A 57,671-nucleotide genomic window follows, 5' to 3' on the forward strand; every position below is an offset into this window, starting at 1 on the left:
CCGTGTCTCAGTCCCAGTGTGGCTGATCATCCTCTCAAACCAGCTAGGGATCGTCGCCTTGGTGAGCCATTACCTCACCAACTAGCTAATCCCACTTGGGCTAATCAATACGCGAAAGGCTCCGAAGAGTCCCCTCCTTTGGTCCGAAGACATTATGCGGTATTAGCAGTCGTTTCCAACTGTTGTCCCCCACGTAAAGGCATATTCCCAAGCATTACTCACCCGTCCGCCGCTCGTCAGCAAAGTAGCAAGCTACTTTCTGTTACCGCTCGACTTGCATGTGTTAAGCCTGCCGCCAGCGTTCAATCTGAGCCATGATCAAACTCTTCAATCAAAAGTTTTTTCGCTCAAAGTTAAAAACTGAAATTATTACTGTTGTTACAGTGCAAGACTCCAGTTCACTTAAGCTTAATTTTTTCACTTAAGGCCCTGTGAGTGCTCACACAGATTGCTTGATAAATTGTTAAAGAACGTTGCTTCGTTGCCGAAGCGAGGTGCGCATTCTACGCTTTCCTCTGTGGCTGTCAACCGCTTTTTAAAAGATTTTAAAAAGAAGTTTTTGCGCCGCTAACTCAGCCCTAGGCCTTGTTAACCCTGTCTTAGCCTTGCTGCGCTTTAGAGCGCTGCGTACCGTGTCAGTGGAGGTGCATTATAGGGAAGCGATTTGGTAAAGCAACAGTTATTTTGCTTTTTTGCCAATTATTGAAAGATAAAACCAAAACAGCACATTAAATAAGCAAAAAGGCGCCATTTAAGCGCCTTTTTTCTCATTAAGTACTATTTTGTTACTTTTCTACTTTATCTTCAGCTACTGGTTCAATAGATTGCTCATCGTCTTTATGCTGGCTCTCAGTTCGATGACAATCTAGATCTTCTTCATCACCCACTACGTGTTTAAATTTGAGGTCCTTTACAGTGCGAACTGTGTAGATAGGCCCCGAAACAGCATAGGCTGCAAACAGCGTAAACAAGATAACTGCTGGCTTAACTGCAATAACAATAAACACTAATACAATAAGCAGCACGGCAAAAAATGGTACACGGCCTTTTAAATCGATGCCTTTGAAACTGTGATAGCGGAAGTTACTCACCATTAATAGACCACTGATGACTGTAATAAAGCAGGCAACAAATTCTAAACTGTTACCTGAAAACTGTAGGTCTTGAGCAAACCAGACCATCCCAGCTATTAACGCGGCCGCGGCTGGACTAGCTAAACCTTGAAAGAAACGTTTATCCGCAATACCCACTTGAGTGTTAAAGCGGGCTAAGCGCAAGGCTGCACCTACTGTATAAACAAATGCTGCCAACCAGCCTATTTTGCCTAAGTCGTGCAGCGCCCAATTGTAAACTACCAGAGCAGGGGCAATACCAAAGGAAACCATATCGGCCATCGAGTCATACTCTGCACCAAAAGCACTCTCGGTATTTGTTAACCTAGCAACTCGGCCATCTACTCCATCAAAAATCATTGCAACAAAGATGGCGATAGCCGCTGCTTCAAATTGGTCGTTCATTGATGCTACTACTGCATAAAAGCCTGAAAACAGCCCTGCGGTGGTAAACAAGTTGGGGAGTAAGAAGATACCTTTTTGGCGGGCACCTTCGCTAACTTTTTGCTCGGTCATTTAAATACTCTATAAAACAGCCTTAAAACTTTGGCTAAAAATAGCATAAGCCCCTAAGTGTTAATAGCAATTCAAAGACAAAAGCAGCGCAATGAACTATATCTTAGACATAAGAAATAAATATTTGGAGGAGTTCATTTTTTAGGTCGACTAAACGCACAGATTGGTAGTAACACTATGGACATAGAAAGATTGACTAAACATTTGAGTTTAGATTCTCAGCAAATTAACCAATTTGCTCAACTTGAACAGCGATACAATCGCTTGATGGATGACCTGTTTGGTTTTGAAGGCGATCGAAAACAAATGTGGAAAGCAATGCGCGAGTTGTTAAAAGAAAAAGATCAAGAGATAACCAAGCTGCTTAGCGACAGCCAAACTAAAAGCTATCTCAATCTAAAACAACTTCAAAGCCAACAACGTAAGCAAGCTAATTAGCTTGCTTACGCTTTACCTTTATTTAAAGGCTAATTGGCCATCTTCCAGCTCAATACGAATCGTTTTCCCTGGTTCAATCTGTCCCGATAGAATCGCTTGAGCTAAAGGGTTTTCTAACTGCTGCTGAATAGCGCGCTTGAGAGGCCTAGCGCCATAAACCGGGTCAAAACCCGCTTGCCCTAGTTTATCTAACACCGCATCACTGAATTCCAACCTGTAACCTTTCTCTTCAAGGCGCGGCACTAAGCGCTGAACTTGTATTCCGGCAATCGTACGGATCTGTTCATGAGCAAGGGGATGGAACACCACCGATTCATCAATCCGGTTAATAAACTCAGGCCTAAACTGCTGAGCTAACACTCCCATTAATGCCGTTTTAATCTCTTGATGGGTCATCTCGCCATGCCGCTCTTGGATGATGTCTGAGCCAAGGTTAGACGTCATGATGATCACTGAGTTGCGAAAATCTACAGTGCGCCCCTGGCCATCGGTTAAGCGGCCATCGTCTAGCACTTGCAGCAAGATGTTGAATACATCTGGATGCGCCTTCTCTACTTCATCAAGTAAAATGACCGAATAAGGTCTGCGCCTTACCGCTTCGGTTAAGTAACCACCCTCTTCATAACCTACATAGCCAGGAGGCGCGCCTACCAAGCGAGCTACTGAGTGTTTTTCCATAAACTCCGACATGTCGATACGCACCATAGACTCTTCGGTATCAAACATAAATTCGGCTAAAGCTTTACATAACTCAGTTTTACCCACACCGGTTGGTCCTAAAAATAGAAACGAACCAATTGGACGATTTGGATCTGATAATCCTGCTCTGCTACGGCGAATGGCATTTGAAACAGCTTCTACGGCTTCACTTTGGCCAATCACCCTATCGTGCAACTGCTGCTCCATGCGTAACAGTTTGTCTCGCTCGCCCTCAAGCATCCGATTAACAGGAATGCCAGTCCAGCGCGACAGAACATCGGCAATTTCGGCATCGGTAACCTTATTTCGCAATAAGCTCATATCTTGCATTTCAGCTTGAGAAGCTAAATCGAGCTGGCGTTCTAGCTCTGGAATTCGGCCATACTGTAACTCTGACATACGATTTAGATCACCGGCGCGGCGTGCAATATCCATATCCAAACGTGCTTGTTCTAAATCCGCTTTAATATGTTGGGTGCCAGATAAGGCCGCTTTTTCTGCCTTCCATACTTCATCCAGCTCTTTAAACTTGGCTTCTTTTACCACCAGCTCTTCGTCAAGTAAGGCCAAACGCTTAACACTGGCACTATCGGATTCTTTTTGCAGCGCTTGGCGCTCCAACTTCAGCTGGATTATTTTTCGCTCTAGCTTATCTAAAGCTTCGGGCTTTGAATCTATCTGCAGACGTATACTGGACGCCGCTTCATCAATGAGGTCGATAGCTTTATCGGGTAGCTGCCTATCGGAAATATAGCGATGCGACAAACTGGCTGCAGCAACAATAGCAGGGTCGGTAATCTCTACCGAGTGATGTAATTCGTAACGTTCTTTTAAGCCACGTAAAATAGCAATGGTATCTTCTACATTAGGCTCTTCCACCAGCACTTTTTGGAAGCGGCGCTCTAAGGCCGCATCTTTTTCAATGTACTGTCGGTACTCGTTTAAGGTGGTCGCGCCTACACAATGCAGCTCGCCGCGCGCCAAAGCGGGTTTAAGCATGTTGCCGGCATCCATGGCGCCATCCCCTTTGCCAGCACCTACCATGGTGTGCAACTCGTCGATGAACAGTATCACTTGGCCTTCTTCCTGAGAAAGCTCGTTAAGCACTGCTTTTAAACGCTCTTCAAACTCGCCACGATATTTTGCCCCGGCGACTAAAGATCCCATATCCAGTGACAATACGCGTTTGTTTTTTAAGCCTTCTGGCACTTCGTGATTAATAATCCGCTGGGCTAAACCCTCGGCGATGGCGGTTTTCCCAACCCCTGGTTCACCAATAAGTACTGGATTATTTTTGGTGCGACGCTGCAATACCTGCACAGTACGGCGAATCTCGTCATCACGGCCAATCACTGGGTCCAGCTTGCCCTGCTCAGCACGCTCGGTAAGATCGATGGTGTATTTCTCTAACGCTTGGCGTTGGTCTTCGGCATTAGGGTCATCAACTTTTTGACCGCCGCGAATTTTGCCAATGGCTCTTTCAATGTTTTCTTTTGTTGCCCCAAGCTCGCGCATGATATCGCCCAGCTTGCCTTTATCTTCGGTCACCGCTAAAAAGAAAATCTCGGAAGAGATAAACTTGTCTTTTCGTTTTTGGGCAAGTTTGTCACACAAATTAAGAAGAACCACCAGTTGGTTGGAAAGTTGAACCTCTCCACCAGTTCCTTCTACTCGGGGCAACTGCTCAAGGGCTTGTGAAAGCTGTGAACGTAAGGCGCTACCTTCTATGCCTGCTTCTACTAATAAAGGACGCAGTGAAGCGGCATCCTGATTGAGCATGGCCGACATTAAATGCACCGGTTCAATAAACTGGTGGTCGCGTCCTAATGCTAAGGATTGGGCGTCTGAAATGGCTAATTGAAATTTGCTAGTGAATCTATCTAGGCGCATGTCACACCTCCGCATTTATTAAACTATTAATGATTATGTGGGATTAGATGCAAAAAAATTCAAGATAAATGGCATTAAAAAACCATCAAGACGATGGTTTTGTGAGCTTTATTGCTTTAACTAAGCCAGATGGCTGCAGCCATTCGTCCAGTTTGACCATCACGTCGGTAAGAAAAAAAACGTGAAGCATTATTGAAGGTACAACTTTCATCCGCATAAACATCAACTAAACCCAGCGCGCTAAGACGCTGTTTAGCCAGATGATGAATATCGGCGTAATACTTACCGCTATTTGAGCTAGCCTTAAAAGCACTGGCCGACTGTGAGTTTTTAGCAACAAACTGCTGATAAACCTCGCTGCCTACTTCAAAGGCATCTGGCCCAATCGCCGGACCAAACCAAGCCATTATCTCACTGGGAGCAATACTCATTGCTGCTACAGTATTTTCTAGCACGCCATCGAGCAAACCTCGCCATCCGGCATGTGCCGCCGCCACTACAGTGCCTTGTTTATCGCAAAAAAGCACTGGCAAACAATCTGCCGTCATTACTACGCAAACCGCGTTGTTTTGTTTAGCGATGCTGGCATCTGCCTCAGCAAATTGCATGCTAGCTAGACTAGCATCTACCACGCGAGTGCTGTGCACTTGTCTTAGCCAACAAACTTGCTGTGGCATATCCTGTTGAAAATTTTGCCGATTGGCTTGAACTGCACCAGCTTCATCCCCTACATGGTCACCCAAGTTATAGCAATCATAGGGAGCTTCACTCACTCCCTTCAGACGATCACTATAAATGGCTTTAATATTGGCAGGGCAAGGCCAGTCTACCAGCAGCTTGGCCATTGCTAGCCTAAATCCGGATTGAGTTTGTGATCAGCGCGTAAGGCTTCTGCAATATCCAACATGTCTTGGGGCACTGGCGCGTGCCACTCCATCATTTCACCGCTTATTGGATGCTCTAAACGCAACATTACTGCATGCAGAGCCTGGCGCTGAAAACCACGCATGGCAGCAATAAGCTCTTCACTAGAACCTTTAGGTAGACGCAAACGACCATAGGTCTGGTCACCCAACAAGGAATGACCAATATGCGCCATATGTACCCGAATTTGGTGAGTGCGGCCGGTTTCTAGGCGTAAGCGAATACGGGTATGTTGGCGAAACTTCTCTGCTACACGGTAATGAGTTACCGCAGGTTTACCAGTTGTCACCACCGCCATGTGAGTGCGCTTAGTTGGATGGCGACCAATTGGCTCCTCTACTAAACCACCCGCGGTCATCACGCCTGTGGCAATCGCTTCATATTCACGGGTAACGTGGCGAGCCTGTAGCGCTTCAACCAAGTGAGTTTGAGCAGGAACGGTTTTAGCAACCACCATTAGGCCGGAGGTATCTTTATCTAAACGGTGCACAATACCGGCACGCGCAACTTCGGCGATTGATGGATAACGATGCAGCAAAGCATTTAACACGGTACCGCTATTGTTGCCAGCGCCAGGGTGTACCACCATGTTTATCGGTTTATTGATAACTAATATGTCGTCATCTTCGTAAACGATGTCGAGTTTAATATCTTCGGCTTGGGCTTCAACCACGTCTTCCAACACGGTGCTTAATACAATTTCTTCCCCGCCAACCACCTTTTCCCTTGGCTTCACTTTTAACTCGCCGTCTAAGCGAACACATTCGCCTAGGATCCATTCCTTGATCCGTGAACGGGAATAATCGGGAAATAATGTAGCTAACGCCTGATCGAGGCGAGCTCCAGCTAGCTCATCATCAACGATTGCTCGCAACTCTAATGGTTGACTCATCTTAGGTTTTACCTCTATCGGGAAGGCCAAAACGGGCTATTGTAATCATTCTTAGCTTAAAGCATAGAAGAAAATGGTTTGTTAGATGCACCTCCCACTATATATGTCACTCGGTGATTGACGGTTTAGGTGGCATAGAGGATACTGTTTGCCCATTATTTGAGGTGTATAACCTAATACTTTTCGACCTTGAGACAAGTATTGCTATGTGGTTATCACAGAAACAACAAAGACGATTTTTAGTCCATGATGCGCGTTTATAAGCAAACAATTTCAGTAATACTGCTCGGCTTAATGCTTGGAGCCTGTTCTTCGAACTCTAAAGATAAGCCAAAGATCCCAGATAAACCTGCATCTGAACTGTATGCAGAAGCTCAAACAGCCATTAACAATGGTGCTTTTACCGATGCTGTAGAGAACTTAGAAGCCTTAGATACACGTTATCCCTTTGGCCCATACTCTAATCAAGTACAGCTCGACCTTATCTACGTATATTACAAGCGCAGCGATACTGCGATGGCCTTAGCCAGCACCGACCGTTTTATTCGTAACAACCCCACCCACAGCGAATTAGATTACGTGTATTACATGCGTGGTCTGACTAATATGGCGGCAGATTACAACTTGTTCCAAAGTGTTGTGGGCATTGATCGCTTCGATCGAGACCCAAGCTTCTCTCGTCAAGCCTTTAACGATTTTAAGACTTTGATTAATCGATACCCGCACAGTGATTATGCAGCAGACGCCAAGCAGCGTATGGTTCATTTGAAAGATAACTTAGCACGCTACGAAGTATCGGTTGCCCGTTACTACATTAAGCGCGAAGCTTATATTGGAGCGGTAAATCGCGCCCGCTATGTTATTGAAAACTTCTCAGATACACCCTCTGCACGCGATGCGCTCAAAGTGATGGAAGACGGCTACAAAGCCTTAGGCATTACCGATAAAGCGGAGCAAACAGCATTGATAATGAGTGTGAATTAGTATTGATTAAGCATTAAAAAAGGCGAGCTTAGCTCGCCTTTTTTGCATCTGAACACAAATTAAATCGCATCTTCGTTTTCTTCACCAGTACGGATACGGATAACGCGGTCTACATCGCGTACAAAAATCTTACCATCGCCAATTTTGCCCGTTTGTGCTGTTTGCACAATGGTTTCAATACAACGTTCGAGGTCGTCTTGTTGCACAACTAGCTCTAACTTCATTTTGGGTAAGAAGTCTACTTTGTACTCAGCGCCACGGTAAAGTTCAGTGTGGCCTTTTTGTCGACCAAAGCCTTTTACTTCGGTAACTGTCATACCCGTAATACCAATTTCGGCTAAAGCTTCGCGAACATCATCCATTTTAAATGGCTTGATAATTGCCGTGACTTGCTTCATGTGTACTTCCTTTTATTTATCATTTTGTTGAGTCTCTATATCCTTACTTTAAGCCAAGCGCGCGCATGTGACAACGTTATACACTTAGCTTAATGAGGGAATTGGCTAAAAATCACCACTTAGCTCACGCAAAATCAATATGTTAGCTGAATTTTGAGGGCTTAAACTTCATGGCAAAAATCAATAACTGAATTGATGGCTCATCATTTTCAATCGTTTATTAGTCTTATTCATTGGACTTACCACACACTTTGTACAAAAAATCTCACTGTAGCTGCAGACCCACTATAAGCGTGTACACTTATTAGTAGAAACTAGAGTTAAGAGCGCCCTAATTGACTAAGCAAACTGGATTTACCCTACTTGAATTAATGGTAACCATTGCGATTGCCGTGGTATTACTCGGTATTGGCGTACCCAGTATGAACAGTTTGTTTCAATCAATGGCAGCTGATGCCTCAAGCAATAGGATGATGCGAGAAGTACGCTTTGCCCGCAGCCAAGCGATAAACCTCAATCAACGAGTAGTGGTTTGTGCCCTACAGGCCAATGGCAGTGATTGCGGCGGAGAGGTGAACTCTGGTTTAACCGTATTTGCCGATGACAATAGCAACGGAAAACTAGATAGCGGAGAGAAAGTTCTGCTAGCAGCCGAGCCCTTTACTAAGGCTGGCAATATAGACTTTAAAGGAGCAATAGATTCTTTTTCTTTTCAGAGCGATGGCTTAATTGCCGGAGCTTCGGGAAGCCTCTACTTTTGTTCAAATGATAATAGCTACATTGATGGTGTAGTTATCTCAAAAGGCGGCAATATTCGCTTTATCACCGACAGTGAAAAAAGCAGCTGCCCTATCTAAACACCCACCTTAATTAATATTCAAGTTCTGCAAATCGTACGTTGGCAATATCACTACTAAACTCACTGTTAAGTTCAACACATTCAATCTGGGAAATACTGCCAAACCTTTGGGCGCTAGCGGTGTGATTGGTATATCGCTGTTTAATTTCGGCTGTAATCTCTGCCATTGAATCTAGATCTTTAGGCGAAGCTATTACCACTTGTTCATAACCTGTGGAGCCAGCCATGTAGCACTTAACGGTAATCGCCCAGCTTGTAGATATGGGCAAAATCAAACATAAGAAAATAGCTAAACGTTTCATAAGATCACCAACAATCAGCATTTGAGTTTCCCGATGAATCTTCAGCTGATTTGCTGCCCTCATCATCGATAGAGAAGATTTTACAATCGGTATCAGCACTAAGTTGAGTACCTAAAGCAGTAGCCTTGGCAGTAAATGTACTAGCTGCTGCAGAACTACTTAGCGTAATCGCGTAATAGCCGTTCTCGGTGTTATAAGTGCTTGCACCAGAAGCAACCAAACTCAAGCTGGCTAAGTTAGCGGCATAGCTCGCATTGTCTGCATAGTACTGCTCTTGTAATACCGCTAAGGTGGCCAGTTCTTTTTTGGCCTCACTGCGCCGAGACTCGGCGACAAAAGACGTATAAGCAGGGTAAGCTACCGCCGCTAATATGGCGACAATCGCTACCGCAATCATTAGCTCCATTAAGGTGACACCGCGCATCGAGTGTTTCATTTAGCCCTCATCAAAATAGAAGTAAATTTGTTGTGGGCTCATATCCATATTGGCTTCTCTTGAACCTTCCTTACACTCCCCGGCACTTTCACAAGTATGATCGTTGTTTTCATCTTGATCATCAAATTCTAAGTCTTCGCCAGGGTCTCCACCAAATACTCTTACCACAGACTCACCTTGCTCATCCTCGCCGGAGTGAATAATCAAGTCGTCGGGTACTTTGTTATCTACATCGTAGTAGCGACTGTTATTGATACTGGTCCCTATGTGCATATCTACAGCATAGGTGCGCCCTTTACCAATAGTAGGGATAGTACATGTTGCCGAGTTAGTGGTTTCTGGAGTGAACGAAGTGAAATACAACTCACCGCCTAATACCAAAGCCGCTCCCAAGGACTTTTCGCCATCCTCAACCAAGTTATATACCCAACCCTTGGAAGCACCCAACGCAATGAGCTGCGTTTCAATGGCGGCTTCATCACTTAAGGCACCAATAGGATCACTGGTAATGTTATAGAGATCATTAGAAACAATCGCTACCGGCTGGGCATCGTCGTCAAGCGCGCCAAAATCGGTAACCTGAACATTATAATCGCGGAACATGTAAAAACGGTTATCTACACCATTGGGATCTTTATCACTCACCGGTTTAGTTCTATCCCCTGTTCCAATTAACACGGCATCGTAAGGGATCTGCTGAGAGTCAGTAATGGTCACTTGGTCCTCACCTTCTCCAGTGGTAATGCGAGTGAGCTTTTTAAGGTAGGTTCTTACAATAACTGGCTCAGTGAAGAACTTACGTTTATCGGTAACTACTGAGCTATCACTAATGCTCGCTAAAGCGGTCATTTTCCACTTCGACTGGGTGGCTGAGAATAAATCAACTCGCCATACTTGGCCTCCGGTATCACCAAAGTACAAGCGGTCAATATTACCATCCCCATCACTATCTAAGGAGGCGACTCTAGCAGGTATGCTGTGAGTTAGGCGATCATCGTCTGCTGCTGTAATGCTCCATACTAGACTGCCATCTAAAGCATCAACAATAAATACACCACGACCTCTATCATCATCGCTAGGGGTGCTTAAATCTTGGTTGGTATCATAGCCACCACCAAAAATAACAACTGGATTACTATGGCCTGGTACGTAGCCTACTGTAGGCTGGGACCAGCTTTGACCAAGCTCAGACATGCCAGTGCTTGAGCTATCAATCCGCCACAACATTTCGGGTAAATCCGGTTTGGTTAAGTCCATCGCATAATATGCATCACCACCGCGGCGTAGTCCGGTAAATACCAGTACTTTGTCTCCACTGCTGCTGTACTTACCATCATTATCAGTGTCTTTGAGCAATACTGTTGGCGTACCGTCTATCCCATATACATGTTGCGAGCTTGCTATGTTATTCCGCAGGGTAAGTTGTCTGCCCAATAACTCATAGGGGAAAAATGCCCAGCTTTCAGCAACACTTGACCCAGTATCTTTAAACATGTGCATAGCACCACCATTGGTACCAACAATGATTCTTATGTCCATATCGTCAGGATCAGTACTATCAGCCGCAGCCCCACTGCGTAAACCATAGTTAATCACTAAGGGTCGAGAATGCAGTGGATCCGCCATTAAATCACTGCGAATAGTAGTACTGGTATCTCCGTCATCATTATCTACGTCAGTGCCGCGGATCCAACTAACATGACCTGCAATATCGTCTTCAGCAACACCAAGCTGATTAGCCAAATTGGCATTGCTACCCGCCTTTGTGACCAAGTTGCTGGTAGTCAATGTGGTGAAGCTGCCGCTATCAGTTTGATTGAAATACACCATTCGGGCGTCATTACTAAGTAAGGTGTCAGAGACCCCGCCTAGCTCTACGTTGTTACCATCTTTAACAGAGGACCAAAATGTCTTGGCTTCGTCAATGATAGAGCCATCTGCGCCAATAGCAGGATTGCCGTTTTGATCCGCCATATAGCCTTCAGAAGACAGCTCCAGCTTTTTCAAGTTGCCACGCCAACGTGGATTAAGCGAAGGTTTGAACATGGCGTAATAAACTCTATCTAGAGTACGAGTTCGGTCAAAGTTGTTGCTGGTTACTGCCGGAGAAACTAAAGAAGAACTTTCTTCATAGATTCCGATTAAAGCTTGGCGAAAGGCTGCTTCTAAAGAGACCCCATCTTCTGCAGGATAAAAGCGCCCCTGAGCATTTTCAGCGGTAGCAGTTAACATTGCCGTGCCGCCTTCGATAACATCTTCACCAAAACCAATAGTAGATATTTTCGCGTACTGCCGACCAGTCATGTTGGGGTTAATATCGTTAGTATTCATCCACTTAGAAAGCACCGGTAAATAGCTAGTTTCACTACCGGTACCAAAACCAACCGGGTCTTTCCAAGTACAACCATTAACCGTTGTGGCATTATCGCAACCAAATACATTGTCGGTATTAATTGGCAGGTTTTTTATATTTTCATTTTCATCGGCATCAACACTGGGTGTGCCATCGGTGACGTAAATGATGTTGATGGAACTATCACACCCCACTTCATAGGGTGATAAATAAGTATTAGTCCCACCGGAGGAGGTTTCTATGGTTTTATCTCGATCGTTTTTCTCGTTGTTATTGCCCTTTTCTCCATAATCTACTGCTTCTCCAGCAAAATAGTGCTTGGCCTCCATTAGTGTCTCAACCAAGGGGGTTCCGCCATCGGCGGTGAGCTCTATAATATCTGATATAAGATCCTGGTTATCATCAGAGGCTTGAATACCCCGAATCACCCTGCCGCCATCGTTAGAACGATTAAACACCATCAAGCCAAATTTAACACCATTGATAGTATTGAGGGCATTCTCCATTGCTTCTTGAGCAATTTCGATACGAGGTCGAGTAGTGGTTGCATCAGAGTGATGGTACCAACGTAGATAATTGGCAGAATAAAGCGTAATTAAATAGCCATCATCAAATGAGTCTTTTGTAGTTTGCTCGGCGTTGGTTTTATTAAGGGTATAAAAGTCTTCGGTATTATTTGCAGCGCCATTAATCGGGTAGCCCTGGGGAGCATCTACATAAGAGTTATTACTCTCGCGATATTGACCAGGGTTAATTGTGGAAACGACCTTATCCACAAAACTACCATCGGAAGCCTGCAGCTTTACTGTAAATGAGCGAGGGTCTCCTTCTTCATCCAGTAAGCGACCATCACTTGCATCACTGCTAAGCTCATAGTCATCCATGCAATCAAGAACGGTGTAGTTAGCACCATTATTTAGTCGAACATCGTCCCATGAACCGGTGCCACCTTGCACCCGGTGCTCACGAAAGTAACCGGTAAAAATACCGTTTTTAGCCAAGGCTTCGTAGGAAGCGGCACAGTTATTAATGTCCCAAATAAACCGGCGGTCATCATTGGCACCGGTGGGAATATACGAGCCATCCACACCGTTAACAGTAAAATAGATGAAATCATTATCTAGGCTGTTTTGAGAGCTCACCGCAATGGGGTAATCTTGATAACTAATATCGCCACTACTATCTCGGTTATACCCTTCGCGCGTAGTAATATTCCAAGCCATACTGCCCGAAGTATCAAATATAATTAACACCTTAGGGTCAGCTGAACTCAAGCTATTAAAATCAAATAAAAATAGCTCCGTATCATCAGCCCAAACTGGAAGTGTTACTGCAGCGGAACACAACCATGCAAGCAGCCCCGATTTTAACCGACCGTTCATCTGCTCTCTCCTTGTTGTCTTGCCTGCAAACTATGCAAGCAGCTTTACCGTTTTGGCTATAGCATCGGCTGCTCTATACCGGCAGCTATTGACGTTGAAGCTCTATTAGCCTTTCCATATGTTTTTGTTGCGTCTACTCGCACATAGCGACATTGTGAGATGGCGTTATTACTACTGGCAGTAAAACTGCGCGCGCACACGCTATCTACTGTATGAATCATGGTGCCGTCAGCACCGGTTACCATGGTTGACACAGCCATCGATGCCGCAGGTGCCATAGCGCCAATCACCCCTTGAAGACTAGGCTCAAGAATTAGTTCATTCATTTCACCTTCGAGTAAGTGCTCCGCGCCCACCCGATCTCCCATCGCTGAGACCACTTTTAATCCTTGGTTAGCGCTACTTAATAACACCCCACCTAAAAAGCTTAAAATTAGCAAAAATAACATTGCCACAAACAATGCTGCTCCTTGCTGGCTTGTAGCCGTTTTTTGGCTAAACAAAACAGTTAGTTGCATCAATACACCATGTTTCTTAGCGATACGACAGACTCAAACAAAGCCCGTCTATAATGATCATTAGCAGCGGCTACACTCACATCGCCCAATTCGTAGCTATTCCCATTAGTATAGTTTTTATCCTCGGTTAAGGAGCGAACCAACAAAAATACTTTGACGCCAATCACTCGGCCCTCACTCCATTGCAGGGGTGTCACGCTGTTTGAGGAGACAAAGTCATTAACCACGCCATCTTGAGTCGTATCAGTATCAACCCCCAGCAATACTCGCATCCGCTCGATGCCTTCCACCAAGGGGCCAGATCCCAAGATTTGCATACCGCTGTTATTATCCAGGTATAACTGACGAAGCACCGGCAAACCAGACTGAGCGCTCACATCCAGATAGTAAACAATATGCTGGTATTCCCATATTTGCCTGCCAGGCATCACTGTCTCGGTAGGCCAAGGGTCTGTAGAGGTAAATATCTGGGCACTGGCAGCATTTGCCGCAAAATAGTAGCGGTCAGAATCCAACTCACCCGCCGATTGGATGGGCGAGCCAATCACTCTTTTGATGCCGATAACATCAGAACCCACAATCAAATTGCTGCGACTACTTACGCAACTGTATTGGCCGTTTAAAGAATTTGAGCTATTAATTTGCCCGACAAACAAGGAGCTAAATCTACCATCCACAGAGGGGAATGAACCCTCAGGAGTGCTACCTATCCAGTCAATTGTGCAGTCATTAGCTGCGGTAACATCGGTGGCGACTAATTCAACGCCAGAGCCGCGAACCATTGGATTACCGGTATATTCACCAAAAAAACCCACCATTCTTAAATCACGGGTAATCAAGTGCATGGCAATACGGCCACTCTCCATCAATTGCTCACTGTGATAGGTTGATTCGGTACTGCGCTGTGAGGCAACTAAAAAGCTACTGATCCCTGCAGTTAAAAACAGCCCAATCACAATGGCAATCAGCCACTCAATAAGGGTGAAACCCTGCTGAAAATGCTTGCTCATGAGGCCACCCGAGTTGTTAATGCCATCTTGCGGCGTTTGTCTGACTGGGCGCCGCAGTTAGCGGTAACCGTATTGCTACTAGTAATGCCACTAAAAGACTGCCTCGACATCCATGTAACCACTACCGTGAGATCTCCATTAGCGCTTAACAATACACAACCATTTGGCTTAACCAAGCCGCCCTTAGCTCCTGCAGCTTTGGCATAGAGACCATACTCCCAATGGTAGAGGTCGTAGTTCACTACATCGGCAAGGCTACAGGCTGTCATTAAACCGCTGTTTTCGGCACAAGCGGGTTTTGCTCTGGCTGTTTGACCATCGCCAACGATAACAGTGGCAGGGTTATTAGCTTGCCAAGCAATATGATTAAGGCGAACCCGCTCCACCATGTCTTCGGCTAAAATCATGGCAACGGTGCGTTGATGAGTTTCGAAACTAGAGCGCTTAGCAACTGCTTGCATGGCAACAACCGCAAGCAGGCCTACCGCCAATATAAAAGAGGTGATAATAACTTCAATCAGAGTAAAGCCTCTGACAGATGACAATGGTATTGCTTGCATCCCTACCTACCCATCCTTGATGCTTACTTAGCGTCCGATAGTTCTGCCTTTCGAATCGACCAGTTAATTAGGGTATAGCGCAAAAAAGAAGGCTATGCCTTCTTTTTTAGGGGAATTGAGAGGTGACTCAGTTAGCTGGTTTGAGTAACTCTAAGCTCTGCAGGCACTTCAAAAATAGTGTTTTCTTCACGACCAGGGTTTTCAACAACTGTTACCCCGCCCATCGCTTTCAAGCCAGATACCACTTCTTGAACAAGCACCTCAGGAGCAGAAGCACCAGCGGTAACACCAATACGGCTATCGGCTTTAAACCACTGACAGTTAATATCGCTAACACCGTCAATCAAGTAAGCAGCTGCGCCAGACTTCTCGGCTTTTTCGCGCAATCGGTTAGAGTTAGAAGAGTTTTTCGACCCCACCACCAATACCACATCAGACTTTTCTGCGAGATCTTTTACCGCATCTTGGCGATTCTGCGTAGCGTAACAAATATCGTCTTTACGCGGTCCTTGAATCTCTGGGAAGGTCTCACGCAAGGCGTCAATAATTGCCGAGGTATCATCAACTGACAGAGTGGTTTGAGTACAATAAAACAGTTGCTCAGGTTTTTTTACCTGCAACTTAGCTACATCATCTACGGTTTCTACCAGATAAATACCGCCGTCGACATTGTCATACTGGCCCATGGTGCCATTTACTTCGGGATGGCCGTGGTGGCCAATCAAAATACACTCAATACCTTTACGGCTAGCGCGAGTAACTTCCATATGGACTTTAGTCACTAAGGGGCAAGTTGCATCAAAGATTTTAAGGTCACGTTGTTTCGCTTCGGCGCGTACTGCTTGAGACACGCCGTGAGCGCTGAAGATACAAATGCTGCCTTCAGGCACGTCGCTCAGTTCATCAACAAACTCTGCGCCACGTTTACGCAAGCCATCTACTACGTAGCGGTTATGAACCACTTCATGGCGCACATAAATGGGAGCCCCAAACATCTCTAAAGCGCGTTCTACAATAGAAATAGCGCGATCAACACCTGCACAAAAACCACGAGGATTGGCTAACAGTATTTCCACTATCGCTCCTTAATTAACCGCTAAAATTTCTACTTCGAAAATAACCGTTTGACCAGCTAAGGGATGATTAAAATCTACCGTTACTGAATCACCGGTTACTTCACGTACTATTCCGGGAATTTCGCTTCCGTCTGGCTGAGCAAACGCAATAATGCTGCCTTCTTCGGCAGGCGCTTCATCACCAAACTTACTGCGCTCAAAGTACTTGATGTTATCAGGATTACTTTGACCAAAAGCTTGTTCAGCCCTAAGCTCAAACTGGCTTTTATCACCGGCCTTTAAGCCCAGCAAACAAGTTTCAAAACCCTCAGTTAAACTTCCATCACCCATTACCAATTGAGCTGGCTTAGGGTAGTTGTAGGTGCTTTCTGCAATCGAGCCATCACTTAGCTTTAATACAAAATGCAGCTCTACTGTGCTTCCTTGCTGGATCATTTAGCATCCTTGGTTTGTGGCGACAAAAAGCTATCTAATACCAATAGCACTGCCCCTACACAAATGGCTGAGTCTGCAACGTTGAATGAAGGCCAGTGGTAAGAGCCAACATAAAAATCGAGAAAGTCGATAACATAGCCAAACGCTACGCGGTCAAATACGTTACCAATTGCTCCGCCTAATACTAAGGCATAAGCAATGGCTGGCCACTTTTGCTCGGCCGGTGTTTTTTTCATCCACCACACCAGCAAACCACTCACAAAAAGCGCTATGGCAGTAAAAAACCAACGTTGCCAGCCACCGGCATCACTTAAAAAGCTAAAAGCTGCACCGTAGTTTCGAACCGAAACCAAATTAAAGAATGGGGTTACCGCTACCGACTCATATAAATCGAAGGTTTTAGCAATGGCAAACTTGGTAACTTGGTCAACAATGAATACCACCACACTTAACCACAACCAACGTAAACCAGTGCTATTTGTTTTACTTACTACAGCGTCGTTATGCATAGCTACGAGACTCACCTTCACCCGCTACGTTGGTTACACAGCGACCACACAAGCTTGGATGTTCAGCATTTTGACCAACATCTTCGCGGTGGTGCCAACAACGGTCACACTTCGCGCCACTTGCCACTTCTACCATTACTTTAAGGTTGTCCAACTCAGTAGCAGCGGCATTATCACCCGCTTCACTTAAAGCCTGTAAGCTTACATCTGAAGTTAACAATACAAAGCGTAACTCATCACCCAGCTGGCTTAACACTTGCTCTAACTGGCTATCCACAAACAGTGTTACTTTAGCCTCTAAGGTGCCACCAATTTTCTTGTCGCGGCGTGCTTGCTCTAGGTTCTTATTCACTTCATCACGAATGGTGATTAGTTGAGCCCAGAATGCATCATTCATTTTGCTATCTTGTGATAACGAAGTTAAGCCTTCGTACCACGCCTCAGTGAATACAAATTCGCTACGCTCCCCAGGTAATGCTTGCCAAATCTCGTCAGCGGTAAAGCTTAAGATAGGTGCAATCCAGCGGGTTAGCGCTTCAGCGATGTGGAATAGCGCCGTTTGACAAGAGCGTCGTGCTAGGCCATCGGCTTTTGCGGTGTACTGACGATCTTTAATGATGTCTAAATAGAAACTACCTAGTTCAATTGAACAGAAGTGCATTAGCTTTTGATAAACAACGTGGAACTGGTATTGCTCGTAAGCTTCTACAATCTCTTGTTGAACAGCAGCTGCTCGACCCACTACCCAGCGGTCAAGCTCTACCATGTCTTCACTTGCCACTAAATGCTGCTCAGGTTCAAACCCAGCTAAGTTAGCCAATAGGAAGCGCGAGGTATTACGGATACGACGATAAGCATCGGCGCTGCGTTTGAATACTTCGTCCGATACGCTCATTTCAGCGGTGTAGTTGGTTGATGCAATCCACAAACGTAAGATGTCTGAACCCAATTTGTTCCAAACATCCTGCGGAGCGATACCATTACCTAAAGATTTAGAGAACTTATGGCCATTAGCATCTACGGTAAAACCGTGAGTAAGTACTTGCTGGTAGGGTGCTTTGCCATTAATCGCAGTTGCAATCATTAGCGAAGATTGGAACCAACCACGGTGTTGGTCGGAGCCTTCTAAATACATGTCTGCTGCTTGGCCGTTAAACTCTTCACGGGCAGCAACCACACTTGAATGGGTTGAACCAGAGTCAAACCATACATCTAAGGTATCTTCTACCTTACGGTACTGCTCGGCTTCATCGCCCAGTAGTTCAGTAGCATCTAAATCCCACCAAGCCTGAATACCGCTTTGCTCAACACGTTTAGCGACGTCTTCCATCAACTCTACCGCACGAGGGTGCAATTCGTTAGTTTCGCGGTGCACAAACAATGCAATCGGTACGCCCCAGGTACGTTGGCGAGAGATACACCAATCTGGGCGGTTTTCTACCATGCTTTCGATACGGCTTTGGCCCCAATCTGGGATCCACTGGGTTTTCTCGATTTCTTGCATCGCTTGCTTACGCAAACCATTTTGGTCCATGCTCACAAACCACTGCGGCGTAGCACGGAAAATAATAGGGGTTTTGTGACGCCAGCAATGCGGGTAGCTATGACGGTAAGCATGGTGATGCAGAAGCGCGCCCGTTTCTTTAAGTTTTTCAACTACGTTGTCGTTGGCTTTAAATACATGCTGACCACCAAAAAATTCGGTATCGGCAAGGTAAACACCATTATCACCAACCGGGTTAGCCACTTCTAAGTTGTACTTTTGGCCTACCGCGAAATCTTCTTGACCATGGCCAGGAGCAGTGTGAACGCAACCTGTACCTGACTCAGTCGTTACGTGGTCACCTAAAATAACAGGCACTTCAAAGTCATAAAATGGGTGCTTAAGTTTTACTAACTCTAAGGCATCACCTTGGCAGTAACCTAAAGCATGGAAGTGAGTCGCACCAAAGCGCTCTACACACTCTTCCATTAGGTCGCGCGCCAGAATTAAACGCTCTTTGCCAGTTTCAGTTTCAATTTGAACTAACACATATTCAAGGTGTGCATTTAAGGCTACCGCACGGTTAGCAGGTAAAGTCCACGGCGTAGTGGTCCAAATAACTGCAGAGATTGGCCCTTCACCAGTCACGCCTTCTGGGTGATCAAATTTGGCTAATACTTCAGCTTCGTCAACAGCGGTAAAACGCACATCAATGGCAGGAGAGGTTTTATCTTCGTATTCAACTTCAGCTTCAGCAAGTGCACTGCCACAATCGGTACACCAGTGCACAGGTTTAGAACCTTGCAATAGGTGGCCATTATCGATGATTTTTGCCAAGGCACGGATGATGTTTGCTTCAGTATCGAAGTTCATGGTTAGGTAAGGGTTTTGCCAATCACCTAAAATGCCCATGCGGATAAAGTCGTTGCGCTGACCATCAATTTGCTTAGCGGCGTAATCGCGACACTTTTGACGAAATTCAGCAGCGGTCACTTTTTTGCCCGGCTTGCCAACTTTCTTTTCTACTTGTAGCTCAATAGGTAAACCGTGGCAGTCCCAGCCAGGCACATAAGGAGAATCGTAGTCTGATAAAGTCTTCGACTTAATAATGATGTCTTTAAGCACCTTGTTAACCGCATGGCCAAGGTGAATATTGCCGTTGGCGTATGGAGGGCCATCGTGCAAAATAAAGCTCTTCTTACCTTTTTTGGCCTGTCTAATTTGGCCGTACAGATCCTTTTCGCTCCAACGCTTAAGCATTGCAGGTTCGCGGTTAGCTAAATTACCACGCATCGGGAATTCAGTATCAGGTAGATTAAGAGTATCTTTATAGTCGCTCATCGAATCACTTTTCCAGTCAATTACTCTGCAAGGCCATAGTAGGCTTTTGCACGCTTAATATCGAGATTCACCTGAGCTTTAAGCGCATCAAGCGAATCAAATTTTTGTTCATCTCGTATTTTTAACTGCGGTTCAACCACTAATCGTTGGCCATACAGATTGGCGTCAAACTCAAACAAATGAGCTTCTACCAATAAATCCTTTCCTGCGGCGGTTGGCCGCCAGCCTATGTTAGCAATGCCTGAAAAGCGATGCCCTGGCTGATCTTGTATATAGGCTTTAACTGCAAACACCCCATGCAAGGGGCATACATGGCGGGCAACTTTTAAATTTGCCGTAGCAAAGCCCAATTGACGCCCCAACTTTTGGCCATGAATGACTTTGCCATTAAAGCTAAATTTTCTGCCTAGCAATTGAGCCACCGTTGAGAAATCGGCCTCGGCTAAATGCTGACGTAATAAGGTACTGCTCACTCGCTGCTGATTTAAGCAAAACGAATCAGTTGCTGTAAGCTCAAAACCGTACTGTTTTTTGGCCGCTTGTAAGCTTGCGAAATTACCTTCTCGGCCTTTACCAAAGTGGAAGTCATCTCCCACTGCTAGGTATTTTACTCCCAGCAATTCAACCAATAACTGGCGAACAAAATAGTCGGCACTTTGTTGAGCAAACTCATGACTAAAACGCACCACCAACAAGCGGTCTACACCTAAGCTTTTTAGTTGCTGATACTTATCGCGAAATCGGCTAATTCGAGCGGGTGCTTTATCTTTAGCAAACACCTCAAGCGGTTGTGGCTCAAAAATCATCACCACAGCGGGCAAACTCCGCTGGCGAGCCTGATCAACTAAACGCTTAATTACTTGTTGATGGCCTAAATGCACGCCATCAAAATTACCAATACTTAATGCACAGCCATAGTGACGCGCTTTAATGTTGCGTATTCCGCGAATTAACTCCATTCCCGCGCCTATTTCGTCAAAAACCGACGGATTATAGCTTGTTTAGTCCGCAGTTACAGCCCCGAAACTGCTTTTCAAGTGAGCTAATCTTATCCCCAAGCAAAATAGTAAAACCAAGTAGCTAATCACGGCCGCTGCGACACAGATTAAAAGTTGCCAAACACTGTCTATCCACGACAACGCAAACCATTGTTCAGCAAGGGGAGAAAGCCACACAATGAGCCCCCCCATCAATGTCGATGCCACTAAAATTTTAACAATACATACCAAGGTAGGAGAGCCAAGTTTGTAAACACCTTGTTTGTGTAAACCGCGATAAAGCAGGCTGGCATTAAGCAACGCCGATAAAGCTGTGGCAATAGCTAAACCAATATAACCATAAGGAATCGCGAAGATAAGGTTAAAGCCCATGTTACTCGCCATGGCGATAATGCCAATTTTCACCGGCGTTTTAGTATCTTGGCGCGAGTAATACCCTGGCGCTAACACCTTCACTAGCATGAAGAACAACAAGCCACCGCTATAAGCCATTAAGCTGTAGGAGGCGTTTAATACATCTTGTTGATCAAAGGCACCACGCATAAACAACACTTGTAAAATAGGCTGACCAAGTAAGGCCAAACCTACTGTGGCGGGTATGCCCAAAAAACACACCATGCGCACTGCCCAGTCCATGGTTTGCTGAAACTGCTGCGGGCTTTTATCAACATGACGCTGCGATAAGCTTGGCAAAATCACGGTTGCAATGGCGATGCCAAACAAACCTAGGGGAAACTCCAACAAGCGGTCGGAGTAGTACAGCCACGATATAGAGCCAGTGATTAGGAAACTGGCAATTAAGGTATCCAACAGCAAGTTTATTTGACTGACCGATACACCAAACAATGCAGGGATCATTAAGGTGCGAATTTTTACCACTCCAGGATGTTTCCAGCCCCAGCTTGGCTTTTGCAACAACTTAAGCCTAAACAAGAAAGGTAATTGAAATAGAAACTGAATTAAGCCGCCGAAGAAAACTCCCATGGCCAAGCCAACCTCAGGTTGCTCTAGGTTTGGAGAAACAAATATCGCAAAACTAATCACTGCCACATTTAGCAATACAGGCGTGAATGCCGCCACGGCAAAACGACCAAATGCGTTAAGAATCGCGCCCGATAATCCGGTAAAGGTGACAAACCATAAATAGGGAAAGGTGATTTTAAGTAGGAAGGCCGACAGTTCAAACTTAGCAGCATCGGGGCCGTCGTTTAACCACGATATAAACCACCCCGTACCAAATAGTGCTGCGATTAAAGGCGAACCAATAATGCCAAACAAGGTAACTATGGTAACGGCTAAGCCCAGCGTACCGCTAACTTTGGCAATAAGCTCTCTTACTTCGTCTTCAGAACTCTTTTGCTTGTATTCGGTAAGTACCGGGACAAATGCTTGGGCAAACGCGCCCTCGGCGAATAAGCGGCGCAAAAAGTTAGGAATTTTGTTGGCAAAGAAAAATACGTCGGCAGCAACACCCGCTCCCATTAAATTAGCAATGACCACATCACGAGCCAAACCTAATATGCGGGAAATCAGGGTCATAGCGCTAACAATGGCGCCAGATTTTAACAAGGTTTTACTCAATGCACTGTCCTGTTGCTAATTTACACAAATTCCTCTGCCCTAACATTAAAAATGCTGGTAGAATCGCGGCACAGTTTAACCGCCTATAAAGATCGATGCTACGGTCATGACGTTTAGTTAGGTTTTCCTTGCTTTGATATTTATACTTGGTTAAAAATTGTTTGACATGAACATGAAAAACGGGCATATTCCACGGCCTTAAAATTCATAATTCCAAGACAAAGTTCAGGAGTTACACTTGGCTAATATTAAGTCAGCTAAAAAACGCGCTATCCAAGCTGAAAAGCGTCGTCAACATAACGCTAGCCGTCGCTCTATGATGCGCACTAATTTGAAAAAAGTTATTGCAGCTATCGAAGCAGGCGATAAAGAAGCAGCTACAGCAGCATACCAAGCCGCTCAACCAATTTTAGACCGTTACGCGTCTAAAGGTTTGATCAGCAAAAACAAAGCAGCTCGTCATAAGAGCCGCATTGTTGCTAAAATCAACGCACTTTAATTTAAAGCGCTTGATAAAAAAAACCGGCCTTAGCCGGTTTTTTTATATCTGCAGTTTAGTGTGGGTTACTTGCAATACAGCTCGTGGAGCTGCCCTAGCACTGCTTTAGCCTCATCACTGGCTATTGAGTAGTAAATGGTTTGAGACTCCTTACGAGTGCTTACAAGCTGATCTTTTCGCAACCATGCCAAATGTTGAGACAAAGCAGACTGACTTAAGGTTACCTTTTGATTCAGCTCGCCTACTGTTAACTCTCCTTCTACCAAGTGGCATAAAATCATTAAACGGCTTTCATTGGCTAGAGCCTTTAACAACTTTAATGCTGGTTCGGCATTTTTTTGCATGTCTTGAATATTCATCTTTCTACCTACTAACTCGCTTAGGCCAAACTATACGTGAATTGGCTATAGCTCGCTAGGCTAATGCGTAGGGTTTGGCTTTTAGCATAAGCAAAAAAAAGCCGCTGTTAAGCGGCTTTAACTGAGCTAAAGCAATACTTTACTGAGCAATAATTCGATATTGCAAAGTCGCATCGTTTACTTCAACAACATAGCTTCCAACAATACCAGTGAAAATATCACCACCGGTTTGCTCCAAAATGCCATCATTATTGTTGTCACCATAGTTAGTAGACCAATCACCGTTTAGATCAAACTTAAAACGCTGATTATCCTGACCATCAAAGTCTACGTTAACTTGCCAAGTATTGTTTGCCACTAATGACATCGCCGAGGTCAGCCAAGCGTTGGCAGTACCGCGGAAATATAGTTGCTCGAAGTTACTGGTGAAATTAGCGTTAGGGTCAATGACCTCAACCACCACTGATGCCTGAGCTGTTTTACCGCCATCGTCAGTAACGGTTAAACTGATACTGTGCGAACCCGCAGTATTATAGGTAACGGTGGTGGTTTCGCTGGTATCACCATTGCTCCACAAATAGCTGGCAATAACACCATCGCTGTCACTTGAACCTGCGGCACTATAGGTAATGCTTTGGCCAATATCGACTTGGGTTGCCGACGCACCAATTATCGCGCTTGGCGCTTGGTTAGCGTTAAGCTCGGCAATGCTGTAAGCCAAGGTTTGGTCATTCACTTCTATTAAGTAAGAACCCACCACATCGGTAAAGATATCCCCACCGGTTTGCTCTAACACACCATCACTATTGGTATCACCGTAGTTCTGGGTCCAATCACCATTAACATCTAACTTAAAGCGTTGCTCAGCTTGGCCGTCAAAATCAATCACAACTTGCCAAGTATTATCCGCCACTAAGTCCATAGCTGTTGTTGCCCAACCATTGGCTGTGCCACGGAAATAAAGCTGATTGAAGTTCTTAGCTTTCTCATCACTTTCAACACTTAACACGGCTTCTGCTGTTGCAGTTGCGCCTTCGTTGTCGGTTACCGTTAAGCTAATAGTTTGGCTGGCATTCACAACCACCGAAATAGAGCTGGTAGTTTCACCCGTGCTCCACAAGTAACTGGCAATAGAGCCGTCTTCATCACTTGAGCCTGCACCATCTAAAGTGACAGTAGTACCTGCTGCAACAGTTTGATTAGCAGGAGAAATACTGGCTACCGGGGCTTTATTTGGAATAAGCGTTAAGGTTACCGAGCTAGTAGCTGTTTTTCCTTGGTTGTCGGTAACGGTTAAACTAACTGTTTGTGTATCATTAACAGTTACAGAGATCGACTCAGTAGATTCGCCGGTACTCCAGCTGTAGCTAGCAATACTGCCATCAACATCACTGGAGCCAGCACCACTTAAGGTAACCACCGTGCCTTTTGCCACCGATTGACTAGCAGGGCTAATAGCAGCAATAGGTGCGCTATTGCCGTCTAGGCCATCGGGAATCCCAGCGGCAATTGCGCCACCAGCTACGTTCCAGTCACCTTCGTCAACTTGATAGTTCTGACCACCATTATTATCCCATGCACCACTACAGTCATTGGTTACAAACTCTAGCTGGTTATCATCTTCTAATTCAATGGTTAAGCTATACCAGTTATCTTCCAAGCTTTGCATTGGCTCGCCTGGTGCTGTCGTCCAAGTCACTGCTCCATCAACGGTGTAGTGCAAACAAACCTGCCCCCAACCATTAGCATCTTGGTAGTACACAGTACTCAGCTTTTCTTCACCAAGAATACTGTAGGTAACACTAGTCATGGATTCTTGACCGATACTATCTGTAACCGTTACGAATATCGTTTGACGCTCATTAATAGTCGCCGTAATGCTCGAAGAAGTTTCACCGGTACTCCACTTATAGCTAGCAATTGGACCTTCTACGTCAGTAGAACCTGCCGCACTAAGTGTGACTTGAGTGCCACGCTCTACACGACCGCCGTCTGAATCAATCACAGCCACAGGTTTATAGTCATCTGGAATTTTGGTAAAGAACATGGCTTCACCAGCAATAGCACCATTTACATCTTCAACAGTTTTACCGCCAACGCTACTGAACTGACCTGCACCAACATACACTTGCTGAATTTCAGAACGGGTTACGTTGCCTTTAGCGTCAGTTGCTTCAATGTAGTAATCCAGCAATTGCTCTTGGTATTGGTCAATGTAAGTGAAGTACATGTTGCCAATTTTCTCAGCGGGTACTACTTCAAACATTTCTTTACCAGAAGGCTGCCAATCTACACCGTTCATGTCGGCGCTTAAATCACGCTCGTGCATTTCAAAGCTCTGCCATTCACCAACCCGAGATGGGTCTACGTTAGGGTCGCTAGCATGCGCACTTGGGTCGTAAAGCTTAAAAGTTTTATCGGTGGCGGTAGCCCACTTATCTTTGTGAACACGCACTTTAACTTTTATGTCTTGAATACCACTTACGTCAAAACCATAAGTGTAAATAGCAAACTCTGTATCGGCATATATAGTTGCCCAACCTTCCGCCTTACTTGAGTTAGCACTACCTGGGTTATAGGGGTAGCGTTGTGGCCACCAAATTGACGGGCCAGTTTGATCTTGGGCTTTATTCGCTTCAACATAAGGCGTGGTAAAGTGCAGAGATTGGTTAAACGAGATAGTAGGTTTTACCCCATCATCCACGTTCTCATCATAGTAACCAAAGCCTGAATCGATTGAAGCCATTAAGAAGTACCACCCCAACTCAGCTGGGTTTGCACCGCCGGCGTAGTTATTACCTGCATCACCTTTAACCGGGTAAGACATCATCCAAGGGTTAAGCTGGTTGCCTGGGTAAGTCACTTCGTTATCGCGAGCGGTAGACGGGCTCCAATAGTTAGGATTATTATCTAACCAAATTTGCTCTGCGGTTTTGGCATAGTTTTCAGCCGCTTGCAGCAAAGCAAAGTTACGCTCAAGATAATGGTAACCTAACTCTAGCGATACCATGTGCTCACGAGTGGCCGCAAAATCGGTGCCGTTCACCGTATTAAAGTCGGCCATTTGACCGCGCCATACACCCATTGGTATATGCCAGTGATACCAAGTTGGATCGGCAGACGAATCGCGTGTATCAATCCAAGAACCGTCTTGTACGTGCACAATGTCATCTGCAGGAATTGGGTAAGCTTTTAGATATTCATCAACCCCCATACCTCGAACCGAACCATCAGCATAAGTCACGTTGCCAGAGTTAGCCCAAGTGCCACCATCACCAGCACGGCCAGATGAGTTATCACCATCGTGCGCAATAGTGAAGTACTGAGTTCTGCCAAGCGATGCAGCATCACCTTCAAAGGCTTTAAGCACATCAGCAGTTACCGAGCCTTGGTAGCCCTCTTCCCAAGAACTAGCTTGCTCTACGGGAATACCTGCGACTTTATGTTGCTCACCCGTATTAGGATCTACGTATTGAACCCAGTGAGGAATTGAGGCAAAAGGGAACTTGTTGTAGGTTGTTTGCTGCTCATTAAACATGTGCAGCTCTGTCCAAGCACCAATATCACTTACGTTTTGTAAGTCGGCACGGTTAGGTGGAGAGATTAAGGTATCTTTACCGGGATCATTTAGGTAAGGGTAGTCACGTAATGTACGAGAGTAATGCACGTTACCTAATACAGACCATTCAATGCCCAACTTGGTTAACACTGGAATAATCCGCTCAGAAAAACCTAGCTCTGTGGGGAAAAAACCTTTAGATGATTTAAACGAATCTCCAAGGAAGTAATCCTGCGCTAAAGTAACGTTTTGGTAGATCAAATCTTTTAAGAAGTAGTCGTTACCCACCAATGGCCCCATGGTGTGGTGACCAGAAAAGTGGATGGTATCTAGAGCATTATAACCACCACTGGTTTTTGTACCGTTTTGGGTATCGCGCCAATAAGCGCCCCAACCGGCATTGTAGCCATCAAGGTTCCCTAACTCGGCAAAGCTTTGCACATTGTTAATCACCGACGCCGACATAGTGACATGCGTCTGGCTCTGCGGGTGGTTACCGTTGTTATTATTAGCGGTATCCATTGGCCAGCTTAGGTAGGCACCTTTTTTGGCATGATGCTGATAATAAGATACCAAGTCATCATGCGGCATGGGCGCACCGCTGCCAGGGATATAAAATGTATAATTTGCTGGGGGGTTATTCTTAAGGTTAATAACTTGGCCGTCGTAGGTATAACGAATTGGATCACCTACGGCTAGACCTTCGTATTGGCTTACATCGTAGTAAGGCCAAAAATTTGGCATGTGATTGTGATAAATATGGGTTGCCGCAATTTCCGCTTGCGCAGAGATCGACGCAGCCACCATACTTAAGGCGAACACCTTTTTCATGATTGCTTCCTTTCCCGCACTCGTAGCTCTCAAGCCACTAATACGCTTTACTCGCTGATAAAAATGCAGAAGCCAAACATGGGAAGTTTAGTGTTAACCGTATTTATATTGCCCTACTACCGTTTGTTTCTGCGCTAAGATGCTAAATAGCATCACTCGCCAAACACAGTTGAGATGGTCTGGTTTAGCGAGGCTTCTGTACAACAGCTCGATGAAAGGATGCTTATTTTTGCTACCGCGACAAAGAGTTACCAGAAACATTCTTGCAGGTTAGTACTTGCTAACCCTTATAATTATTTTACCTGCTGAACTTGAATTTTATTTTTTATATTTGCTCAAGCTTAGAAGGATATTCTGTAGTCTATGTCACCTAGCGTAGCGCTAAGCCGATGAATAATTAAGCAAGCTCGGCGTTAAACATGCGTTACTTCAAACTAATAGCCTGGTCGAACCGTTTTATTTGATATTAATCACAATAAGAATGTAATTTGATGGGGGAATATAAAAGCCAAGTTTAATAGTTAAATATTATGAATATAACTCGCTTGGCTTAGTGCTTATTTTGAGCTGAAGTTTAGAATGGCATCAACGTTTTGTAGCTGCTGCTCTCCCGAAAACAGGGGAGAAAAGTCGCTGTTACATAGCTGTTTAACCGAGGGGTGTTGAATCATACGCTCAGCGAATAATACGTGATACTCCTCGCTTAAGTCATGAGTAACACCGAGCAAACGGGTATTAGGGTTAGCCAAGATCTCTTCGGTATAAATGGCTGGTGCAACAAAAATACCATCGGTATACGCGCCAAATGCCTTCATTAATGCAGCATCGTCAAATTCGCCCAAAACCGAGACCTTTAAACCCAGTTCATCAAACCAGGTCCAAAGCTTTCTTCCTAAGGAGCTACGTCGCCCCGGAAGTAACAAACTGCGTTGCTCTAAACAGGCGGGAAATGGCAGCAAAGACATTGGTTCGTTAGCAAAGAATGCAATCCCACTCTCACCCAGTTTTTTGCTAAGTACGCCATCTTGTTGCGCGTTGTCTAAGCCGCAATCAGACAAAATCATATCAAGTTTGTGCTCGGCCAATTGTGATAACAACAGCTCGTGAGTTGACTCAACACAACGCAAACGAATATTGCCATCAGGTGGAACTGCCGATAATAAAATACGGCTGGCTAAGCGCTTAGATAAAGCATCGGCCACGCCCACCTCAAACAATAACTTTTCTTGCTGAGAGTAATTAACAATATCTAACATCTCATAGCTAAGGCTAAACATGCGGTCTGCATATTTGTAGACCAATTGACCCAATTCGGTAGGGGTAATTTTGGGGCCACGACGAATAAACAACTCGCCGCCCAAACGCTGCTCTAGCTGCTTAATTTGTCCAGTAACGGTTTGTGGAGTAAGAAACAGTGCTTCTGCCGCTGCGGTAACAGATCCGCGTTTATAGGTCATCCAGAAGTAGTAAAGATGGTTGTAATTTAAGTGTGACATGCCTTACCTAATAGCAAACCCCTTAACGGGGTTTGCTTAAACAGGGTACAGCCTTCACTTATTAACTACACAGAAGACGTACTCAATGTATTGGTTTTGCCTTGCTCTTGCTCGGCAATTTTGGCGGCTTCTTCACGGGTAGACCAATGAAGTAAACCATAGCCAATTAGGGCTGCAGTTACCGACCCCGCCAATATAGCTAATCGCGACAAGCCTATCAAATCAGTTTGCCCAGCAAAGGCTAAAGACGAAATGAAAATAGACATAGTGAAACCAATACCACAGAGCATTGAAGTGGCCAACAATTGCATATTATTGGAACCTTCAGGCAGTTTCGCCCAACCCGCTCTAATCGCCAAACGGCTACAGGTATAAATACCCAATGGCTTACCTACTAACAAACCTAGAATTACACCCAGTGCTAACGGGCTCTGGAAGCTTTCTAAGCTAATACCTTCTAATGGAACACCAGCGTTGGCAAAAGCGAATACTGGAACAATGAAAAAACTAGATGCTGGATGTAAAGCATGCTCTAGTTTCTTCAATGGAGAACCGCCAGAGTTTGCCCTAATTGGTATCATAAAGCCGACAATAACACCCGCTAAAGTAGCATGAACACCAGACTTAAGCACCGCAACCCAAAGCACTAAACCAAGCAGCATATAAGCGCTTAACCCACTATGACCACGGCGATTGAGTAGCCAGAGTCCTGCGGTAGCAGCCACTGCCCAAACTAGCGGCATAATCGCGACTTCACTGGTGTAGAACAAGGCGATAACAACAATAACGCCTAGGTCATCGGCAATAGCAAGTGCGAGCAAGAATACTTTTAAACTAGCCGGTACCCGTTTACCTAATAAGGCCATTACACCTAAAGCAAAGGCAATATCGGTTGCCGCTGGAATAGCCCAACCTTTGGCTAATTCGGCATCACCCATGTTAAATAATAGATAAACAGCGGCAGGTACAACCATACCACCCACTGCAGCCACTACCGGTAATAGGGCACGTTCTTTAGAAGATAACGCACCTTCTACTAACTCGCGTTTAACTTCCAAGCCAATGACTAAGAAGAATATGGCCATTAAGCCATCGTTAATCCAAAGCAATAAGGGCTTATTAATATCTAGCTCCGCGATACGAACTTGGAAAGGCGTATCGAGAAAAGCAAAATAGGCAGGTGATAGCAAATTACTGTTTGCCATAAACATGGCTACCACAGCGGCAAGCATAAGTAAGATACCGCCAGCAGCTTCCATTCTTAAGAAACGTTCAAGAAATGATTTCATAACAGCTCACTGAGAAAAATTAAGCCATTATTTTACTGAGTAGGAATTTAAAACATATTCACTTGTAATTGCGCTTACCATCGGAAAAACCGAATATAAGTAAAATATACAAAGGTTTGAATATTAGATAATACAAATAGAAGGAAAGGGGAAGTAACCCGACCAAGTACCGTAGCACTCGGCAAGTTTACAATGCTTTACACCGAAAATGGATAAGCGATAGGATCGTGGAACTGGTAATCAGTCACTTCAAAGTCATCCAGTGTTACCCAAGTTTCTAAGTCTTCTAAAGACTTTATCTTTGGATTGATATGTAACTTAGGTGAAGCAAATGGTTCACGCTTTAGCTGAACGTCTCTCATCAACTCCAGCTGATCTTCATAGATGTGGGCATTAACAATTTTGTGATAAGCCTTACCGGGTTTATGACCAGTGATTTGTGCCATCAAGGCCAAGAAAGTGTAAACCTGAATTTGGTTAAAATTCTGTCCAAGTGGTACATCACAAGAACGCTGTGACGAAGTAAGGTAAAGCGTGTCCCCCACTAGAGAAAAGGTATGCGTGTGCATACAAGGGCGCAAACAGCCTAAGTGAAATTCACCCGGATTATAAAAAGATAGTATTTCACCGCGATCATCAATGCCTTTAGACAAGTCATCAACAATCTTCTTAAGCTGATCCACCGAGCCACCTTCTGGCTTGCGCCAAGAACGGCCTTGTACACCGTAAACCCGCCCCATGTCATTTTCGCCTTTACGAGCTGGGTTGTTCAACCACGCTTCGTTTTCGTTAGCGTTAGCCAACCAAGTAGGCGTACCAAGTGCCTTAAAATCAGCAGCATTATCTAAACCGCGAATATAACCAAGTAGCTCGGCAATCGCCGCTTTCCAATAGCTTTTACGCGTGGTAACTAGCGGGAACTCATTATTAGCAACATCGTATTCAAGATCAGCATTAATCACTGTTAAACAACGCTTACCGGTGCGTTTGTTTTCAATCCAAGTGCCTTCATCAACAATCCGTTTGCATAGGTCTAAATACTGTTTCATGCTTTACTCTCTTTGGTGTTGCGACGATAAGCCCAAGTGATAAATAAGGCGCCAAATATAATCATAGGCAAAGACAAAATTTGCCCCATGCTCATGCCTAAACTTAACAAACCTAAATGGCTGTCGGGCTCTCGGAAAAACTCAATAATGAAGCGGAAACAGCCATAGCCGAGCAAGAAAGCACCTGAAATAGCGCCCATTGGCGGTTTGCGTTTGGCATAAACTAATAAAATAACCAGCAACAATACGCCTTCTAGGGCAAACTCATAAAGCTGTGAAGGGTGTCTTGCCACCATGCCACCACTTGGGAAAACCATTCCCCAAGGCATATCGGTAGCGCGTCCCCATAGTTCGCCATTCATAAAGTTGCCGAGTCGCCCTGTGGCTAAGCCAAAAGGAATTAATGGTGCAATAAAGTCAGCAACCGTGAAAAAGTGGCGCTTAGTGCGGTGAGCAAACCACATCATGGCGGTGATTACACCTAACAAACCACCGTGGAATGACATGCCGCCAGTCCATATTTTGAATAGGTATAAAGGATCATCTAAAAACTGTGGGAACTGATAGAACAGCACGTAGCCAATACGGCCACCTATAATCACACCGACGAAACCATAGAAAAGCAAATCACTCACTTCGGCGCGTGTCCAACCACTACCGGGCTTATCGGCCATACGGTTGCCTAACCACATCGCAAATAAAAAGCCAAATAAGTACATTAAACCGTACCAGCGTACGTCTAATGGTCCGATGCTAATCGCAATCGGATCAATCTCAGGAAATTGCAAAGGTGTAGACACGATAATTTGCTCTATTTAGGGAATAAAAAGAATGGGCATTTTGCAGTGAAAATTGCCATGAAACAAGCTTTGACTCATGGCAAAATCATTAATGTTTACTAACACGTACCAGCTGCGACAAGTTCTGCTGCTCCAGATAGCCATACAATAAACTGTAGATGGCCGAGCCACTTTGGCATTGCAGAATTTTTTCACGCAAAGCCGTCAATTCGCTAAGGTTTACATGGCGAATAATGTACTTAATTTTGGCTAAGTTAAAACTCGACATACTTAAGCGGCGGTAACCTAAAGCCAAGACCAGTAAGGCCCCAACTGGCTCGCCCGCAAGCTCACCACAAAAACTCACCGGAGTATTATGCAAGTTAGCTTGTTCGATAATTTGTTTTAATGCACGAACCACAGCCGGATGGAAAGTATCAAACAGCTCCGCAACGCGGGTATTGTTTCTGTCTACGGCTAATAAGTACTGAGTTAAATCGTTGCTGCCTACCGACCAAAAGTCGACCCGCTGGGCTAATTCGGGCAACAAAAACAAGACCGAGGGTACTTCTAACATCACACCATGTTTAGGCCGCTCAGGTGGCTCGCGCAAGTCTAATTCATCAACTACTTCAGCCCAGGCTTGCTCCAGTAAACGCGAGGCTTCGTCTACCTCATTAAGACAACTTATCATCGGCAACATAATGCTCAAATTTCCGCATTCGATGGCGGAGCGATACATCGCCCTTGCCTGCACCAAAAATATCTCCGGGTGATCGAGGGTTAGGCGAATACCACGCCAACCTAAAAATGGGTTTTCTTCAACTATAGGGAAATACGGAAGCTGCTTATCACCACCCACGTCAAGGGTGCGCATACACACATCTTTACCACGATAGCTATTTAGAATATCGCGATAACGGACAAACTGTTCGTCTTCAGAGGGAAAGCGGTCCTGCATCAAAAATGGCACTTCGGTACGATACAAACCCACGCCATCGGCACCCGCATTTATCGCTATGTCGCTATCGGCACTAAGGCCGGCATTAATCAACATTTCGACGTTTTCACCGTCGATACTTACGGCAGGTTTATCCAAATCTTGCTGAACTAAACTATTTAGCTCGCTCTCTTGGGCTAATAAGGCAATGTACTCATCACGAACAATTTTGTCTGGCTCAACAAACAACTCACCGGAGTAGCCATCTAAAATAAGCTCGCAGCCGCGCAACTTATTAACGTTAAAACTTAAACCCATTAAGGCTGGAATGCCCATGGCACGGGCTAAAATAGCCGCATGTGAGTTTGCCGCGCCTCGCTGAGAAATAACCCCAGCCAAAAACTTACGCGGGATTTTTGCGAACATAGTGGCAGTAACTTCCTCAGCAACCACAATCACCGGCTCACTAGGAATAATTTCTGCGCTAGGGCCTAACTCCAAGGCATGCAGCAAACGTAAACCTACATCTTTTACATCCACAGCCCGCTCTTTTAAGTAGGGGTCGTTCATTTCTTCAAACTGCTGCACGTAGTGTTCTATCACTAAACGCAGTGCGCCTTCGACCTGATAGCCCTCATTAATTTTGCGGCGAATATCCCCTGCTAAGCTGGCATCAGCCAGCATGTGTTGATAAACATCGAAGATGGAAGCAACATCTTTAGGCAACTGCTCAGACAGCTTAATCGCTAAACTATAAAATTCATCTCGAGTAATCTCTAAGGCAACATCGAAGCGCTGTAATTGATGCTCGCTGTCTTCAGCCTTTTCTACAACTTGCTGCTCTAAGGCGCCGGTAGAGCGATTTATCCAGGCCTTAGCAATGGCAATGCCGCTGGAGCTAGAACCGGCCTTAATGGCTTCAGTCCACTTATGTTTGGTAGGTTCTTGTAACACCGTTTGAAAATCGGTATTGGCTAATACCCCGGCTAAATGTGCAGCCAGTGTAACCAAAAACGACTCTTCACTTTGGTCAAAACTGCGGGTTTCTGATTGCTGAACAACTAATACACCCAACACTTTTCGTTGATGGGTTATTGGAGTGCCAAGAAATGAAAAGAAACCGTCTTCGGCAGTTTCTGGGAGATACTTGAAGTGCGGATTTAAGCGAGCATCGGCTAAGTTAATCGGCTCTTCACGAACGGCAACTTGGCCCACCACTCCTTCACCTAAGGGCATAATAGCTTTGCCAACGGCTTCGCTGGCAAGACCATGAGTTGCTCGCAGTACCAGGTTTTGCTGCTGCGAGTCCATAACGTATACCGAACAACAATCGGTATGCATAGTGAGGCGGATCTTTTCAACCAAGATAGCTAAAGCACTGTCGAGAGTATCGGCATTGCTTACCTGTTCAACAATGGCGCGTAACTCTCCTAACACTTACTAAGCTCCTTTTCGCTTTTTATAACGCCGGCGTTTATCTTTTCCTTGGTGCTTCTCCGAGCGGTTGAACGGCATGGCTGCAGTTACAAACTCTTTTAATGCTCGGCGATAAACCTCCCGCTTAAAAGACACTACCTGTCTTACGGGATACCAATAACTCACCCAACGCCAATCATCAAACTCTGGGTGGCCACAGCGATCAAATTTTATATTAGATTCTTTGCCCACTAAGCGGAGCAAAAACCACTTTTGCTTTTGTCCGATACAAACCGGCGGACTATCCCAACGAATTAAGCGCTTTGGTAATTTATAACGCAGCCAATGTCTGGTTGTTGCTACAATTTTTACATCTTGCGGCAACAAGCCGACTTCTTCATGTAACTCACGATACATCGCTTGTTCAGCAGACTCTCCCTCGTCTACGCCTCCCTGAGGGAACTGCCATGAATGTTGACCATATCTACGTGCCCATAAAACTTGACCACGCTGATTACAAATAACGATGCCTACGTTGGGACGATAACCATCCCCATCAATCACTGAAACAACCTTCAGCTAAAAAACTATAGATAAAGTGATTCTTTCACAGAATCACAAGCGCGGCAAATACGCCTATCACAAAGGGAGTAAATTGTAATAACACAGGTTTAATTAAAGTTATTCGACTTATCTGTGAGAAATCCTGTGCATAACTTGGGTTAAACCTCCTATAGACAAATTCACAGATCTAATCCGCTCAAAAAACACTCCAAAAAAATAACAAAATAAACAATTAAAACAATAACTTAAATATACACATAGTTAATAAGTGTCAATTTTAGCAGGTTAAAACTGTTTATAAGTCATAGCGTTTAAAAAACACACAGTTTCTGATTAATGACCTAGTGGAGACATTTTTTGGCTAAAAATAAACCAACCTTGACTAAAAAGTATAATTCTGTGAATAAAATACAAGTTAATAACAATGGGGAAGAGTTATCCCTAGTTTATGTGGACAAAGCTGTTAGTAAACTCACATTAGTTATGAATAAAGTCCACCACAAGCTAACAACACCCGCACTAAGCAATAAAAACCCTTGTTAAACATAACCTTAGCTATATTCACTTAAGCGTTTATGCGTTGCTGCAATTATTGAACAGCTTCTATACAATAGTGTTTTTGTTGGCGCTAGGCATGCATGACAGCTAAACCACAAAGTGAAACAGAACTCTTCGAACGCGCTCAGTCATTAGCAGGATTGAGCTTAGGTGAACTTGCACATCGCGAAGGTTTTGCCATTCCAAAAGATTTAAAAAGAGAAAAAGGCTGGAGTGGTCAATTGCTCGAATGGTGCCTAGGTGCCAGTGCCGGCAGCAAACCTATTCAAGATTTTCCAGAGCTGGGCATAGAACTTAAAACCATCCCTATTGATGCTTCGGGTAAACCGCTAGAGAGCACCTATGTATGTATCACTCCGCTGTGTAATGTAACCGGCTCGACATGGCATAATAGCAATGTGTATAACAAGCTATCACGGGTATTGTGGATCCCTATTTTAGCGGAGCGGCATATTCCTTTAGATCATCGCGTTGTGGCCAATCCCATCTTATGGAGCCCAAATACCCAGCAAGAACTACTGCTCCGATCAGATTGGGAAGAAATCATGGAAAAGATTGCTTTTGGTCAGATTGAACAAATTACTGCGCGCCATGGTCAAGTCCTGCAGTTACGCCCTAAAGCCGCTAATAACAAGGCTCGCACCAATGCGATCGGCCCAAATGGCCAGCTAATTCAAACCCTTCCTCGTGGTTATTACTTAAGAACAAAGTTCACCGCAGCGCTACTTCAAGACTACTTTCAACTGTAAAAAAATTAATCAACTATTGACCAAGCTCTCACTTTTTTGAAAGAATCGATATTGGTCACATAGTACACGGATTTATATTATCTCTCGGAGGAGAAACCATGCCGTTGAAGAAGCAATACCTAAAATCGAAGCCAGAAGTAAAAGTTACCTTTGAAATTGAGAAGGAAGCCACTCAAGAAGCGGAGCAAATTTTCTTGCTAGCTGAGTTTAACGAATGGCAACCTATAGAACTTACTAAGCTAAAAAACGGTAAGTTCAAAGTAGTGGTAAACGTGCCAACAGATCAAAAAAGCAGCTACCAGTTTAAATACAAACTTTGCTTGAGCGATGGTGCAGAAGCCTATGACAATGACTGGGCAGCAGATAGCTACCAACCAAATGGCGTGGATGGTGACAACTCTGTACTTGAAGTGGCTTAAACCACAGACATAAAAAAAGCCCGCTACTGCGGGCTTTTTTATTCTCGAAGAAAAGGGCTTATTTAGCCAATTTTTCTTTAATACGTGCTTTCTTACCAGAAAGTTCACGCAAGTAGTAAAGCTTAGAACGACGAACGTCACCACGACGCTTAACAGTAATACTCTCAACTAGCGGGCTATGAGTTTGGAATGCACGCTCAACGCCTTCACCGCTTGAAATTTTACGTACAGTAAATGCAGAGTGTAAACCACGGTTACGCTTAGCAATTACCACACCTTCAAACGCCTGTAGACGCTCACGGTTACCTTCTTTTACTTTTACCTGAACTACAACTGTGTCACCAGGTGCGAACGCAGGTACGTCTTGCTTCAATTGCTCTTCTTCGAGCTGTTTAATGATATTGCTCATTACTATTTCCTAGAATTAACTGAATCTTTATTTACTATCCAAGGGCGTTTGCTCTTGGATAAACTCAGCAAGAATCTTTTCTTGCTTGTCAGTCAGAGCTAGATTCTCCAATAACTCCGGTCGCCTCAAATAGGTTCGCCCAAGTGCTTGTTTGTAGCGCCATTCTTCAATTTTTTTATGGTTACCACTTAACAGTACCTCGGGTACTGTTTGCCCATCCAAAACTTCTGGACGAGTATAGTGTGGACAATCCAATAATCCATCAGAGAATGAATCCTGCTCAGCTGAAGCTTTATCCCCCAGTACTCCCGGAATTAACCGCGAGACGGCGTCTATCATATTCATTGCTGGCAGCTCACCACCGCTTAACACATAATCACCAATCGACCATTCTTCATCAACTTCCGCTTGAATCAAGCGTTCGTCAATGCCTTCATAGCGACCAGCAACTATAATCAGCTTTTGCTGTTGAGCTAACTCTATTACTCCATCTTGCTTCAAGGTACGCCCTTGCGGTGACATATAAATCACCTTAACCCCATCACCAGCAGCCTGTTTAGCAGCATGAATAGCATCCCGTAAAGGTTGCACCATCATTAACATGCCAGGTCCACCGCCGTAAGGTCGGTCGTCCACTGTACGATGTTTGTCATGAGTAAAATCACGAGGATTCCAACACTCAATCTTAATAAGGCCACGTTTTACCGCACGCCCTGTTACACCGTACTCGCTTATGGCAGAAAACATTTCCGGGAATAGACTTACTATTCCCACCCACAATTGTGGTGTTTGCTCAGCCATAAAGGAACCTAGAAACTAGGGTCCCAATCAACAGTAATAGTTTGAGACTCGCGATCGACGTTATCAATTATCTGAGACTCTATGAACGGGATTAACCGTTCCTTTTTGCCAAAGGCATCTTTTAAATTGGCTTTCACAACCAAGACATCATTAGAACCTGTTTCCATTAAATCGGTCACATGTCCGAAGTTATACCCACTGCGATTAACTACTTGCATGCCCATAAGGTCACGCCAGTAATATTCATCTTCAGCAAGTTCCGGCAGAACTTCCGGCAAAGCCGCAATATCCATTCCGGTTAAACTCTGTGCTTGTTCTCTTACATCGTAGCCCTCAAGCTTAACGATGAAAGATTTGCTGTGTCGCCGCCATTCTGTCACTTCAATTGAAGTATATTCGCCAGAACGACCTATCAACCAAGGCTGATAGTTAAATACAGCTTCTGCATCTTCAGTGAACGAGTTAACTTTTAGCCACCCTTTAATACCATATACGGCACCGAGGCGACCCAGTACGATGGGCTGTTCTTTATTGCTCATCTTAACTCCACTAAAAAGGCTAAATTAAGCTGCTTTTGAATCTTTGATTAGCTTAGCTACACGGTTAGAAACCGCAGCGCCTTGGCCAACCCAGTGATCAATGCGGTCTTGTTCCAAGCGAATACGCTCTTCTTGACCTTTGGCGATCGGATTGAAAAAACCTAATTTCTCAATGAAGCGACCGTCACGTGAATTACGGCTATCAGTAACAACTACTTGATAGAATGGACGCTTCTTAGCGCCGCCACGTTGCAAACGAATGGTAACCATATCGTCCTCATACTAGTTAAAAAATTTAAGGTCCCAAAATGGGATCCCCGCTAATTGAAGCCGCGGAATTGTACTCCTTTTTTGCTTAATTGCAAGCTATAACCTGCTTTGGCGAGTATCTAAATTGCTAGTGTTTATCGGCGCTAAATGACCAATACTTTCAATGCTTGTTTTTACTGCTAAAAAAGCTAAGTGACTCAAGCTACTAACGCACACTTTGACTTAGCTGCAAGCTTCTACCAACATAGGCGTTTAACTATACTGAGCACCGAGCCATTTTGTTTATGAAGTACCAATGGATATTGTTTGATGCCGATGAGACCTTGTTTCATTTTGACGCCTTTGCCGGCTTACAGTTAATGTTTTCCCGCTATGGGGTTAAGTTTGAGCAACAAGACTATCAACATTACCAAACTCGCAACCTGCCCTTGTGGGAAGCCTATCAAGCCGGCCAGGTGAATGCAGAGCAGCTTCAACAGCAACGCTTTGAGTATTGGGCTAAGCAGCTTGAACAACACCCGCAAGTGCTCAATGATGCCTTCTTAGACGCAATGGCAGACATATGCAGCCTATTACCTGGCGCTAAAGACTTGCTAGATGCACTTAAGAGCAAAGTGAAGATGGGCATTATTACCAACGGTTTTACCGCTCTGCAAAAAATCCGTTTAGAACGCACCGGTTTGAGCGGCTATTTTTCACCTTTGGTTATCTCTGAACAAGTGGGCGTTGCAAAACCGCATAAAGATATATTTGAGCATGCCTTTGCCCAAATGCAGCAGCCGGAAAAACATCGGGTATTAATGGTGGGAGACAATCCACATTCAGATATACAAGGTGGTATTAATGCTGGGATTAGAACTTGCTGGTTAAATCGCCACGGAGAAGAAAGGCCAGAGGGAATAGAGCCGCACTATGAGGTGAGTTCGCTTAAGCAACTGCAAACCCTGTTAGAAGCCGCTTAGTTTGAGTTAATCCCAAAAAGTCGAAAGGGGCATTGCCCTTCAGCTTATGCCCCTTTCTAGTGTATGAACCTTTGCCTTTTTTCGGCCGTTCAACTTTTGCTTTAAATAACTGGCTGGTAACCAGCGCCTTAATTGCATTGTCGTTAATTTGCCCACGACCGTGCTCATGCGCTAACAACTTAGCGACTTTTTTCTTAGCCATAATCTTTCTCTCATTTGCCCAGCAGCTCCTATAGCCACTTGGGGTGGCTAGTGTAAACCAAGTTAAGCCAAATACACACTGTATATTATTTAAACGTCGCAAATGAACGGCCCCTAGGAAAAACAGCCTAACCAAGAAGCCAACCCTCACCAGCTTCTTGGTTTACCCTATACCAGCTTAATGGCTAATCATCCAAGGCCGCATAGACGGGAACATTTTCTCGCCATTAGCGGTATACAGCAGCTTAGAGCCTCCGCGCTTGGTATGCTTACAGCCGCAGCCTTTTTTAAGCTTTTCGGCATTTTCGGCCCGCGTATCCACCGTTGAATGCTGCGGCTCATGCCGCGCTTTCTCGTTACGCTCAATCGCCTGCTTGGTTTCGGCGGCCATATCCAATATCTCGGGAGGCAACACGATAACCCTAGCGGACAAAGCCTCACACTTTGGGCACTTAGCAGGTTTAGCGCTATCGGCCATAGTGGCTAGCTCGTAGAACAAACCATGTTCGGCGCATTTATAGTCATAAACTGGCATAGCTCACCTCTCTATTTATCTAAGTCTGGAGCCAAAGGCATATCGACACTGCCATCTAAATACTTAGTTGGCCCATCTGCATTCGGCTTAATGTCAAACTCAAAGATATCGGTAGGTAACCATAACGTCGCACAGGAGTTAGGTACATCCACTACCCCGCTTAAGTGGCCTTGTACTGGCGCAGTACCAAGCAATGAATAAGCCTGCGCGCCGCTATAACCAAATTTCTTGAGGTACTCAATGGCATTTAAACAGGCTTGGCGATAAGCCACGTTGGCATCCAAGTAATGTTGCTTGCCATCTTCATCAACCGAAATACCTTCAAAGATTAGGTAGTCATCGTAGCGCGGCGTAATTGGGCTTGGTTTAAAGATAGGGTTTTTAATCGCATACTTAGACATACCGTCTTTAATCAAATTGACCCTTAAGTGGATCCAGCCGGCCATTTCAATAGCACCACAGAAGGTAATTTCGCCGTCACCTTGGCTAAAGTGTAAATCGCCTACCGACAAACCCGCGCCTTTTACATACACCGGGAAGTAGATTTTAGAACCACGCGATAAGTCTTTAATGTCACAGTTGCCGCCATGCTCACGCGGCGGAACGGTTCTAGCACCTTCTTCGGCGGCTACTTTTGCATCATCGGGCTTCATTTTGCCCATGTGAGCAGTTGGTGCGTAAGGCAGTGCCGCTAACATCGGTACTCGTTCAGGGTCTGTATCAAACAGCTCCTTCTCTCGGCGGTTCCACTCATCCAACATCTTTTTGTCGGGCAAGCAGCCAATTAGACCGGGGTGAATCAACCCGGCAAACTCTACCCCAGGAATATGACGAGATTTAGTGAACATGCCGTTGAAATCCCAAATCGATTTTTGCGCTTCAGGAAAATGTTCAGTTAAAAAGCCGCCACCATTTTGCTTAGAAAAGAAGCCGTTAAAGCCCCATTGTGAATCATCAAAGGTGCCAATATCTAAGATATCCACTTCTAATAAATCACCTGGCTCTGCTCCCTCTACCCCAACCGGGCCAGATAAAAAGTGCACCTGAGATAAATCTACATCGCGCACATCCGAGGCATCGTCATCGTTTTTGATTTGCCCGCCGGTCCAATCTACACATTCTAAAATGAAATCGTCACCCGGTTTTACGGTGGCCGCCATAGGAATATCTGGGTGCCAGCGATTATGTAACTTCTCGTTTTCGTAAGCCGATTTGTTTAAGTCAATCTTGATTATTGTTTCTGCCATGGTCTTTCTCCTTGAATGTAAATTGTCCAGCAAGCTATACCGACAAGTACGCGGCCACTTGCTGTTCATCAACGTCATCGCGCTGTACGTCATGCACGATTTGTCCTTTTTCAATCACCAGTATTCGGTCCGCCACATCAAGGGCGAAGCTCAATACCTGTTCCGACACCACTATCGACAAACCGCGCTGGTCGCGAATTTGTTTTAGGGTTTTTGCCATATCTTTAATAATTGAAGGTTGAATACCTTCAGTGGGCTCATCCAGTAGCAGTACGCTAGGGTTGCTTGCCAAAGCACGAGCAATGGCTAGCTGTTGTTGCTGTCCGCCAGAAAGGTTGCCGCCTCTGCGGTGGCGCATTTCCCATAACACTGGGAAAATGCTGTATAAGTCATCGGGTACTTTGTTTTCGCCAGTGCTGGTTAAGCCGGTTTCAATGTTTTCTTGCACCGTCATAGTCGAGAAAATCATCCGGCCCTGCGGCACAAAGCCCAAACCAGAAGCCACCCGCTGATGGCTCTTTTTCTCTGCTAAGGGCTCTCCATCTAAATTGGCTTCACCACTTTTGCTCGGAATCATGCCAATCAGCGATTTCATTAAAGTGGTTTTGCCCATGCCATTACGGCCAAGAATCGCCACAATCTCATTTTCTTTGAGGCTAAAATTCATGCCACTTATTACTTCGCTCTGGCCATAGGCCACGTGGTAATCGCTTAGTTCTAACATCACTTTCTCCTTAATGGCCTAGGTAAACTTCGACCACTTTAGGGTCGTTCTTCACCCGCTGCATCGAGCCCTCAGACAACACCTTTCCTTGGTGTAACACCGTCACTCGGTCGGCGATGTCTTCCACAAACTGCATATCGTGTTCAATCACTAATACCGAGCGTTGCTTGGTAATGCTTTGCAGCAACTGGGCGGTTTGTTTGCGCTCGGCCACCGACATTCCCGCCACCGGTTCGTCTAACATCAGCAACTCTGGGTCCTGAATAAGCAGCATGCCTATCTCTAACCACTGCTTTTGGCCATGGCTAAGCAAGTCGGCTTGGTCGTTAAGTTTGTCGCTAAGAAACACCATCTCGGCAATTTCCATGATCTTGGCGTGCACCGCTTCATCACGTTTAAAGGTCAAGGCTCCCCACACATTGCGACCGCGCGGGTAAGAAATTTCCAAATTTTCAAAAACACTCAGGTCTTCATAAATGGAAGGGGTTTGAAATTTACGCCCTACACCTGCATGCACAATTTGGTGTTCTTTCAGCTTGGTAAGCTCTTTTTGTTTGAACTTGATCGAGCCATTGGTGGCTTTAGTTCGGCCACATATCAAATCCAATACCGTGGTTTTACCGGCGCCATTTGGGCCAATAATCACCCTGATCTCTTGCTCTTCAACGTATAGCGACAAGTCATCAACGGCCTTAAAGCCATCAAAAGACACGGTTAAACCTTCAACGCTGAGTACAAAATCTTTATTCTTTGATGAATTAGGCTGGGGCATTTGGGCTCTCCTTTAGAGATGGCGAAGCACTATCTGCCTCAGGCTCTGTAGCCTGAACCGCCTGCTTTGGCACATCGGGTTTGCTGGCTTTAGGTTTGAACAGGCGTTTAAACCAAGGCTGAATGTAAGATTGATAGAGACCGGCTAAACCATCGGGAAAGGCTAACACCACACCAATGAATAGCGCGCCCATGGCAAATAACCACAATTGAGGGAAAGATTCAGAGAAGCTGGTTTTAGCAAGGTTTACCAGCAAGGTGCCGTATACCGCACCAAGCAAAGATAAACGCCCACCCACGGCACAAAAAATCACCATTTCGATGGAAGGAACAATGCCCACAAAGGATGGCGACATAAAGCCAACTTGCAGGGTAAACATCGCCCCACCAATTGCGGCAAAGGCAGCACCAACACAAAAGATGAATATTTTGAAACTGGCAACGTTATAACCAGAAAATCGAACCCGATCCTCTTTTTCTCGCATCGCCACCAGCAAACGCCCTAACTTACAGCGCTTAATGTATAAAGCGATAAACAGACAGGCGAACAACAATACTGCGTTAACAAAATACAGTAGGTATTGCGCCGACTCGGTACGAATATCCCAGCCTAAAAAGGTGCGTAAATCGGTAATGCCGTTTACCCCACCGGTATAACCTTGCTGGCCAATAATCAAAATGGTGAGAATGGCCGCAATAGCTTGGGTAATAATGGCGAAGTACACCCCACCTACCCGGCGGGTAAACATCGCAACACCGATAATAAAGGCGAACAATACCGGCACCGCAATCACCGCCACCAAGGTAAAGGCTAAGCTATCAAAGGGCTGCCAAAACCACGGAAGCTCGGTGAGCTGGTTCCAATCCATAAAATCGGGAATGCCTGGCGTTGATTGAATCGCGGTAGCCTCGGGGCTTGATGCTTCAAGCTTCAAGAACATCGCCATGCAATAGCCACCTAAGCCAAAAAACACGCCCTGACCTAGGCTTAAAATACCGCCACACCCCCAGCACAATACTAAGCCGATAGCCACAAAGGCGTAGGTTAAGTACTTGCCAATTAAGTTGAGTCGGAAAATATCCAAGGACAAGGGCAGCACAATGAAAATAATCGCGGCTAACAGTAGATACTTCCACCAATCAACCTTACTGGTATTTTGTGCTGCAGTAGCACTAAGTTGAGATAACATCATCATTCTCCCTAACGACGAACCTTGAGCGAAAACAGACCTTGAGGACGCAGCATTAAAATGCCTACCACGGTCAATAAGGTGAGAACTTTGGCCATCGAACCACTAAGGAAAAACTCCATGGTTGATTGCGCTTGTGAGATGGTAAAGGCCGATGCAACGGTACCAAGCAAGCTTGACGCGCCACCAAATACCACCACTAAGAAGGTGTCTACAATGTAGAGCTGCCCAGCGGTTGGGCCGGTTGAACCCACCATGGTAAAGGCCGAGCCAGCAATGCCGGCAATGCCGCAACCTAAAGCAAAGGTATAACGGTCAACTTTTTCGGTGTTAATCCCTACGGCACCAGCCATTGCGCGGTTTTGCACCACAGCGCGGGTTTGTTTACCTAAGCGAGATTTTTGCATTAGCAAGTACACGCCAATGGTAATCATGATGGTTAATGCCATCACAAATATGCCGTTAATTGGCACTTCTATAATGTCGGTTATCGCATAAGAGCCCATTAGCCAATCAGGTAGGCTCACTCCCACTTCTCGAGCGCCAAACACGGTGCGATAGAGCTGCTGTAAAATAAGGCTTAAACCCCAAGTCGCTAATAAGGTATCTAGTGGACGCTTGTACAAATGGCGAATCATCGCCCACTCCACCAACGCTCCCAGCGCTGCAGTGACAATAAACGCCAGCAGCATTGCCACAAAAAAGTAGCCATCAAATAGACCCGGAAGGTAATTACTAAATAGCTGCGAAGTAAGGTAAGTAATGTAAGCACCTAGGATCATAAACTCGCCATGGGCCATATTAATTACGCCCATTTGACCGAATATAATGGCTAGACCTAGGGCCATAAGAACAAATACAGAAAACAAAATAAGACCGGCAAATCCCTGCATGGCGAAAATGGCGGTTAGCTCTGAGCTGGTATAATCGGCAAACATATTCAGTCCCTCTTAAAAGCTAGCGAAAGAACAAGTGGCCCAGCGAACTGAGCCACCTACAGCGGTTACTGATAACCTTTAGGGAATGGGTTTGGTTCAATTAAGTCTGCGGTTTCATAAACGATGTTGTATTGACCATCAGCTTGAGCGTGACCAATTCGCGTTTTAGACCATAGGTGATGGTTTTCGTGAACTTTCACATAACCTTCTGGCGCAGTGGTTAGTTCTAGGTTTGGCGAGGCAGCACGTACTTTGTCGATATCAAACGAGCCGGCTTTTTCTACTGCAGCTTTCCACAACCAAGGGCCAAGGTAGGCAGCTTGAGTTACGTCACCAATCACAATGTCATCACCCCAGCGCTTCTTAAAGGCCGCAACAAACTCTTCATTGTTTTGGTTAGTTAAGCTTTGGAAGTACTTCATAGCGGCGTAAGCGCCTTGGATGTTTTCACCGCCAATGCCCAAGATCTCGTCTTCAGTTACCGAAATAGTGAGTACCAATGGCTTCTCTTTGTTCATATCGATGCCCGCAGCTTTAAGCTGCTTGTAGAAGGCAACGTTAGACCCACCTACTACAATGGCGTAAATCACATCAGGCTTTTTCAGTTTGATTTTGTTGATAACCGAGTTGAATGAGGTATGACCCAGTGGGTAGTACTCTTCGCCCACTACCTTCAAACCCAGTTTTTCGATGTGTTTGCGGGCAATTTTGTTAGAGGTACGTGGCCAAATGTAATCAGAACCCAGTAAGAAGAAACTCTTGGCGTCTTTGGTATCGGTTACCCAATCAATACCGGCAATAATTTGCTGAGTTGCTTCTTGGCCGGTGTAAATTACGTTAGGTGATTGCTCTAAACCTTCGTAGAAAGTTGGGTAATAAAGCATGCCGTTATATTGCTCAAACACTGGCAGTACCGCTTTACGAGAAGCAGAGGTCCAGCAGCCAAATACTGCCGCAGTCTTATCTTTAACTAGCAGCTTCTTCGACTTTTCAGCAAAGGTTGGCCAGTCACTAGCGCCGTCTTCTTGAATGTATTCTATTTGGCGTCCTAATACGCCGCCCATTGCGTTGATTTGCTCAATGGCTAGCATCTCGGCTTGCACCGAACCCGTTTCACTAATCGCCATGGTGCCAGTTACCGAGTGTAGAATACCTACCTTCACCGTGTCGTCGGTTACGGCTAAGCCGGTGGTATTTACTTCAGCGGTGCTAGGCGCTGCTGCAAAGCTTAGTTGTGAAACAAGCATCGCGGCGGGCAAAGCCATCATTCCTTTTAACAGATTACGGCGTAGCGAATTGCTTAAGCCTGTTTTCTTGAGATTGTGCATAGTGGTATCCCTACTGAGTGTGTAAGACAAGGTGTCCGTACTTGGTGAATACCATGATGCGAGATTACAACAGTGAGCAAAATTCGCCGTTCACCCTAGCGACCTACGTCATTTGACGCATAGCGGTGAATAAGAGATTGATTTAGGGTCAAGATATAAAGAGAGTGGCAAACCGCTACCAACAAATAACTCAGTTAAACAAGCATAACAGTCTGATTTTAATAACCATTTTAACAAAAGGGTGATAAAGCCACGGCGCGAAAAATGCTTATAAAACCTGTGAATTCGCAAAGGAAGGCGTTTAAGGGATGAAGGACCAGCATGTATTTAAAGCCCGTAGAAACTATAACCGCTGGGTAGCCAACCAAACTTTAGAAGATTATGCGCTAAGGTTTACCTCTAAAAATGCCCGTAAGTGGTCGGTTGCACGGGTCTCTAATACCGCTTTGGGCGCAATATCTTTTTTAGCCCTAGAAGCCATTGGTGGCGCGCTAATCCTTAACTTTGGTTTCAACAATTCGTTAATCGCCATATTGCTGGTATCGGCAATTATATTTTTCTGCGGGCTGCCAATCTCTTACTACGCTGCACGCTATGGCGTCGACATCGACTTGCTCACGCGCGGCGCGGGCTTTGGCTACATTGGCTCTACCATTACCTCTCTCATTTACGCCTCGTTTACCTTTATCTTTTTTGCCATTGAGGCGGCCATTATGGCCTCGGCTTTAGAACTGTTATTTAATATTCCCTTAAGCATTGGCTACTTAATTAGCGCAGTTGTAGTGATCCCCTTAGTGACCCACGGCATCACCTTCATCAGCCGTTTTCAACTGTGGAGCCAACCAATATGGCTGGTACTGCAGGTGGCGCCGCTAATTTTTATTTTGTGGCATGAGTCCAGCGCCATTAACAACTGGTTGCAGTTTGAAGGCAAGCAAGAGAGCGGCAACTCAGGTGAGTTTAACCTGCACTTATTTGGTGCGGCGTCGGGGATCTTATTCTCGTTAATGGCGCAAATTGGTGAGCAAGTAGACTTCTTACGTTTTATGCCCGAGGCCAAGAAAAAACACCGGGCCTGTTGGTGGGTAGCGCTGTTATCGGCAGGCCCCGGATGGATTATTGTTGGTGCACTTAAAATCCTCTTAGGATCGTTTTTAGTGGTACTGGCCATTAATGCTGGAGTGGCCGAGGATGTGGCCGGAGATCCTATTCAAATGTACCAGGTGGCCTTTTCCTATATGTCACAGTCACCGCTCGTGGCACTCTCATTGGCGGGCATTTTTGTCTTGGTTTGCCAGCTTAAAATTAACGTGACTAACGCCTATGCCGGCTCTATTGCATGGTCTAACTTTTTCTCTCGCTTAACCCATAGCCATCCGGGCCGTGTAGTGTGGCTGGTATTTAACGTGATTATTGCCCTGCTCATTATGGAGTTAGGCATCTATGCCGCCTTAGAAGACATACTTGGCATTTACTCGAATGTGGCGGTTGCTTGGGTTGGCGCACTGGTAGCCGATTTAGTCATCAACAAACCCTTAGGTTATAGCCCCAAGCACATTGAATTTAAACGCGCCCACCTCTACGACATTAACCCAGTTGGGGTTGGTTCTATGGTGATTGCCTCTGTTTTAAGTATCTATTGTTATACTGGAAATGCCGGCGACACAGCCCAAGCACTGGCGCCTTACATTGGCTTAAGCACCGCTTTTGTGTGCTCTCCTATCATCGCCATTTTAACCAAAGGTCGCTACTACCTAGCAAGAGAGCCCAGTCTGCTGCAGGCCCACCAAGGAGAATGTACGGTTTGCCAAAATCACTTTGAAATTGAAGACCTTGCCAGCTGCCCAGCCTATGGCGGGGCAATATGCTCGCTATGTTGCACCCTAGATGCGCGCTGCCATGATCAATGCAAAGAAAACGCCCGCTTTGGTCAGCAATTAAGTCAATTTGTTAGCCTGGTGCTTCCTAAAGCCGTGTCATCCTTAATGAATACTCGGCTACTTAATTTCTCTGGCTTAATGGCGCTCATTGCCCTGCTAATTGCTAGCTTATTCTACTTGGTATACTCACGGATCCCGGTTACCGAATTTGCCACCAAAGCCGCAGTGTCGGCAACGCTTAGCCACGTATTTTTCTTATTAATGATTATTGTTGGTGTACTGGTTTGGCTATTTGTATTAGCCAACGACAGCCGCCAATTTGCATTAGATGAATCGCAGCGCCATACCGAGCTACTTAGCCGCGAAATATCTGCCCACGAGGTGACCGACCAAGCCCTGCAGCAAGCCAAAGAAACCGCCGAATCGGCTAACCAAGCCAAAAGTCGATACCTCACAGGCATTAGCCATGAACTTCGCACTCCGCTTAACTCGGTACTGGGCTATGCACAGCTCTTAGAAAAATCGCCTACTTTAGCACCCGAGCACACTGCTAAAGTCTCTCTTATCAAACGCAGCGGCGAACACCTCGCCGACATAATTGAAGGCCTATTAGATATCTCGCGCATCGAGGCAGGCAGGATAGAACTACAACGCGATGAAGTGGCCATTGGTGAATTGCTGGATGACTTAGTAGAGATGTTCAGCCTTCAAGCTAAAAGCAAAGGCATTACATTCATCTATAACCCCAGCCCTTACCTGCCCAACTGGGTAACCGCAGACGAAACTCAATTGCGGCAAATACTCATCAACCTGTTGTCCAACGCGGTTAAATTTACCCAACAAGGCTCAGTAACCTTAGACGTTTATTACCGTAATCAAGTAGCAGAATTCACCATTACCGACAGCGGCGTAGGCATTAGCGAGCAAGATATCGAGCGAATATTCAAACCCTTTGAGCGAGTAGAGAAAAGGGACATACCCAGCTCTCCCGGCACTGGCTTAGGCTTAACCATTACGCAGTTACTTACCGACATAATGGGCGGAAACATTAGTGTAAGCAGCGAGATTGGCAAAGGTAGCAGCTTCAAACTGAGCATCATGCTGGCTAGCTTAAACAAAGATCAGCAGCCGCAATCTGTGCAAGCGCCAGTAAAATCCATTAAAGGCCCTAGCAAAACCGTAATGGTGGTAGACGATGACCCCAATCACCGTAACTTAGTATCAGAAATCCTATCGCCACTGGGCTTTGTGGTTCATGAAGCCAATGATGCTTTATGTTGTTTAAGCAATACCTACTTAAGCGCCATTGACCTGTTTTTGCTCGACATCTCCATGCCCGATATGAATGGCTGGCAACTGCTTAAAAAACTTCGCAGCAATGGCATTAGTGTACCCATCATCATGGTGTCGGCCGATGCCACAGAAGCGCCTTATTTCAATGCCGCTGAAGAAATTCACGAGCCAGCGTTACACAATGACTACCTGGCTAAACCCATGCGCGATAACGCGCTACTGGAAAAAGTCGCCAAAGCCTTAGCCATAGATTGGAACTACCAAAATACCAGTACGCAAAGCGCCTCGCCCGAGCCGCAAGCGCTAAACATTCAACTAAACCAAAGCCAGCGCGAACAGCTGCAAGAAATCGCAGAAATGGCGCAACTAGGCTTTGTACAAGGGATTGATAGGCTAATAAAAAACCTCGAAAAAGACAGCGCATTACACACCATAACTCGCGCCCTAAGAAAGGAATTAGAACAGTATCAATTTGCCAGCATTACCGCTTATTGTGAAAGGTTGTAATCTAATGAACGCCACAAACTCAAAGGGACTAATCCTCGTTGTTGACGACGCGACCGAATCGGTAGCCATGCTCAACACCGCCTTAATTGAACAAGGCTACACCGTATTAATTGCCATGGACGGGCAACAAGCTCTAAACATTAGCCAACGCATAACTCCAGACTTAGTACTGATGGACGCTTTAATGCCAAATATGGACGGTTTTGAAGCCTGCCAGCAACTTAAACAAAATACTCAACTTAGCGATATTCCAGTGATTTTTATGACTGGATTAAGCAGCAGTGAGTCGGTAATTAAGGGGTTAGAATCTGGCGGAGTAGACTACATCAACAAACCAGTAAAACTTGATGAGCTGTTTGCCCGCATAAAAGTACATATCAGCAATGCTCGCCTCACCCGCAGTGCCCATGGCGCCCTAGATGAAATAGGCCAAGCTAGCTTTACCGCCAATAGCCGAGGCGAAATGATTTGGGTAAGCGCCAAAGCAAGCGAAACACTGGCATCGCAGGAGGATTTACCTGCCACAGCAGCAGAAGTGATTAGCCCGCAACTTAAGCAGTGGCTAGCCCATACCCCAGCTAAACACAGCATGCTGTCGCTTAAAAACCTCAACACAGCGCTGCAAGTCCGCTACTTGGGGCAATCGTCACCGGGTGAGCACTTACTTCGTTTGGTAAACAACGACGACCAGAGCCAGCGCGACTCCTTGCGCCAACGCTTCAGCTTAACCGAACGCGAATCAGAAGTGGTGCTGTGGCTAGCACGGGGGAAAACCAATCGAGAAATCGCGCAAATTTTAGACATGAGCCCACGTACCGTAAATAAACATCTTGAAGCGGTATTTACCAAACTAGCAGTGGAAAACAGAACCAGTGCAACAGCCGTTTGTTTGGCCCACTTAAACGATAGCTAACTTAAAGTTCGCGGCTATTTGAACGCTTTAGCGTGCCTAAAAAGCCGAATTAACCTTCCGCCAGCCAACTGGGCCACAGCGCCTTTTTCTCTGGCGGGGTAGATGGCACCTACAACCTAATTAAACACCAAGAGCAGTTAGACAATTTAGTGCTAATTAATGGCTTCGACTTCTCCATGCCCCAGCCAGCTTGGCAACAGCTAGTCGCCCGCTGCCAAAAAACCGCCAAGCTGTTTAACAAAAGGCTAATTTGCGTAGAAAGTAACTTAAAAGAATTTACCGGTTGGACAGGCCTAGCCCGCTTTGCCAACTTTGGCGCATCCTTAGCCAGTGTTAGCTTGCTGCTAAACCCCAAAAGCATGGCAATTAGTGGGGCAGTTACCTACGATGCGATTAACCCTTCTAACAGCCACCCGTTGTTAGATCCCTTATGGTCTAGCGAGTCCTGCCAAATTTCACACCTTGGGTTAGAAGCCGACCGAGCAGCCAAAATAGCGCTCATCAAACACTACCCAGAAGCCTTAGACAACCTATGGGTATGCTGGGAAGACCCAAGCAGCAACTGTGGGCGCTGCTCCAAATGTCACCGCACCTACATGGCTCTGCAGCTCAATAACATTTCCCACTTTCAGTTCTCACAAGAAGTCGAGTTTTCCGCACTAAGTAAACTTAGCCCCAAAAGCGACGAAGACCTCTCCTTTTACGAATACCTCTACAAACTGGCGATAAAGCAGCACAACCGCCAATTGAGCCAAGTACTACGTAAGATAATTTGGCGTTATCGCGCCAAAACCTTTGCACGCGAAACCGACCGCCTGTTATTGCATTCTGTTTGCAGCAAGTGGCGACAAAAGAAAATAGCCCATCATCAACTGGCCGACGTAAACGTATTTCCCAAATACAGTGACGCCATCCAACTAGAGCGCTTACATCAGCGAATAAAGCAAAACCCCCGGTTTATCTCTAGCGTCAATATCGGCAGTGTTTTTGATTAAACTTATGCAACTTCAGCAGCACTAAGCAGCAACCATACTCCTGCTTACTCTTAGCTTTAGCTAGCTAAAACCAACATAGCACTGTGATTTTACACATGTAAATTGCTTTTCCTTCTTTCTCAAGTGTATCCCACTTTTCGTGCTGACATTTTTGTTATTTTTAGAGCTAGATGGCTTATGTAGCTTGGGAAAGGTGGTAATCTTGGATTTATCAAATGCGTGAAAAGAGGAAAAATTCCGTGTTTAAACAAGGAGATTTTCCTATTAATAAGCTGTTATATGACTACTTGTGATGCCTGAAGAGTATATTGTTGAAATTGCGAGGCAAGCTTGCCTTGTTTTATTTATCTTAGGTTGGGTCTGCCTCGCTGTCCTGTTTGTCTTTTTTAGAGACTCGAAAGCCTCTAAAGGGGATCGGTGGGTTGCGCTTAACTATAAAATGATGGTCTATAACTGGATTCGAGAAGACAAGCGGGGCATAGCTCTTGCGTTGCTGCGTCTATCTTTCACATGCATAGTCGTTTGGGTCATCCTCGGGATACTGTCGAGGGGATAAGTTTGCGAGCCATCTATATTTTCACTAAGCGAATAGCGGTGGCGTCATATAACAAACCAACCCACGTGGACGGCTTTTCGCAGGCTTTAGTCGCTCCGCTCCTCAATTTAGCCTGCTCAATCCGCCCATGGTTGGGGCGTTAACTTTCTAGGAGAGTCCGTGGGTCATCCAATCGATTTCGGAAACCTCGAAGAAAAACTTTTTCTTATCCAACAGTTATCCAGTGCCAGTCAAGAGAACGCTAAATGGAAATCTAGTTACTTAAAATCTAATAAGGAAGAAGATTGGCAGGTAACGGAACTTCAAATAGAGTTAGAGGATGATTTAGCTTTGACTGAAACATTGATTAGTAGCTATATGATCGAATGCGCAGTTAAAACAAGAATATTTCAAGACCACTTCACTGAAGATCATTTTGAATGTGGTTTTTCATCGTTTGACAAAGATGCTATTGATTCTGTGGGTGGAGATATTGGAAACGTACTCAATGGCAGTTTTACTCTTTCACTGAGAGAGAGCTGCAATAAAATAATACATGCAAAAAAGTTTTATTTAATTAAAGAGAATGAAAACTTAAATATTCCTTACTGGAATGGTTTGTGCCATTTAACCGGAACATTTCAAAAAAAAGAGTGGAAAATAGAGCTCGATGTAAGAAATTGGGCCGCAGCTATAAATTATTACCATTCTTCATTACAAGAAGAAAGAAGCGAATTTTGGAATAATAACGAAAGTTAACAAGTTGCTTAAACGGACAAAAAACAGTTGGCTTTTGCTCGTTCCTCGCTTAATAAAAGGGGCAGAGTCACTTTAAATACCTTTGCTTCCCTATCTAGACCCTTCTTTCCACTAACATGCCGCCTACAGTTTGAACTTAACTGCTTACAAAAAGACCCAGCCAAGGCTGGGTCTTTTGATTTACGCACTTGCTTATTGGGCGATTAAATCTTTATAAGCGATGGTTTTACCTTGTGGCTTCTCGTTGGCTAACTTGGCTTTAGGTGAGCCAGGTTGGTTTAGCCAATAAGAGGCGTCTTGCTTGGGATTAAGCTTAGGACCACACTCGCCTTGCGCGCCACTGCGCTCTAAGCGTGTTAGCACTTTGTCTTGTGCGGCAGCTAGGCCGTCCATGGCTTGTTGTGGGGTTTTCTCTCCACTGGCCGCTTCTGCCACATATTGCCACCAAAGCTGTGCCAGTTTTGGATAGTCTGGCACGTTGGTGCCAGTTGGTGTCCATTGTACCCGCGCATCACTGCGGTAAAACTCCACCAAACCACCGAGCTTAGGTGCGGCTTCGGTCATCGCTTGTGAGTTAATGTCTGACTCACGAATAGGCGTTAAGCCCACCAAGGTTTTCTTAAGCGATACTGATTTAGACACCACAAACTGGGCATACAACCAAGCAGCTTGGCGTCTGTCTAGCGGGGTGGAGTTTAAGAACGTCCACGAGCCAGTATCTTGATAACCCAGCTTCATGCCCTCTTCCCAGTATGGGCCGCGCGGCGAAGGTGCCATGCGCCATTTTGGCGTGCCATCCTCATTAACTACCGGTAAACCAGGTTTGGTCATATCGGCGGTAAAGGCGGTGTACCAGAAGATTTGCTGGGCTACGCTACCTTGTGCGGGTACTGGGCCAGCTTCGCCAAAGGTCATGCCTGGGGCTTCGGGTGGCGCGTATTTTTTAAGCCATTCTACATATTTAGCGGTGGCATAAACGGCCGCTGGGCCATTGGTGGCACCACCACGTTCTACGCTTGAGCCAACAGGGTTACAGCCTTCTACCCGAATGCCCCATTCGTCTACCGGAACACCATTAGGAATGCCTTTGTCGCCTGCACCCGCCATAGATAACCACGCATCGGTAAAGCGCCAACCTAACGATGGATCTTTTTTGCCGTAATCCATGTGGCCATAGACACGCTCGCCATCAATGGTTTTTACTTTTTCTGAGAAGAATTCGGCGATATCTTCATAAGCCGACCAGTTTAGCGGTACACCTAGCTCGTAACCGTATTCGGCTTTAAATTTCTCTTTTAGATCGGCGCGTTCAAACCAGTCGGCGCGGAACCAATATAAGTTAGCAAACTGTTGGTCTGGTAGCTGATAGATTTTTCCATCTGGCCCAGTGGTAAAACTTAAACCAATAAAATCTTCTAGATCTAAAGTTGGCAGGGTTACGTCTTTACCCTCGCCTTTTATAAAGTCACTAATGGGTACTACTTTGCCGTAGCGAAAGTGAGTACCAATTAAGTCTGAATCGTTTACGTAGGCATCATAAATATTACGACCCGACTGCATTTGCGTTTGCAGTTTTTCTACTACATCGCCTTCTTGGATCAAATCATGATTAACCTTAATACCGGTTATCTCAAAAAATGCCTTGGCTAAGGTCTTACTTTCATATTCATGGGTGGTAATGGTTTCTGAGGCTACATTAATTTCCATACCACGAAATGGTTTTGCCGCTTCTGTAAACCATGCCATCTCATCCATTTGCTGCTGCTGGCTCAAGGTAGAAGGCGTAAACTCTTCTCCCACCCATTGTTTAGCGGCATCACTGTATTGATCTGCTAAGGCTAAGCTACTACATCCAGCAATGACCATTGCTACACTAAGGCGAGCTAGCTTAAACACTGATTTTTTGTTGTAGGGCATTTCTTCATTCCTTTTGTTTTTTTAAAGTGCATGTTGTTTTTTGAGGCACCTCTTGATGCCTTTGCACATCCATTTTTGCTCTCGAGTTTTGTGTTGCTTACCCCCATCTCATTACGATAAACAGCCACACCACAGCTACCGCGAAGGGCAGCCAAATGCTTAGTTCGGTCATCCCGATAAAGCCAAGATGAATAAACGCACTGCTTAACAAGCCAATAAACAATCGATCGCCACGGGTAGTAGCTATCGGTAAAAAACCTTTTCGTGCCACGCAGGGGCTTTTTAGCTCCCAGCAGGTCATCACAAACAAAATGCAGGCGATGCCGGTAAAAAATAATGCTGATGGAGTTGTCCATGCCATCCAGTTCATGTTGCTTCTCCTATACCCGTCCGAGGGCAAAGCCCTTGGCTACGTGGTTTCTAACAAACCAAATTACTAATACGCCCGGCAAAATAGTGAGCACACCCGCTGCCGCTAATACGCCCCAATCAATGCCCGAGGCACTCACTGTTCTGGTCATTACTGCAGCAATGGGTTTGGCGTCTACCGAGGTTAAGGTTCTGGCCAATAGCAGCTCTACCCAGCTGAACATGAAACAGAAAAAGGCGGTTACCCCAATGCCAGAGCGAATAAGCGGAATAAAAATTTTGGCGAAGAAGCGAGGAAAGCTGTAACCGTCGATGTAGGCGGTTTCGTCTATCTCGCGTGGCACGCCCGACATAAAGCCTTCGAGGATCCACACCGCTAACGGCACGTTAAACAAACAATGCGCGAGAGCTACAGCGATATGGGTATCAAACAAACCCACCGATGAGTAAAGTTGGAAAAACGGCAGTAAAAATACCGCTGGCGGCGCCATTCGGTTAGTTAGCAACCAAAAGAACAGGTGTTTGTCGCCAATAAAACGAAAGCGCGAAAAGGCGTAAGCAGCCGGCAGCGCTACCGCTAAGGTGATCACCATATTGAGTGACACGTAGTAAATCGAGTTCACATAACCCATGTACCAGCTGGCATCACTAAAAATGATGGCATAGTTGGCAAAGGTAAAATGCTCTGGCCAAAAACTAAGCCCGCCGAGTATTTCTTGATTACTCTTAAACGACATAATCACCAGCCAATAAATCGGTAACAGCAGGAACAAGATATAGGCACTCATCCCTAGTGTTTTTTTCATATTCATAATTGCATCCTTTCGCAGTACTTACTTGCTGTCGTTATGAGTCATAGCGGTGTAAAACAGCCAGCTGACTAACAAAATGATTAAGAAATAAATGATGGAGAACGCCCCTGCTGGCCCAATATCAAACTGGCCTACGGCCATTTTGGTGAGGGTTTGGCTGAGGAAGGTGGTGGAGTTACCCGGCCCGCCACCAGTAAGCACAAAGGGCTCGGTGTAAATCATAAAGCTGTCCATAAAGCGCAGCAGCACGCCAATTAGCAATACGTTTTTAAGCTTGGGAAGCTGGATAAAACGAAATACAGCCCAGTTAGAGGCGCGGTCTATTCGCGCTGCTTGATAATAGGCATCGGGAATAGCCCGTAAGCCGGAATAACACAGCAAGGCAACCAGCGATGTCCAATGCCATACATCCATCAGCAATACGGTAAACCACGCATCCATAGGGTTGGCAGCATAGTTGTAATCGATGCCTAGGCTATTAAGTGCCCAACCAAATAGGCCAATATCGGCGCGCCCAAAAATCTGCCAAATAGTACCCACTACATTTAGCGGCACCAGCAGTGGTAAAGCTAA

At 45.3% G+C, this 57,671-nt stretch carries 52 protein-coding genes and 1 rRNA gene (2 of these 53 running past the window's edge); 11 read left to right on the forward strand and 42 right to left on the reverse strand.

Annotated features, from left to right (window positions below):
- Together K5609_RS16290 and pssA are read right to left on the reverse strand one after the other, a co-directional pair.
- Window positions 1-334 (reverse strand): 16S ribosomal RNA (locus K5609_RS16290); it reaches 1,209 nt to the left of the window's first position.
- A gap of 451 nt (window positions 335-785) precedes the next feature.
- On the reverse strand, window positions 786-1,628 hold the full coding sequence (pssA, locus tag K5609_RS16295; RefSeq protein ID WP_016401293.1) for a CDP-diacylglycerol--serine O-phosphatidyltransferase: 843 nt from the start codon (window positions 1,626-1,628) through the stop codon (window positions 786-788).
- 177 nt (window positions 1,629-1,805) lie between these two features.
- Here pssA and K5609_RS16300 point away from each other — a divergent pair, with 177 nt between their 5' ends.
- Window positions 1,806-2,066, forward strand: coding sequence for a hypothetical protein (locus K5609_RS16300; RefSeq protein WP_221074568.1), 261 nt, complete (start codon window positions 1,806-1,808; stop codon window positions 2,064-2,066).
- 18 nt (window positions 2,067-2,084) lie between these two features.
- On the opposite strand, the gene clpB is transcribed toward K5609_RS16300, so the two are convergent.
- From clpB to rluD, 3 genes are all read right to left on the reverse strand, one after another.
- Window positions 2,085-4,655, reverse strand: a complete 2,571-nt coding sequence (gene clpB / locus K5609_RS16305; protein ID WP_221074569.1) for an ATP-dependent chaperone ClpB — start codon at window positions 4,653-4,655, stop codon at window positions 2,085-2,087.
- A gap of 116 nt (window positions 4,656-4,771) precedes the next feature.
- Entirely contained in the window at window positions 4,772-5,500 is a 729-nt protein-coding gene (gene pgeF / locus K5609_RS16310; protein ID WP_221074570.1) for a peptidoglycan editing factor PgeF, read from the reverse strand.
- A 2-nt stretch (window positions 5,501-5,502) separates the two neighbouring features.
- The gene (gene rluD / locus K5609_RS16315) at window positions 5,503-6,471 is read right to left on the reverse strand and encodes a 23S rRNA pseudouridine(1911/1915/1917) synthase RluD (protein ID WP_221074571.1); all 969 of its coding nucleotides are present in this window, start codon (window positions 6,469-6,471) and stop codon (window positions 5,503-5,505) included.
- Window positions 6,472-6,717: 246 nt separating this feature from the next.
- On the opposite strand from rluD, the gene K5609_RS16320 reads away from it, so the two are divergent.
- Window positions 6,718-7,455 (forward strand): outer membrane protein assembly factor BamD, encoded by a 738-nt coding sequence (locus K5609_RS16320; protein ID WP_221074572.1) that lies wholly within the window; start codon window positions 6,718-6,720, stop codon window positions 7,453-7,455.
- A gap of 59 nt (window positions 7,456-7,514) precedes the next feature.
- On the opposite strand, the gene K5609_RS16325 is transcribed toward K5609_RS16320, so the two are convergent.
- On the reverse strand, window positions 7,515-7,853 hold the full coding sequence (locus K5609_RS16325; protein WP_137674920.1) for a P-II family nitrogen regulator: 339 nt from the start codon (window positions 7,851-7,853) through the stop codon (window positions 7,515-7,517).
- Window positions 7,854-8,188: 335 nt separating this feature from the next.
- On the opposite strand from K5609_RS16325, the gene K5609_RS16330 reads away from it, so the two are divergent.
- On the forward strand, window positions 8,189-8,710 hold the full coding sequence (locus K5609_RS16330) for a GspH/FimT family pseudopilin (RefSeq protein ID WP_221074573.1): 522 nt from the start codon (window positions 8,189-8,191) through the stop codon (window positions 8,708-8,710).
- A 13-nt stretch (window positions 8,711-8,723) separates the two neighbouring features.
- Here K5609_RS16330 and K5609_RS16335 read toward each other — a convergent pair whose 3' ends face one another.
- From K5609_RS16335 to murJ, 12 genes are all read right to left on the reverse strand, one after another.
- Window positions 8,724-9,014, reverse strand: a complete 291-nt coding sequence (locus K5609_RS16335; protein WP_221074574.1) for a hypothetical protein — start codon at window positions 9,012-9,014, stop codon at window positions 8,724-8,726.
- A gap of 4 nt (window positions 9,015-9,018) precedes the next feature.
- Entirely contained in the window at window positions 9,019-9,450 is a 432-nt protein-coding gene (locus tag K5609_RS16340; protein WP_221074575.1) for a type IV pilin protein, read from the reverse strand.
- Window positions 9,451-13,185, reverse strand: coding sequence for a pilus assembly protein (locus K5609_RS16345; RefSeq protein ID WP_221074576.1), 3,735 nt, complete (start codon window positions 13,183-13,185; stop codon window positions 9,451-9,453).
- A 56-nt stretch (window positions 13,186-13,241) separates the two neighbouring features.
- Entirely contained in the window at window positions 13,242-13,703 is a 462-nt protein-coding gene (locus tag K5609_RS16350; RefSeq protein ID WP_221074577.1) for a hypothetical protein, read from the reverse strand.
- Window positions 13,703-14,713: a PilW family protein gene (locus tag K5609_RS16355; protein WP_221077286.1), complete on the reverse strand. Its 1,011-nt coding sequence runs from the start codon at window positions 14,711-14,713 to the stop codon at window positions 13,703-13,705. The genes K5609_RS16350 and K5609_RS16355 overlap by 1 nt, the downstream gene beginning before the upstream one ends.
- Entirely contained in the window at window positions 14,710-15,258 is a 549-nt protein-coding gene (gene pilV, locus K5609_RS16360; RefSeq protein ID WP_221074578.1) for a type IV pilus modification protein PilV, read from the reverse strand. The genes K5609_RS16355 and pilV overlap by 4 nt, the downstream gene beginning before the upstream one ends.
- 146 nt (window positions 15,259-15,404) lie before the next feature.
- A complete protein-coding gene (ispH, locus tag K5609_RS16365) occupies window positions 15,405-16,349 on the reverse strand; it encodes a 4-hydroxy-3-methylbut-2-enyl diphosphate reductase (RefSeq protein ID WP_221074579.1) in 945 nt (314 codons plus the stop codon).
- A gap of 9 nt (window positions 16,350-16,358) precedes the next feature.
- The gene (gene fkpB / locus K5609_RS16370; RefSeq protein ID WP_221074580.1) at window positions 16,359-16,784 is read right to left on the reverse strand and encodes an FKBP-type peptidyl-prolyl cis-trans isomerase; all 426 of its coding nucleotides are present in this window, start codon (window positions 16,782-16,784) and stop codon (window positions 16,359-16,361) included.
- Window positions 16,781-17,293 carry a signal peptidase II gene (lspA, locus tag K5609_RS16375; RefSeq protein WP_221074581.1) on the reverse strand — a complete coding sequence of 171 codons (513 nt, stop codon included), beginning with the start codon at window positions 17,291-17,293 and terminating at the stop codon, window positions 16,781-16,783. The genes fkpB and lspA overlap by 4 nt, the downstream gene beginning before the upstream one ends.
- Window positions 17,286-20,117: an isoleucine--tRNA ligase gene (gene ileS / locus K5609_RS16380; protein WP_221074582.1), complete on the reverse strand. Its 2,832-nt coding sequence runs from the start codon at window positions 20,115-20,117 to the stop codon at window positions 17,286-17,288. Before ileS ends, lspA begins: the two co-directional genes overlap by 8 nt.
- Window positions 20,118-20,137: 20 nt before the next feature.
- Window positions 20,138-21,076 carry a bifunctional riboflavin kinase/FAD synthetase gene (ribF, locus tag K5609_RS16385; RefSeq protein ID WP_221074583.1) on the reverse strand — a complete coding sequence of 313 codons (939 nt, stop codon included), beginning with the start codon at window positions 21,074-21,076 and terminating at the stop codon, window positions 20,138-20,140.
- A 42-nt stretch (window positions 21,077-21,118) separates the two neighbouring features.
- Window positions 21,119-22,696 (reverse strand): murein biosynthesis integral membrane protein MurJ, encoded by a 1,578-nt coding sequence (gene murJ, locus K5609_RS16390; RefSeq protein WP_016401312.1) that lies wholly within the window; start codon window positions 22,694-22,696, stop codon window positions 21,119-21,121.
- A 238-nt stretch (window positions 22,697-22,934) separates the two neighbouring features.
- On the opposite strand from murJ, the gene rpsT reads away from it, so the two are divergent.
- Window positions 22,935-23,195: a 30S ribosomal protein S20 gene (gene rpsT, locus K5609_RS16395; RefSeq protein WP_152784499.1), complete on the forward strand. Its 261-nt coding sequence runs from the start codon at window positions 22,935-22,937 to the stop codon at window positions 23,193-23,195.
- A 65-nt stretch (window positions 23,196-23,260) separates the two neighbouring features.
- On the opposite strand, the gene K5609_RS16400 is transcribed toward rpsT, so the two are convergent.
- From K5609_RS16400 to rppH, 8 genes are all read right to left on the reverse strand, one after another.
- Window positions 23,261-23,554, reverse strand: a complete 294-nt coding sequence (locus K5609_RS16400; protein ID WP_221074584.1) for an ArsR/SmtB family transcription factor — start codon at window positions 23,552-23,554, stop codon at window positions 23,261-23,263.
- Between the two features lie 139 nt (window positions 23,555-23,693).
- A complete protein-coding gene (locus K5609_RS16405; protein ID WP_221074585.1) occupies window positions 23,694-27,944 on the reverse strand; it encodes a PKD domain-containing protein in 4,251 nt (1,416 codons plus the stop codon).
- 557 nt (window positions 27,945-28,501) lie between these two features.
- Window positions 28,502-29,440, reverse strand: coding sequence for a transcriptional activator NhaR (gene nhaR, locus K5609_RS16410; protein ID WP_163132958.1), 939 nt, complete (start codon window positions 29,438-29,440; stop codon window positions 28,502-28,504).
- A gap of 65 nt (window positions 29,441-29,505) precedes the next feature.
- Window positions 29,506-30,729, reverse strand: a complete 1,224-nt coding sequence (nhaA, locus tag K5609_RS16415) for a Na+/H+ antiporter NhaA (RefSeq protein WP_221074586.1) — start codon at window positions 30,727-30,729, stop codon at window positions 29,506-29,508.
- Window positions 30,730-30,926: 197 nt separating this feature from the next.
- Window positions 30,927-31,778 carry a thymidylate synthase gene (locus K5609_RS16420; protein ID WP_221074587.1) on the reverse strand — a complete coding sequence of 284 codons (852 nt, stop codon included), beginning with the start codon at window positions 31,776-31,778 and terminating at the stop codon, window positions 30,927-30,929.
- On the reverse strand, window positions 31,775-32,581 hold the full coding sequence (lgt, locus tag K5609_RS16425; protein ID WP_425514841.1) for a prolipoprotein diacylglyceryl transferase: 807 nt from the start codon (window positions 32,579-32,581) through the stop codon (window positions 31,775-31,777). Before lgt ends, K5609_RS16420 begins: the two co-directional genes overlap by 4 nt.
- A gap of 85 nt (window positions 32,582-32,666) precedes the next feature.
- Window positions 32,667-34,934 (reverse strand): phosphoenolpyruvate--protein phosphotransferase, encoded by a 2,268-nt coding sequence (ptsP, locus tag K5609_RS16430; protein ID WP_221074589.1) that lies wholly within the window; start codon window positions 34,932-34,934, stop codon window positions 32,667-32,669.
- A 3-nt stretch (window positions 34,935-34,937) separates the two neighbouring features.
- The gene (gene rppH / locus K5609_RS16435; RefSeq protein ID WP_163132963.1) at window positions 34,938-35,477 is read right to left on the reverse strand and encodes an RNA pyrophosphohydrolase; all 540 of its coding nucleotides are present in this window, start codon (window positions 35,475-35,477) and stop codon (window positions 34,938-34,940) included.
- A gap of 638 nt (window positions 35,478-36,115) precedes the next feature.
- Here rppH and mutH point away from each other — a divergent pair.
- Complete coding sequence (mutH, locus tag K5609_RS16440; RefSeq protein ID WP_221074590.1) at window positions 36,116-36,784, forward strand: DNA mismatch repair endonuclease MutH; 669 nt, start codon at window positions 36,116-36,118, stop codon at window positions 36,782-36,784.
- A gap of 98 nt (window positions 36,785-36,882) precedes the next feature.
- Window positions 36,883-37,203, forward strand: a complete 321-nt coding sequence (locus K5609_RS16445) for an isoamylase early set domain-containing protein (protein WP_221074591.1) — start codon at window positions 36,883-36,885, stop codon at window positions 37,201-37,203.
- A gap of 58 nt (window positions 37,204-37,261) precedes the next feature.
- Here K5609_RS16445 and rplS read toward each other — a convergent pair whose 3' ends face one another.
- From rplS to rpsP, 4 genes are read right to left on the reverse strand one after another with little or no spacing between them, the layout of a single operon-like run.
- Window positions 37,262-37,612 (reverse strand): 50S ribosomal protein L19, encoded by a 351-nt coding sequence (gene rplS, locus K5609_RS16450; protein WP_016401324.1) that lies wholly within the window; start codon window positions 37,610-37,612, stop codon window positions 37,262-37,264.
- A 27-nt stretch (window positions 37,613-37,639) separates the two neighbouring features.
- Window positions 37,640-38,413, reverse strand: coding sequence for a tRNA (guanosine(37)-N1)-methyltransferase TrmD (gene trmD / locus K5609_RS16455; protein WP_370525649.1), 774 nt, complete (start codon window positions 38,411-38,413; stop codon window positions 37,640-37,642).
- Between the two features lie 8 nt (window positions 38,414-38,421).
- The gene (gene rimM, locus K5609_RS16460) at window positions 38,422-38,952 is read right to left on the reverse strand and encodes a ribosome maturation factor RimM (RefSeq protein WP_016401326.1); all 531 of its coding nucleotides are present in this window, start codon (window positions 38,950-38,952) and stop codon (window positions 38,422-38,424) included.
- A gap of 24 nt (window positions 38,953-38,976) precedes the next feature.
- Window positions 38,977-39,222, reverse strand: coding sequence for a 30S ribosomal protein S16 (gene rpsP / locus K5609_RS16465; protein ID WP_016401327.1), 246 nt, complete (start codon window positions 39,220-39,222; stop codon window positions 38,977-38,979).
- A gap of 284 nt (window positions 39,223-39,506) precedes the next feature.
- On the opposite strand from rpsP, the gene yjjG reads away from it, so the two are divergent.
- Window positions 39,507-40,184 carry a pyrimidine 5'-nucleotidase gene (gene yjjG, locus K5609_RS16470; RefSeq protein WP_221074592.1) on the forward strand — a complete coding sequence of 226 codons (678 nt, stop codon included), beginning with the start codon at window positions 39,507-39,509 and terminating at the stop codon, window positions 40,182-40,184.
- Here yjjG and K5609_RS16475 read toward each other — a convergent pair.
- The 8 genes from K5609_RS16475 to urtA form a co-directional block, all read right to left on the reverse strand.
- A complete protein-coding gene (locus K5609_RS16475) occupies window positions 40,150-40,386 on the reverse strand; it encodes a ribosome alternative rescue factor ArfA (protein ID WP_152784483.1) in 237 nt (78 codons plus the stop codon). The genes yjjG and K5609_RS16475 overlap by 35 nt on opposite strands.
- A 177-nt stretch (window positions 40,387-40,563) precedes the next feature.
- Window positions 40,564-40,920 carry a zinc ribbon domain-containing protein gene (locus K5609_RS16480; RefSeq protein ID WP_016401331.1) on the reverse strand — a complete coding sequence of 119 codons (357 nt, stop codon included), beginning with the start codon at window positions 40,918-40,920 and terminating at the stop codon, window positions 40,564-40,566.
- An 11-nt stretch (window positions 40,921-40,931) separates the two neighbouring features.
- Window positions 40,932-42,167, reverse strand: coding sequence for a formamidase (fmdA, locus tag K5609_RS16485; protein ID WP_152784479.1), 1,236 nt, complete (start codon window positions 42,165-42,167; stop codon window positions 40,932-40,934).
- Between the two features lie 34 nt (window positions 42,168-42,201).
- Window positions 42,202-42,891, reverse strand: a complete 690-nt coding sequence (urtE, locus tag K5609_RS16490) for an urea ABC transporter ATP-binding subunit UrtE (protein WP_221074593.1) — start codon at window positions 42,889-42,891, stop codon at window positions 42,202-42,204.
- Window positions 42,892-42,901: 10 nt separating this feature from the next.
- Complete coding sequence (gene urtD, locus K5609_RS16495; RefSeq protein ID WP_221074594.1) at window positions 42,902-43,663, reverse strand: urea ABC transporter ATP-binding protein UrtD; 762 nt, start codon at window positions 43,661-43,663, stop codon at window positions 42,902-42,904.
- A complete protein-coding gene (gene urtC, locus K5609_RS16500) occupies window positions 43,650-44,858 on the reverse strand; it encodes an urea ABC transporter permease subunit UrtC (RefSeq protein WP_246611875.1) in 1,209 nt (402 codons plus the stop codon). The genes urtD and urtC overlap by 14 nt, the downstream gene beginning before the upstream one ends.
- A 5-nt stretch (window positions 44,859-44,863) precedes the next feature.
- The gene (urtB, locus tag K5609_RS16505; protein ID WP_016401336.1) at window positions 44,864-45,790 is read right to left on the reverse strand and encodes an urea ABC transporter permease subunit UrtB; all 927 of its coding nucleotides are present in this window, start codon (window positions 45,788-45,790) and stop codon (window positions 44,864-44,866) included.
- A gap of 65 nt (window positions 45,791-45,855) precedes the next feature.
- Complete coding sequence (gene urtA, locus K5609_RS16510; RefSeq protein WP_246611876.1) at window positions 45,856-47,118, reverse strand: urea ABC transporter substrate-binding protein; 1,263 nt, start codon at window positions 47,116-47,118, stop codon at window positions 45,856-45,858.
- 308 nt (window positions 47,119-47,426) lie between these two features.
- On the opposite strand from urtA, the gene K5609_RS16515 reads away from it, so the two are divergent.
- The 4 genes from K5609_RS16515 (at window position 47,427) to K5609_RS16530 (ending at window position 54,000) form a co-directional block, all read left to right on the forward strand.
- On the forward strand, window positions 47,427-50,798 hold the full coding sequence (locus tag K5609_RS16515; protein ID WP_221074595.1) for an ATP-binding protein: 3,372 nt from the start codon (window positions 47,427-47,429) through the stop codon (window positions 50,796-50,798).
- 4 nt (window positions 50,799-50,802) lie between these two features.
- Window positions 50,803-51,711 (forward strand): response regulator, encoded by a 909-nt coding sequence (locus K5609_RS16520; RefSeq protein WP_221074596.1) that lies wholly within the window; start codon window positions 50,803-50,805, stop codon window positions 51,709-51,711.
- A gap of 176 nt (window positions 51,712-51,887) precedes the next feature.
- Window positions 51,888-52,706, forward strand: coding sequence for a hypothetical protein (locus K5609_RS16525; RefSeq protein WP_221074597.1), 819 nt, complete (start codon window positions 51,888-51,890; stop codon window positions 52,704-52,706).
- Between the two features lie 715 nt (window positions 52,707-53,421).
- A complete protein-coding gene (locus tag K5609_RS16530) occupies window positions 53,422-54,000 on the forward strand; it encodes a hypothetical protein (protein WP_221074598.1) in 579 nt (192 codons plus the stop codon).
- A gap of 192 nt (window positions 54,001-54,192) precedes the next feature.
- On the opposite strand, the gene K5609_RS16535 is transcribed toward K5609_RS16530, so the two are convergent.
- The 4 genes from K5609_RS16535 to K5609_RS16550 all read right to left on the reverse strand — a co-directional run.
- Window positions 54,193-55,917, reverse strand: coding sequence for an ABC transporter substrate-binding protein (locus K5609_RS16535; RefSeq protein WP_221074599.1), 1,725 nt, complete (start codon window positions 55,915-55,917; stop codon window positions 54,193-54,195).
- Between the two features lie 97 nt (window positions 55,918-56,014).
- The gene (locus tag K5609_RS16540) at window positions 56,015-56,287 is read right to left on the reverse strand and encodes a DUF2160 domain-containing protein (protein ID WP_016401345.1); all 273 of its coding nucleotides are present in this window, start codon (window positions 56,285-56,287) and stop codon (window positions 56,015-56,017) included.
- A 10-nt stretch (window positions 56,288-56,297) separates the two neighbouring features.
- Window positions 56,298-57,098 (reverse strand): carbohydrate ABC transporter permease, encoded by an 801-nt coding sequence (locus tag K5609_RS16545; RefSeq protein ID WP_221074600.1) that lies wholly within the window; start codon window positions 57,096-57,098, stop codon window positions 56,298-56,300.
- A 21-nt stretch (window positions 57,099-57,119) separates the two neighbouring features.
- Window positions 57,120-57,671: the 3' portion of a carbohydrate ABC transporter permease gene (locus K5609_RS16550; RefSeq protein ID WP_016401347.1), read on the reverse strand. The gene runs 312 nt beyond the window's last position; only the last 552 of its 864 coding nucleotides appear in the window; the start codon falls outside the window, past its right edge; the stop codon is at window positions 57,120-57,122.

It is taken from the genome of Agarivorans aestuarii, assembly GCF_019670125.1.
In the GTDB taxonomy this organism is placed as follows: Bacteria; Pseudomonadota; Gammaproteobacteria; order Enterobacterales; family Celerinatantimonadaceae; genus Agarivorans; species Agarivorans aestuarii.

Coding starts and splice junctions, on each gene's coding strand:
- urtE (WP_221074593.1), bottom strand. CDS start 42,891: ATGTTAGAACTAAGCGATTACCACGTGGCCTATGGCCAGAGCGAAGTA.
- K5609_RS16335 (WP_221074574.1), bottom strand. CDS start 9,014: ATGAAACGTTTAGCTATTTTCTTATGTTTGATTTTGCCCATATCTACA.
- K5609_RS16355 (WP_221077286.1), bottom strand. CDS start 14,713: ATGAGCAAGCATTTTCAGCAGGGTTTCACCCTTATTGAGTGGCTGATT.
- K5609_RS16515 (WP_221074595.1), top strand. CDS start 47,427: ATGAAGGACCAGCATGTATTTAAAGCCCGTAGAAACTATAACCGCTGG.
- K5609_RS16405 (WP_221074585.1), bottom strand. CDS start 27,944: ATGAAAAAGGTGTTCGCCTTAAGTATGGTGGCTGCGTCGATCTCTGCG.
- urtC (WP_246611875.1), bottom strand. CDS start 44,858: ATGATGATGTTATCTCAACTTAGTGCTACTGCAGCACAAAATACCAGT.
- K5609_RS16525 (WP_221074597.1), top strand. CDS start 51,888: ATGCCCCAGCCAGCTTGGCAACAGCTAGTCGCCCGCTGCCAAAAAACC.
- K5609_RS16475 (WP_152784483.1), bottom strand. CDS start 40,386: ATGGCTAAGAAAAAAGTCGCTAAGTTGTTAGCGCATGAGCACGGTCGT.
- nhaA (WP_221074586.1), bottom strand. CDS start 30,729: ATGAAATCATTTCTTGAACGTTTCTTAAGAATGGAAGCTGCTGGCGGT.
- urtD (WP_221074594.1), bottom strand. CDS start 43,663: ATGCCCCAGCCTAATTCATCAAAGAATAAAGATTTTGTACTCAGCGTT.
- ileS (WP_221074582.1), bottom strand. CDS start 20,117: ATGAGCGACTATAAAGATACTCTTAATCTACCTGATACTGAATTCCCG.
- urtA (WP_246611876.1), bottom strand. CDS start 47,118: ATGCACAATCTCAAGAAAACAGGCTTAAGCAATTCGCTACGCCGTAAT.
- rimM (WP_016401326.1), bottom strand. CDS start 38,952: ATGAGCAATAAAGAACAGCCCATCGTACTGGGTCGCCTCGGTGCCGTA.
- ribF (WP_221074583.1), bottom strand. CDS start 21,076: ATGGAGTTAATTCGCGGAATACGCAACATTAAAGCGCGTCACTATGGC.
- fmdA (WP_152784479.1), bottom strand. CDS start 42,167: ATGGCAGAAACAATAATCAAGATTGACTTAAACAAATCGGCTTACGAA.
- K5609_RS16545 (WP_221074600.1), bottom strand. CDS start 57,098: ATGAATATGAAAAAAACACTAGGGATGAGTGCCTATATCTTGTTCCTG.
- nhaR (WP_163132958.1), bottom strand. CDS start 29,440: ATGTCACACTTAAATTACAACCATCTTTACTACTTCTGGATGACCTAT.
- K5609_RS16350 (WP_221074577.1), bottom strand. CDS start 13,703: ATGCAACTAACTGTTTTGTTTAGCCAAAAAACGGCTACAAGCCAGCAA.
- K5609_RS16400 (WP_221074584.1), bottom strand. CDS start 23,554: ATGAATATTCAAGACATGCAAAAAAATGCCGAACCAGCATTAAAGTTG.
- rluD (WP_221074571.1), bottom strand. CDS start 6,471: ATGAGTCAACCATTAGAGTTGCGAGCAATCGTTGATGATGAGCTAGCT.
- K5609_RS16540 (WP_016401345.1), bottom strand. CDS start 56,287: ATGAACTGGATGGCATGGACAACTCCATCAGCATTATTTTTTACCGGC.
- clpB (WP_221074569.1), bottom strand. CDS start 4,655: ATGCGCCTAGATAGATTCACTAGCAAATTTCAATTAGCCATTTCAGAC.
- K5609_RS16320 (WP_221074572.1), top strand. CDS start 6,718: ATGATGCGCGTTTATAAGCAAACAATTTCAGTAATACTGCTCGGCTTA.
- trmD (WP_370525649.1), bottom strand. CDS start 38,413: ATGGCTGAGCAAACACCACAATTGTGGGTGGGAATAGTAAGTCTATTC.
- fkpB (WP_221074580.1), bottom strand. CDS start 16,784: ATGATCCAGCAAGGAAGCACAGTAGAGCTGCATTTTGTATTAAAGCTA.
- K5609_RS16445 (WP_221074591.1), top strand. CDS start 36,883: ATGCCGTTGAAGAAGCAATACCTAAAATCGAAGCCAGAAGTAAAAGTT.
- rpsP (WP_016401327.1), bottom strand. CDS start 39,222: ATGGTTACCATTCGTTTGCAACGTGGCGGCGCTAAGAAGCGTCCATTC.
- K5609_RS16300 (WP_221074568.1), top strand. CDS start 1,806: ATGGACATAGAAAGATTGACTAAACATTTGAGTTTAGATTCTCAGCAA.
- K5609_RS16345 (WP_221074576.1), bottom strand. CDS start 13,185: ATGAACGGTCGGTTAAAATCGGGGCTGCTTGCATGGTTGTGTTCCGCT.
- K5609_RS16535 (WP_221074599.1), bottom strand. CDS start 55,917: ATGCCCTACAACAAAAAATCAGTGTTTAAGCTAGCTCGCCTTAGTGTA.
- K5609_RS16420 (WP_221074587.1), bottom strand. CDS start 31,778: ATGAAACAGTATTTAGACCTATGCAAACGGATTGTTGATGAAGGCACT.
- rplS (WP_016401324.1), bottom strand. CDS start 37,612: ATGAGCAATATCATTAAACAGCTCGAAGAAGAGCAATTGAAGCAAGAC.
- mutH (WP_221074590.1), top strand. CDS start 36,116: ATGACAGCTAAACCACAAAGTGAAACAGAACTCTTCGAACGCGCTCAG.
- pssA (WP_016401293.1), bottom strand. CDS start 1,628: ATGACCGAGCAAAAAGTTAGCGAAGGTGCCCGCCAAAAAGGTATCTTC.
- K5609_RS16480 (WP_016401331.1), bottom strand. CDS start 40,920: ATGCCAGTTTATGACTATAAATGCGCCGAACATGGTTTGTTCTACGAG.
- K5609_RS16340 (WP_221074575.1), bottom strand. CDS start 9,450: ATGAAACACTCGATGCGCGGTGTCACCTTAATGGAGCTAATGATTGCG.
- lspA (WP_221074581.1), bottom strand. CDS start 17,293: ATGCATAACGACGCTGTAGTAAGTAAAACAAATAGCACTGGTTTACGT.
- yjjG (WP_221074592.1), top strand. CDS start 39,507: ATGAAGTACCAATGGATATTGTTTGATGCCGATGAGACCTTGTTTCAT.
- K5609_RS16325 (WP_137674920.1), bottom strand. CDS start 7,853: ATGAAGCAAGTCACGGCAATTATCAAGCCATTTAAAATGGATGATGTT.
- urtB (WP_016401336.1), bottom strand. CDS start 45,790: ATGTTTGCCGATTATACCAGCTCAGAGCTAACCGCCATTTTCGCCATG.
- K5609_RS16520 (WP_221074596.1), top strand. CDS start 50,803: ATGAACGCCACAAACTCAAAGGGACTAATCCTCGTTGTTGACGACGCG.
- pgeF (WP_221074570.1), bottom strand. CDS start 5,500: ATGGCCAAGCTGCTGGTAGACTGGCCTTGCCCTGCCAATATTAAAGCC.